This is a genomic window from Rugamonas violacea, from assembly GCF_016461825.1.
Taxonomy (GTDB): Bacteria; Pseudomonadota; Gammaproteobacteria; order Burkholderiales; family Burkholderiaceae_D; genus Rugamonas.
Window position 1 is genome coordinate 12833 of sequence record NZ_JAEMNU010000120.1, and the last position, 54300, is coordinate 67132.

Consider the following 54300-nt stretch of genomic DNA (forward strand, 5'->3'; position numbering starts at 1 on the left):
TTGAGCAGCCAGGCGCGCGGCGCCGTCCCCTTGTGGATGTGGTGGCAGGCGCCAGCATAACCGATCAGGCGCCGCTACCCTTAGTCGCGGTGTGGATTGTCCGGCCGGCGGTCGTGGCGGTTCGGCACGCCGTCGCCATCGCGGTCGCGGTCATAGCGGTTGGGAATGCCGTCGTGATCGGCGTCGCGGCGCTCCCAGCGCGCTTCCTCGCGATACCAGCGGCCTTCGCGTTCGCGCCAGTGCGGCTGGTTGTAGACGTAGCCGGGCCGCACGGCGACCCAACTGCCGGCGATCCATTCGTGGCGGCCGTGGCGCCATTCCCAGGAGCCGGGCGCCCAGTTGTAGCCGGGGCGGGGACGCGGCGCGCGCTCGTAGCGCGGCGCCGGCGGGGCCATTTCGACATAGTCGTAGGTAGGCGCGTTGACGGCGATCCAGCCGGCCGGCTGCAGGCGCCAGCCGTCGCGCTCCTGGCGCCATTCGGCGTGGCGGTACTGCTCGCCGCGTCGTTCCGACTCCCAATGGCCGGACAGCCAGACGTGGCGGCCGCCGTCCCAGTTCCAGTAACCGGGCGCCCATACCTGGCCGTGGCGGGCCACGGGAATGCTTTCAAAACGGGCCGGCGGCGGCGCGTCGCGCACGACGATGCTCAGGCCGACCTCGGCGGATGCGCTGGCGGGCAGGAAGGCGGCTGCGCTGAGCGCGATCATGGCAGCGGCATAAAAGGTGGGCTTGATCATGTGGATCTCCGGTGGCTGCGTGTCTTCACGCTTGCGACAAATATAGCAAGCGGCGCGCGGCGGCGGGACGACTGATTCAAGTGCTTACATCTGACACATACTCTGCGACAAACTGCGTGCGTTGGCGCACAGACGTCGGCGGAGGCTGCTAGCGTGGCGGGTGGCGGGTGGCGTGGCGGCGGCGGGGAGTGTTCGGTACGGCGGTTGGCGCTTCTGGCGGCGGGGCTTCGCCTGTCACTGCGCGGCGCGCGCGGCGCACGGCGGGGGCAGGCGAAGGGGGCGGCGGCCGATCAAATCTTGCTCGCGTGGTCGGCGGTGGCCAGCGCGGCCTTCTGTTCTTCGACCAGCGATTGCAGCTTCTGTTCGGCGCTCAGGCGCTTGGCGCTGACCACCACCACCTGCAGATTGGCCGGCACGGCCAGGGCGACGCTGGCGACCTTGTCTTGCTGCTGCGGCGCGTTGTCGAGTGCGTAGTTGGCGGCACAGGCCAGGCCCAGGGTGATGACGAACAGGGCTTCGAAGTTTTTCAGGACGTTCATTTTGCGGCTCCTTGCGGTGGTAGTGGTGTTTCGATGTATGCACTGTAGCCAAAGGCCCCATTGGCGACTAGCGGATTGCGACGAGACGCCGCTTTTGCGGGACGAACTGCAGTTTGCGCCGATCAGACGATGACAGCTCGACCATGCTTTTGCGTCTCCCCCCGCATGTGCCCGGCACATCGATCACACCTGCGCGGGGCTTGTATGGCGTCTTTTCTCACTACCGTTCTGCAAGCGATGGCCGAGCGCCGCCGTGCCCGCCGCCGTCTGGCCAATTTGCGGGCCGGCGCGGCGCGCGGGCGCGGTGCGACTCTGCGCGCGGTGCCGGCCGCGAGCACGAAGAACCGCACGGCCGCACGCATGGATGCGGGCACAAGCCCAGGCGCAGGCACGGGCATCGGCTCCGGCTCCGGCTCCGCCGCGAGTATCGGCGCTGCGAGCGGTCGTGTGCCCACGGCTCGGTTGTGGGCGCCGGGCCGGCTGGCCGGCCTTGGGGCCGTCGCCGCAGCCATGGCGGGCGGCGTGCTGATCGCCGGCCACGCCCGTTATCTGGGCGCGGCCACCGTCAACACGCCGGCCGCCGCCCAGCAGCAGCGCGCGGCCGAGGTCTTCCAGGCGGTGCTGCCTGGCGCCGAATTCGCCGTGCCACAACGCGCCGGCGTCAGCCTCGGCCTGCAGCCGGGCGACGCCGTGCTGGTCGCCGCCGGCATGCAGGCGGCGCCGGTGGTGCGGGTCGACCTGTGCAGCCAGCTGCGCGAGGGCGCCGGCGGCGCGCTGCTGCCGCTGCGGTTGGGCTACCGCTTCGAGGACGTGCGTCGCTGGGTGGCGCGCAGTGAGCGCGGTAGTGCGCCGCTGGCGCTGCGCAACGTGCTGCTGGTGCGCGAGCGTGCCGCCCAGCCGAACTTGCCGACGATGCCGGAGGTGGAGATCAGCGGCAAGGCCTTGGCCGACTTCGCCGACCCGCTCAGCGCGCCACTGCAACTGAACTGGCGCAGTGGTCAGAGCAGCACCCGCTGGCTGGGCGACGCCAGCCTGGGCCAAATCGAGCAGGGTACCAGCGGCCGCGTCGGCCTGCGCCAACAGGGTTGGCTTTTGTGGGGCGGCGACGGCGTCAACAACAGTAACGCGCTGCGCATCGAGCGGCGCGCCAGCGCGCTGTGTCCGCAGGCCGGCGAGTTGGTGCTGCAGATGTATCAGCGTCCCGAGACCGGTGCCACCACCACCACCGCCACCTACAGCACCAACAACGCCACCGCCGCTACCGGCATCGTCGCCGTCGCCCCGCCGGCGGCCCCGGCGACCGCGCTGGTGACCGCCTTCCCGGCGCGCGGCAAGGCGGTGAGCGCCTATCTGACGGCGGGTCAATACCGTGTGCCGGTTGCGCCGCGCGGCGAGTTGGAGGACCAATCGTTGTTCCAGGCGCTGCAGCAGCGCGGCCTGGTGCGTCTGGCGCCCGGCGGCGCCGTCGAGCTGGCGCCGCGTGATCTGCTGCAGTGGAGCGCGGCCGGCACCGCCGACCGTGCCGCCGATCTGGCCGCGTGGCGCGCGGTGCCGGCCGATGCCGCCACCCGCAAATTGATCAAGCGCCTGTATTACCAGGCCGACGGCGAGTACGTGCGCCAGCAGGTCGACATCTTCAACAGCGAACGTCGCCTGCTGGCCTGGCGCGGCCGCGACGGCGTTGCTGTCGGTGCTGGCGCTGGCGCCGCCACCGCCGGCACCGCCACCGGCACCGGCCCCGTTGCCAGCTTCGGCTGGCGCGCCAGCGTGGTGAACGGCGGCGTCGACAGCCCCTTGCCCATCACCGCGCAGATGCCGGGCGCCGCCACGCGCCTGTTCGCCCAGCTGCCGCAGGGCTGGCAGCCGTGGACGCGGGTGGCGCGCTGGCCGCAGGCGCCGTCGCAGCCGGCCGTGCGCCTGACGCTGGAGCTGGCCGGGCCGGCCGCCGGCGGCGAGCAGCAGCGCCTGTTGCTGCTCGGTCGCGCCCGCGCGGTGAGCGGCGCCCGGATGCAGGCGCTGCCGGCCTGTTTCGGCCGCGCCTGCGCTGGCGTCGACGACGTGCAGGAGCTGACGCTGACGCTGCTGCCGGGCGCGCGCAGCGTGCAGTTGGACGTGGCGGCGCTGGCCGTCGACGCGCCGCAGGACCAGAAGTACCGCCATCTGCGCGTCGCCGCCGGCCGCCTGGTCTGGCAGCAACTGCCCGAGAGCGCGGCGATCGCCGGCCCAGCCGCCCTGGCGCCGTCCAGCGTGCTGCTGCAGGACCGCAACGGCACGCTGTTGTGGGCCGACGGTGCGCCGACCCAACCGGCGCTCGACGCCGGCCTGGCGACCTTGCTCGGCGTCGGCCCGGAGCAAGGCAGCGGCGTGGCCGGCATGCTGGCGCGCTTGCCGTCGGCCTCGGGCGGGCCGCTGGCCGGCCGCTTGACGCTGGACCTGCCGCTGCAAACCTTGAGCCAGCGCGTGCTCGACTGCGTCGGCATGCGGCGCGGCCGCTGGGACGGCGCCGCCTGTGTCGGCGGCCACGCCGCGCCGGAACCGCGCCACGCCGGCCTGGTCATCCTCGACACCGAAACCGGCGACGTGCTGGCGGCAGCCGGCGCCGGCACCGGCGCCGTCAACAGCGCCAACTGGGCCGAGGTGCGCGACTTCGACCGCAGCAATCCGGCGCGCAGCCCGCTGCGCCTGCCGGCCTTGCAGCACGACGGCGGCGCCCACCAGAGCCCCGGCTCGACCTTCAAGGTGATCAGCGCGCTGGGCCTGGAGCTGGCTGCCGTCAGCGATCCCCAACTCGACGGTCTGCTCGGCGGCCTGCCGCTGCCGGCGATCAACCGCATCGCCCAGCAGCGCGGCTTCGGCTTCCAGACCGACGCCGCCACCTATCCGCTCGATCCGCGCCGCCTGCAACTGGCCCACATCACCAACTACCGGGAGCAGAGCCTGGACCGGCGCGCCCAGGACGGCAAGCTGGGACTGGCGCAGGCGCTGACCTATAGCCTCAACACCTGGTTCGCCTGGTCCAGCGAATTGAGCGACCGCAGCCTGTTCGGCCGGCCCGACGGCGGCGCGCCCGACCTGCAGGCGCTTGACGCCGGCGCGCTCGACGGCGTGCGGCCGATCCTGGCGGCGGCGCACCGGCTCGGCTTCGAGCAGGCGCTGCGCCTGGACGGCGGCCTGCTGCCGGCCGACTACCGCTGGTCGGCTTGGGACGCCTTGCAGACCACGCCGGCCCACATCGACACCATCCACAGCCGCCACGAGCTGCGCCAGATGGCCATCGGCCTGCGCATGCAGGCCACGCCGCTGCAAATGGCGCTGGCGGCCGGCGCGGTGGGCCAGGGTAGGGTGGTGGCGCCGCGCCTGCTGCTGGCGCTCGACGGCCGAGCCAGCGCGGTGCCGACGATGGCGCCGCTCGGCATCCGCCTCGACCGCATCCGCGCCGGCATGAAGGGCGTGGTCGACGTCGGCACCGGAGCCGGCGCCTTCGCCGGCCCGGCGCTGGCCGAGTTGCGCCGTGGCCTGTACGGCAAGACCGGCACCGCGCCCACCGGCGAGGGCACGGCCACGGTGTGGTTCACCGGCTGGCTGGAGCCGGGCAGCCTGCCCGGCCAGACCCACCGGTTGGCGCTGGCCGCCTTCGTCAGCCATTCGGAGGCCAGCGGCGGCGAGCACGCCGCGCCGATGCTGGCGGCGCTGTTGGCCACGCTGGTTAAACAGAAGCCGGCGCAGAGCCAAGAACAGAGAGTGAAATAGCCTTGTGAAGGATGGAATGAAGAGAGAAGATGTGTGGCATGATTTTGAGGCGTCCGTCGGTGGTTGTTCGTCCCGTAACGACCCGGCGCGCCTAGAACGACAGGACTTTATGCGTTTGCCAGGAACCCGCTACCAGGAGCACGGCTGGGAACAAGTGCGCAAGCTGCTCGGACGCTGCTCGGTGCAGGCCTTCCGCCAGTTCAGCGCGGAGCAGGTTCTTTGCCCGCCGGGCCGGCAGGATGCGCTACTGGAGCACTACACCGAGGCGGTGGCGGCGGCGCTGCGCGCGGCCGACAAGACGGCGCGCGCCGAGGCGCATGGCAATAGCTACGGCGACAGCGTCAGCGAGCTGGCCCTCAGCCTGCTGTTCGAGCTGCAGGCGCAGGCCGGCTTTTGGGCCGCGCTGCTGGCCGCCATCGCTGCGGAGCATGGCCGTGGCGGCGCCTTCTGGCACGATGTGGCGGCCGACGGCGTCCTGCGTAAAAAATTCAACGACATGTACGCCGGCCTGCGCGACAAGGTCGACGCCGACAACTACAGCGTCAGCACCGGCCGGCCCTGCTCGCCGAATAAAATCTACACTTATCGCATGCTCGACACGGCCTACCGCGAGGTCGAGCGCCTGTTCGCCGGCTGGCAGCAGCACCAGGGGCAGGTCGGCGAGATACTCGGGCGCGAGCTGGCCGGCAGTCCCATCGAGGCCCGCCAGATGAAGTCCATCGCCGGCTGCAAGGCCGAGTGGATCATCCGCTGGAGCGCGTCGTTGGAGCGCTACGACGGCGCGCCCGGCCCGCTGCACACCCGCTCCAAGCGCTTCGCCAGCCTGAAAAACAGTCCGGAGAAGATCGCCGCCATGCTGGCCGAGATCGGCGACTACGAGGAGCTGTCGTCGAACATGGATAGCGCCGACGCCTGGCAGGGCAACGGCGACTCCGGCGCCGCCGTGCAATGGCTGGAAGACTACTGGCGGGTGGTCGGCGAGTCCGAGGCCGCCGAGAGCGGCGGCGCCTTTGTCGATGCGCAGGATCGCATCCTGCCGGCGCCTACCGACGACGAGCTGGCCGCCGATGCCGATGCCGCCGCCGACGACGAGGCCGCCGACGAACCGCTGGCCGAGGTGACTGCGCGCCGGTTGCGCGAGCAGGAGCTTGACGAGGCGCCGGCCGGCGTCGATGATGCAGCCTTGCTGGCGCGCGAACAGCGGGTGGCCGACGCGCTTTCCCTGCCCCCCCGCTATCTGGAGTTGGCGCGGCTGGCGCAGGACGGCGGCAGCTGGACCCTGCGGATACTGAGCCAGGACTCGCTGCCGATTCGCCTGGCGGTTTATCATAAGCTGCTGGGACCGGACGACTCGACCTATCCGGACGAGTGGCTGGACCCGGCCACCGGCGCGCTGCCCACCTTGCAGCAACTGGCGACGCTGGACCAAATCTCGATGCCGACGCTGCGCAAGCGGCGCAATGAGGCGATAGACCGGCTGCACGCGGCCCATGATGTAAGCCATGAAGCGGCCCCCCGCGCGGAGGCGCCATGAAGGAGAAACAAGTGGATGCGACATCGATGGACGCCAAGCTGCGCGAACGGCTGCTGCTGGCGCGCGCCGTCCCCGGCGACCGCATGATGCTGGCCGACGCCACCTTGCTGGCGGCCTTGGACGGCAGCCGCGCGTTGACGCCGGCCGAGCGCGAGGCGCTGCAGCGGTCGCCGCTGACGCTGCGGCGCTTCAAACAGCTGGCGCTGGCGCGGCGCGCCGAGGCGCGGCCCGCGGCGGCGGCCAACGATTCGGCGTGGTACGGCAGCTGCGGCATGCTGCGCGCCGCCGCCGCTGTCGCCGCACTGGAGCAAATGCGCACCGACGACCAGTGCTGGACGCTGCACTTCCTGCCCACCGACGCGGGGCAGGGCTGGCAGGTGATCCTCAAGCTGGCCATCGAGGCGCCGTTCGCGGCGCGCCTGCTGCGCGAACAGCCGCCGCTGCGCGTGCTCGACGGCGCCGGCGCCATCGTGCTGCAAGGCCGGCTCGACGCCGACGGCGAATGCGAATGCGCCTGGCCCTTCGCCCTGGCACCGGCCGCGCACTTTCAGCGGCATGGCGCCGGCTTTGCTGTCGAACCGGCGGCGCCCTAGGTCATGGCCCTGTTCAAACGACGCCGCCGCACGGCCACCGACACGGCCGGCCTGGGCGCCGTCGTCATCGCGATGCGGCTGGAGGACGGCGACGTTGCGCCGGCCGACTGCCGCGCCGTGGTCTTCAACGCCGCCGGCTATGCCCGCCGCGCACCGGCCGGCAAAGTCGTCCTCGCCGATGGCGAAACGCTGTATTGCTATCACCCCGGCCCATACAACGTCGAATTGACGCCCTTCGCCGCCGCGCCCGAGTTGGGGCTGCGCTTGCAGTTCGTCGTCGACGCCAGCGACCCGCGCGTGACGCAGCAGCGCTTCGAGCTACTGCTGGGCAGCGAGGCCGGGCCACAGCTGCTGTTGGCCGAATTCGCCGCGTCGATTGAGGCGGCACTGCGGTTGGAGCTGCGTCAGGGTGGCCTGGAGCTGCCGCCCTGCACCTCGCTGGACGAGTGGAACGGCTTTCGCGCCGGCCTGAATCAGCTGCTCTACACCCGCTTCGGCGTGACGGTGGACGATTGCTTCCCGGTCGATTTGGGCGAGCGGGTCGACTATGCCGCCACGCTGCGCGCGCGCGCTGAACGCGTGGCCGAGCGCGCGCCCGCGCCCGCATTTGAGCCCGCGTCCGCAGCCGCACCTGCGCCCGCACCCGCACCCGCACCCGCGCGAGCAGCAGTGCCCGCGCCCGCACCCGAAGCCGCGCCGCAGGGTATCGCCGCGCCCGGAGCCGTGTCTCCAGCCGCAGCCGCGTCAGCCACGTCGGCCGCTGCCGCCAATGTGCCATCGCTGCCGTCCCCGCAACAGGCGGCGGCCGACGATGCCAAGGCGCTGCGTCGTCTCTTCCTCGAACTGCCGTCCGCCACCAGCGCGCTGCGCCTGCTCGCGCTACCGCCCGGCATGGCGCTGTTCCAGGTCCACCAACGGCTGCTGCAAGGTCTTGGTCTGAGCAGCCTGTCCGTCGCCACCATGCCGTCGCTGGCCTGGGCTGCGCCGGATCGCCCGCTGGACCCGACGCAGCAGCGCCGCCGCATCCGCCACAGCGTCGCAGCCGTGGCAACCCTCGACGAGGCCTGGGCCTTGCTGGCGCGACTGCAACTGGCCAAACCCGAACAACTGCCTGACATGTTCGACGAGGCCGACCGCATCCTCGCCAACCTCGACCACCATCTGCTGCTGCGCCGCGCTCCGTTCGCGCCAACGGAGCTGGAGTGCGACGAGGCATCCGCGCCGTCCGGCGAGGCGACGCCCGCCGCCGCCGCTGCGCGCAAGGAGCCATCGCTATGACCAACCATCCAGCCACGCCGGCCGCCGCTGCTAACGCCGCTAACGCCGCTAACGCCGCTAACGCCGCCAACGTCGCCAATGCCGGCCATACCGCCACGCCCGACGGCGCGCAAATGAGCGCCCGACCCAGCGTGCCGGTCAGCGCCGACTGCCGCTGCGTATTGACCGACGGCCGCGTATTGACCGTCACCGCCAGCCGCCGCCCGCGCGCCAATCGCGCCGACGTCAAGTGCGCGCTGGCCGGCGCTGCGGCGCTGGGCGAGCGGGTGCAAGAGGTGGTGCGGCTGGCGCGCCACACCGAGGCCCGCTTCGACAGCCGCGACCAGGTGGTGCTGAGCATGGACCTGCTGCCGGCCAGCGGCGAGCGCGATTGGGAGCTGGCCGCCGTACTGGCCGACCGCATGGTACGCGGCGAATATCGTAGCGGCGCCGCTGCGCTGTACGCGCAGGGCTGGTCGGACGCCTGGCATCTGGGCCAGGTGAGTGGGCAATCGCCGCAGGCCATCGCATCGCTGCGCCGCCATCTGGCCGCTGCGGCACTCGCATCGGCATCCGTGCCGGCGGTCGGCGCCCTCGTTGCCGCCACAGGCGAACCAGGCGGCATCAGCCTTGTCGTCGGCGGCGATGGTGGTGGCGGTGCCGCCGAAGTCGACAGCATCGCCGCGCTGCCGGCCGTCCTGCGCATCAGCCACCTGGGCGCGTTGAGCGGGCACACCGATCCGGCGTCGGCCGTGTCCACCGCGCGTGCCTGGTTCCCGCTGCACAGCGGCGGCGTCAACGATGCGTTGGGCTGGGTCGACGTCAGCGTCTACCCGATAGTCGCCAGCGGTGCCGACGAAGAGGATACAATCGCCGCGCCGGGGCTCGACGCCAGCATCCAGCTGGCGTTGCGCCAGGCGCTGGTCGGCGCGCGCCATTTCGACGGCCGTGGCCTGGGCCGCTGGCGCACCGTGGTGCGCTTCGGCCAGCCCCGCTTCGAGGGCAATTCTTATCAACTGGCGCTGGTGATGGCCGACCGCTTGGCGCGCGGCCGCGAGTTCGTCCCGCGCGGCCGTTTGATCGCCAGCGGCTGCTCCAGCGCCTGGCACGCCGGCCGGGTCGAGACGGTCGATGGCCTGGCGGCCAAGGCGGCGCTGATTTTGCGCCAGGTGGTGGACGGTGACCGTGTGCTGCTGCCCAAGGAGTGGCAGGCCGGCCTGCCGGCTGGCTTCGCGGCCGCCGTCAAGGTTCGCGGCGCCAGCGTCGCCTGTATCGAACGAATCGGTGTGATCTGAATCGTGCGCAAGAATGAAAGCGGCACGCCCCTGCTAAAATCGGTGTCTGGCGGGGCGCGGCCAGTGGATGAATCAAGTTAGGAGTCTGACATGTTCCAAATGTTTGGTTTTGGCGGCGTTAAATGCCCGCGTTGCGAGCACAAGAACGACGACCAGTCGGGCTACTGCAATCACTGCGGTTTGACATTGGGCGCCTCGCGCAACGAGCCGGTGCTGCGCGACAATCGCTGGATTCCCGGCGACGACGAGCTGGCCGTCTACTTCGGCGTGCGCGAGCTGTCGGGCATCTTCACCAAGACGCTGCGCGTGCCGGCCACCGCCCGCGCCTACATCCTGCAAGCCGACAAGGCCACCGAGGTGCCGCAGGGCGAGTACGAGATCGAGGGCTTCTTCACCCGTCTGAACCACCTGCTGCGCAGCCAGCACGCCGAAATCCTGATCACCCGCAGCACGCCGCTGCCGGTCGAATTCTCCTTCAGCGACCTGCATACGGCCGAACACCTCAAGGTCTCGGCCCGCTTCGCCGTCGGCCTCAAGGTGGAGAACGTGGCGGCCTTCGCCCAGCACTTCATGACCGTGCCCGGCTCGGTCACCACGCTGCACCTGCACGATTTGCTGGCGCCGTCGGTGCGCCAGTTGGCCGCCGAATTCATCGGCGCCCGTTCGATGCGCGACATGGCGCACAACGCCGAACTGCGCGCCCAGCTCGACGAACGCCTGCAAAACGCGCTCAAGCAGCGCCTGGCCGAATACGGCCTGGCCGTGAGCCAGGTGGAAACGGCGGCGCTGCGCCACGACAAATTCGACCACAACCGCGAGCGCATCGGCACGCTGTGGCTGGTGGCCGACGAGCGCCATGTGCAACTGGAGCACGTCAAGCAGCTCGATCAAATCTACGACGAGGAAGAGTGGCAGGCCATCTGGCGCGAGGAGCAGAAGCAGCGCAGCGAGCATCGCCGCGCCGAGCTGCGCCAGGACGCCGGCGTGCAGAAGGCCGAGCTGGCGCTGCAGGAGGCCGAGCGGGTGCAGGCGATCCGCGCCCGCGAGGTCGACCTGTACGGCCGCATCATCGAATCGAAGACACGCAAGGCGGCGCTGGAGAGCGGCGCCGGCACCACGCTGGCCGAACTGGAACACGAACTGTCGCGCAACAAGGCGCACCGCGCCGGCGACACGGCCGACTGGGAGCATGTGCGCCATCTGGCGCAGATCAAGATGCGCACCGAGCTGGAAGTGACCCAGCAGGCCGCCACGCAGGACCGCCAACTGGCGCAACAGCACTTTGGCCAGCAGCTGCGCCAGCAGGCGATCCAGAACCAGATCGCCCAGGCCCTGCTGATCGAGGACGAGTCGCGCCGCCGCGCCGAGCTGGCGCGCCTGCGCCAGCGCGAGGAGGAGGAGGGCAAGCGCCAGGCGCAGATGGAGGCCGAGCAGCACGTCGCCCACTTCCAGGGGCTGGCGCTGGCCAACGCCGCGCGCCGCCGCGAGGCCGAGCGGGTGCAGGAGTGGGAAGACCAGCTGGCCCTGGCGCGCCAGCGCGAGCTGCTGCGCGGCGACGCCGTCAAGGACGCCGCCAACGCCGTGCAAGTGGCCGAGATCAACGACAAGATCGAACAGCTGCGCCGCAGCGGCGCCCAGGCCGACGCCGTCGCCCAGTACGAGAAGCTGCTGCGCACCATCGAGGCCGACGGCATCCACGCGCGGCAGAACCAGGCCAACGTCAACCAGGCCATGCTGGACCAGCTGGCCGTCGACGAGCAGCGCCAGATTCTGGCGCAGAAGGAGCACGAGGCGCAGTGGCAGCGCGAGCTGAAGGCGCGCGAGCACGAACGCGACGAGCGCTTCGCCCGCTGGAAGGGCGAGTACGACCTGCTGCTGGCCCAGCAGCAGCACGAGATCGAGCGCATCGCCGCCATCGGCGCGCTGAGCGACAGCGGCAAGGTGGCCACCGCCGCCACGCCGAACGCCGCCGCGCTGACGCAGATCATGAAGCTGCAGATCCAGGGCGGCATGAGCGCCGAACAGATTCAGGCCTTGGCCCAGGTGGTCGCCGCCGAACACGGCGTGACGCCGCAGGAAGCGGCCCGTCTGGCCCAGGAGCGCGTGCTTGAAGAACGCGCCCAGCGCGACGCCGACATGGACAAGGACCGCCGCCACCAGCTCGACCTGCTCAATTTGCAGATCACCGCCGGCGCCAACGCCTTGACCACGCAGAGCCAGTTGGGCGTCGGCGTGGCGCAGGCGCAGGGCGGCGGGGCGATCCACCATCACCACGCCGCAGCGCCGCAGACAGCGGCGCCGGCATCGGCCGCGCACCTGGTGCCCGAGCTGCCCAAGTATTGCCGCAACGGTCATCCGACGCGGCCCGGCCACCCGTTCGACAAGTTCTGCGCCGAATGCGGCGTGCCGCTACAACCCTGATGGAATCGGCCTGACACGATTTGATGATGCAAACAGCAAGAGAAAAGATCCGCGAACTGCGCGCCTTGCACGATGACGGTCTGCTGAGCTTACAAGAGTTCGACCGCCGCAAAAACGCCATCCTCGACGCCGAGTACTCGCCGCCGGGTGGCGCCCCTGCGGGCACGGCCGGGGCATCCGCGCTGCCGCCGCCAGCGCGCCAAGGCACCGAGCTGGGGCTGATGTCCGGCCAGGAAATCGGCCCGCAGAACCGCCGCTACCGGCTCGAACGCCTGATCGGCATGGGCGGCATGGGCCAGGTGTGGCAGGCCACCGACCTGGCCACCCACGCCGAGCTGGGTCACAGCGACATGGTGGCGCTGAAGATCCTGCCGCCGCAGCTGACGCAAAGCGCCACCCACGCCAAGCTGCTGATCGAGGAGGCGACCCAGGCGCGCAAGCTGGCGCACGAAAACATCGTCCGCGTCTACGAGTGGGCGCAGGACCCGGCCACGGCCAGTTACTTCATCATCATGGAATACCTGGAGGGCGAGGACCTGGACGCCTTCCTGGCCCGCGAAGGCGTGCTGGCGCTGGAGCGCATCTGCGAGCTGATCGAGCCGGTGGCGCACGCGCTGCAATACGCCTGGGACAAGCACAAGCTGGTGCACCGCGATATCAAGCCGGGCAACGTCTTCCTGACCAAGCGCGGCGAGATCAAGCTGCTCGACTTCGGCATCGCCTCGCGCGCGCGCAGCGCCGGCAGCAGCCTGGGACTGCAGACGCCCAACGCCGGCACCGCCGGCTATCGCGCGCCGGAGGCCGGCACCCACGCCCGCCAACCGAGTCCACGGCTGGACGTGTACGCCGTCGCCGTGATGATCTACCAGATGCTGGAGGGCCGGCTGCCCTTCGACGACATGCGCACGGCGGACATCCACCCTTCGGCGCCGGCTTCGCTGAACCTGCGCCAGTGGCAGGTGCTGCAAAGCGGCTTCGCCTACGCGCAGGAGCGCCGTCCCGCCACGGTGGCCGAGCTGCTCGACGGCCTGCGCGCCGCCGCCGGGCCGAACGAGCAGGAGTTGGCCGAGCAGGCCGCCGAGGCCGAGCGCGCGCGCCTGGCCGAGCAGCAGCGCCGCAAGGAACAGGCGGAGCAGGCCGTCCTGGCCGAACAGGCCCGCGCCGTCGAGCAGAAGCGCCAGGCCGAACTCAACGCCCGCCGGCTGGCCGAGGCGCAGGCCGCCGCGCAGGTGGCGGCGCAGGCGGCGGCGATCGAAAAGGTCAAACTCGACCAGCAGCGCCGCGAACTCGAAGCCCGGCAGCGCGTCGAGGCCGAGGCGGCCGCCAAGATCCGCAAGCAGCAGCTGCGCGAGCAGTTGCAGGCGCGCCGCGAGGCCGACGCCAAGGAGGCGCGCGAGGCCAAGGAGGAGCAACAGCGCAAGCTCAATCAGTTGAAGGTCGAGGCGGCCTACCGCAGCGAGCAGGAGCGCCACCGCAAGCAGCTGGCCGCGCGCAACGCCGCCGAACTGGCCACGCTGATGCCCACTGCGGCCAGCCCCGTGGCCGACCCCAGCGGTGTGCTGCGCGACCGCTTCCTCGACGGCACCGGCAGCGGTCCCGAGCTGGTGCTGATCCCCACCGGCCGCTTTCAAATGGGCTCGCCGGAGCATGAGCAGGCCATCGCCATTCAGGCCGGCGCGCAGAAGGGCTGGCTGGAGCGCGAGACGCCGCATCACTGGGTCGGCATCGAACAGCCGTTCGCGCTGGGCCGCCACCCGGTCACGGTGGGGCAGTGGCAGCTGTTCGTCCGCGCCACCGGCTGGGAGTCCTTGTCCGACACCGACTGGCGCGCGCCCGGCTTCAAGCAGAGCGACGAGCATCCGGTGGTCGGCGTCAGCTGGAACGACGCCCAGCTATACCTGCGCTGGCTGTCCGAGCGCACCGGCCAGTTGTACCGCCTGCCCAGCGAGGCGGAGTGGGAGTACGCCTGCCGCGCCGGCACCCGCACCGCCTTCAGCTTCGGCGACGAGATCAGCACCGAGCGGGCCAACTACGACGGCCATTACACCTACAACGGCAGCCCGCGCGGCCAGTACGTGCAGGGCACCAGCAAGGTGGGCAGCTACGCGCCCAATCCGTGGGGACTGTTCGACATGCACGGCAACGTGTGGGAGTGGGTGCAGGACGTGGTGCACGAAAACTACCAGGGCGCGCCGGCCGACGGCCGCGCCTGGGAAGAGGACGGCGACAGCGTGCGCCGCGCGCTGCGCGGCGGCGCCTGGCTGTACAACCCGCGCTATCTGCGTTCGGCGGTGCGCAACGGCTTCTCGGCCGTGCTGGCCAACGACATCGTCGGCTTCCGCGTCGCCCGCAAGCTGGTCTAGCCGGCGCGTCGGCGGCTATAAAACCACCGAAGGGCGAACCGCCGGGGTCAGCCCGCGCGTCGGCGGCTATCAAACCACCCAAGGGCGAACCGCCGGGGTCAGACCCTCGCGGGTCTGACCCCAGTCTCTGCCTGTGGGTTTCTCAGCCCAGCCGCTCCATCACAAAATCGACAAAGCTGCGCACCTTGGCGCTGGGCCGGTGTTCAGCGCGCCGCACCACGTGCATGACGCGGGTCGGCAGCTGCCAGTCCGGCAGCAGCGCGGTCAGCGCGCCGGCGGCTATCGGCTCGTCGAGCAGCGAATCCGGCTGCACCACCACGCCCATGCCGTTCAGCGCGGCCGCCAGCAGCGCCGGGCCGTTGTTGCTGACGAAGGAGCCCAGCACCGGCACCGCCACCATCTGTCCGTCCCGGCTGAAGCGCCACTGCGGATTGCTGCCCCACGAGGCGAAGGCCAGGCAGTTGTGCCGCGCCAGGTCGGACGGGTGGCCCGGTGTGCCGTGGCGCGCCAGATAGGCCGGACTGGCGGCGGCCAGCATGCGCGTGGCGCGCAGCGGCCGGGCGATCAGCTCGGCGTCGTTGACGCTGCCGGAGCGCAGCGCGATGTCGATCTCCTCCTCGGCCAGGTCGACCACGCGGTTGTTCAGTTGCAGGTCGATCTGCACCTTGGGATAGGCGGCGCTGTACTCGCTGATGACCGGCATCAGCCGCAGCGCGCCGAACACCACCGGCGCGCTGACCCGCAAGCGGCCCTGCGGCACGCTGCGCAGGTTCTCCGCCACCTGGTCGGCGGCGGCCACGCTGGCCAGCACGTCGCGACAGCGCTCCAGATAGCTGGCGCCGATCTCGGTGAGCGTGTGACGGCGCGTGGTGCGTTCGATCAGGCTGGCGCCCAACTGCTGTTCCAGCGCTTGCACGTGCTTGCCCACCATGACGGAGGAGATGTCCAGCTCCTTCGCGGCGGCGGCGAAACTGTCGGCCGTCGCGGCCACCACGAAGACCTGCATGCTGCGGAGTTTATCGCTCATATTCGGAAGTATTAGTTACGAGTATATGAATAATATACTAATTTATCGCTTCAATAGTTTCGCTTATGCTGGTGGTCATGACGAAGCCCCGGCCAATCCGGCCGGGTGTAAGTCAGCCCCCCCCAACAGGAGAAACGACATGGCTGCATACGCGATCGGAAGTCTGACCATCCACAACACCGAATGGCAAAAGGAGTACGGCGAGAAGATGCCGGCGCTGATACAAGCCCACGGCGGCAAGCTGCTGGGCCGTGGCGCGGCGCAGCATTTGGAAGGCGCGCCGCGCCTGCCGGGCACCACGGTGCTGCTGGAGTTCCCCAGCATCGAGCAGGCGCGCGCTTGGCAAGCCGACCCGCTGCACGAGGCGCTGCGCAAGCTGCGCAGCGGCGGCGCCGACTTCGACCTGCAACTGCTCGCCGGCGTCTAGCCGGGCGGGGCGCGTCTCGGCTCAATGGGAGATTGGCGAAGTGGGGCGAAACGGTGTAAATTGGCGATTCACCTATATTGCACTCAAGGAATAGCATGTCGATCAAAGTCATCCGCGACCAATCCCTGCCCATGCGCCACGTCGCGCACATCCGCAACCACCTGATTTCCGTTGACGAAGGCGTGGACATCGGCGGCAGCGAGGCCGGCCCGACCCCGCACGACCTGTACGACGCCGCGCTGAGCGCCTGCAAGGCGCTGACCCTGGTCTGGTACGCCAAGCGCAAGGGCATCCCGCTCGAAGACGTCGAAGTGAGCATGGAGCGCGACGCCAGCGAGGAGCGCCACGGCACCTACCGCCTGGCCGCCACCCTGCACCTGGGCGGCCCGCTGAGCGACGCCCAGCGCCAGGAGCTGCTGACCGTGGCCGACAAATGCCCCGTCCACAAACTGATGACCAGCGTGACCACCGAGGTGAGCACCGTATTGGGAGAGGCAAAATGAGCATCGCCAGTGTGCTGAAGGGCCACGAGAAGGATCTCGGCGGCGGCTTCGTCGTGCGGCGCTATCTGCCGGCGGCGGTCAAGCAGGCGGTCGGCCCGTTCATCTTCTTCGACCATTTCGGCCCGGTCGACGTGCCGGTCGACGCCAACCACGACGTGCGGCCGCATCCCCACATCGGCCTGGCCACGGTGACCTACCTGTTCGAAGGCGCGATCGACCACCGCGACAGCATCGGTTCGGTGCAGCGCATCGAACCGGGCGCGATCAACTGGATGACCGCCGGGCGCGGCATCGTCCACTCCGAGCGCACGCCGAAGGATCTGGTCGGCGTGCCGCACCGCACCCACGGCCTGCAACTGTGGGCCGCGCTGCCCGCCGCGCACGAGGAGGACGAACCGAATTTCGTCCACACGCCGGCCGCCGACATTCCGGACTTCACGGTTGACGGCGCGCGCGTCAAGGTATTGATCGGCACCGCCTTCGGCAAGACCTCGCCGGTGGCCACCTACAGCCAGACCTTGTATCTGGACGTGACCCTGCAGGCCGGCCAGGAGTTGGGTCTGGCCAGCCTGCCGGAAGAGGCGGCGATCTACCCGATCAGCGGCCAGCTGGAGATCGACGGCGTGCCGCTGGCCTTGCACACCATGGCGCTGCTCGACACCCGCAGCGCCCAGCTGGTGCGCGCCGACAGCGCGGCGCAGTTCATGGTGATCGGCGGCGAGCCGCTCGACGGCCACCGCTTCATGTTCTGGAACTTCGTCTCCTCGCGCAAGGAGCGCGTGCTGCAGGCCGGCGAGGACTGGACCGCGCAGCGCTTCGCCGCCGTGCCGGGCGAGACGGAGTGGATTCCCCTGCCGCCGAAGGTCGGCAAGTAAAGGCCACCTCGACTACCCGTCATTCCGCATCGGCGGACCGCCGCGCAGGCGGGAATTCATACCCTGCACGCTCATTGGCTCAGCATGGGTTCCCGCCGGTGCGGAACGACAATTTGGTGGTTTTTCGAAGCGCCGTGAACCAAGCCTGCTGGGCATTGGCTCGCGCCGATGTCGGCGCATTGGCCGGCGCGCTTTGTCGCCGGCCGTTCAACATGTGGAAACGGAAGCGGAGGCGTCTTGGATAGCAATCTGAAAAACCTGTTGGCCGAGCTGGAAGCGTTCGGCCAGTCGAACGACGGCGCGGTGAAAGAGCGGCCCGGCCGCATGCTCAACATCACCCGCGACACGGGCGAGTTGCTGTCCGTGCTGGTGCGCAGCACGGGCGCGCGGCGGATTCTGGAAATCGGCACCTCCAACGGCTATTCGACCTTGTGGCTGGCCGACGCCGCCCGCAGTGTCGGCGGCACGGTGACGACGGTGGAGCTGTCGCGCTTCAAGATCGAGCTGGCGCAAGCGAACTTCTCCCGTTCGGCGTTGACCGACCACATCCGGCAAGTCGAGGCGGACGCCGGCGGCGTGCTGCGCGCGGCGCAGGACGACAGCGTCGATCTGATTTTTCTCGATTCCGAGCGCAGTGAATATTCCGGCTGGTGGCCGGATGTGCGGCGGGTGCTGCGTCCCGGCGGCCTGCTGGTGGTCGACAACGCCACTTCGCACCGGGATGAAATGGCCGCCTTCATGGCGCTGGTCGGGGCCGACAGCCAATTCCATACTTGTTTGGTCCCGGTCGGCAATGGCGAGTTTTTGGCGACGAAGAACCGCTGAATGCTCAATCGCGAATGCGCCGCAGTGACAATTTGAGTATATATTTCAGAAGCCGCACAGTAAACTACGCTCAGGCCGAGGTTTGACGCGACGTGGATATGCGCGGCGGGCGGCATTACTCTTAAGACTAGTGGTCATTTTTTCTTATGCCGAGGAGCTTAGCGAGCATGAATTCCACATTCAATGGACGACGTCAGCCTCCGCTTACGATGCCGCCGAGCAGGCTGCAGCCAGGGAGTCCGCGGCAATTGGCGACGCCGCAGCAGGGCGCCAGACCAGCCGCTTCGCTCCCGCCTTCTTTGCCGGCTTCCGCATCGAATATATTGCAGAGGAAGGCTACAGGTCTTCCATTGCTGCCGCCTCCCTTCCGTCCCAATCCCAGCCCGCAACTGCCGCAGGCCAAGGCCGTGCGGGGGAAAGCTTTCGAAGCTCCGCGGCTTGTGCAGTCCAGAAGCGCGGTCTTTCCTCCTGCACTGCCAGCCTTGCCGGTGCGCTCAGGTGCGATACAGCGCTCAGCGCCGAGTGAGGAGAGCAAAACCGAAGCGAGTATAGGATCACGGGTTCGTGGCGAAAATTCCGCGAGCCGCTTCAAGAGTGCTCGTTTGGGGGCGAAGGCGGCCACGGCGCGAAAGGCATCGAGCGCTCCGTATGTGCCAACGCCGCGGAAGAGGGACCTTTGGAACGAAACGACTAGACCAAGCTTTCTCGAGACGACATGGGACGGGCTTTGGGCGGAGGCCGGACGTCATGAAGGCAAGGGCGGAGTCCGGCAATATCCTTGCGTAAAATGCGGGAAACAATGCCTGCGACGGAAAGATACCGGTAAGAAAAAAGCTACCGCAGACGATGCCACGATCGATCATGCCACTAACTGGAAGGAATATATCCTTACTAAGGGCGCGCCCGTTGAAGATGGGGAAGATGCCGGGCGAGTGACGGCAATAGGCGCAAAAAACGCTTACAACGATACCGATAACCTGTCCCTCATGTGCAGAAGTTGCAATTCAGCGAAAAACGGCCCCAAAAATGTATTCGACTGAGCTTTCCGCACCATGAAACGATTTTTTTGCCGATGGCGACCATCCTGCCGCCTGTCCAACGAGGCCTTGAGTTGAATCAGGCCGCTTGGGGGAGCGGGGTGGCGAGGCGTGCCGTCCGCGCTCCCATGATCAGCAGCCACAGCGTGAAGGCGACTTCACCGAGTTGGCACGGGAAGGCCAGGTTGGCGACCGTTTCCGCGTATTGCGGCCACAGCAGGCCGGAGAAGCTCAGGCCCAGGTAGGCGACGCCATTGACGATCAGCCATACGCCGATAAAGCGCGGCAGGTAGGCGGAGCGGAACACCAGGTAGGCCAGCGGGAACAGCCACAGACCCCAGAAGATTTCCGCCGCGTAGGTCATTTGTCCGTGGATGCGCAGGAACAGCATGGTCAGGCCGTCGCGCTGGGCCTGGTTGAAGGCGGACAGGAGGTCGGCGCCCTGCACCAAAATCAGCGCGGCGACGTCGTTGAGCACGTTGAAGACGTACATCGGCGTATCCATGAATCCCAGCATCAGCATCAGCAGGGCGGCGCCCTTGTGCACATCCTTGAACAGGCGATACAGCAGGAAGGTCAGGAACAGGCTGACGGCGGCGGTCAGCATGTCGCTCATGATGCCGAGGCGGAACAGTGCCGCATGGCTGGCGATGTTGTGGATCGTCGCCGCCGTGTCGCCGTCGACGAACAGCTTGCCGGGAAGGTAAATGAGGCGGAACGGCGCGATGAGGATCAACAGCAGGTAGATCAGGCCGGCGATTCTGGCGTTCTTGCTGAGCGTGGATGCAGCGTTACTGGACGGTAAAACCTGGTTCATTGGGCTGGCTCCTGAGGATGGGATATCTCGCATATGATTTTTAATTCACGTGTAAATATTATCTGACAGGTGAAAGGAAGTCAAACACCATCGCGTGGCAAGCCGTAAATATTTTTTTGCTAAGTGGGAGGTATGGCGGCGCAGGCCGGCCGCTGGCTCTATCGCGATTTACTGACAGTCCTGCCGCGTTGGGCGCGGCAGGACCTGGGGATGGGTGTGGTTAGCCGCTTACTTCTTGGCCTTGCTTACTTGCCTTTTGGCGTCATGGTACTGCCACAGCACGTTGAGTATTTTCCATTCGTTGCCGCTGGTCTTGTACAGGTGCATGTGGTCGATCCATTCGTCCGCCGTCAACTTCACCGACGCCACCCGGTTGTCGATGTCCAAAATCTTGATCTCTACCCTGGGAAATTGCGGGAACTTGGTGCCGTCCTTGTTGTACGACTTGGCCACTTTCACCATCGTGTCGTAATCGGTTTTCATGATGAATTCCGAGCCGTCTTCGGCTTGCCAGTAGGTGCGTTTGGCGAGTTCCTTGTCCAAGCCGCGCTGCATCAGTTCCGGGTCGGCCTTGTGCTGCGATTCAATATAATCGAGCACGGCCCGTTCCACCGCTTGGCGGTCGGACGGGCTGTCGGCAAAGGCGGAAAAGGGTAGCAGCGCTGCGATAAAGAAAATCAAACTCCGATTCATGTGTCGTCCTCAGGTAGGCCAATGTGAAGTAGCTGGGCGAGTATTCGCGGCATGTTCTAGATGTCGAATACGCAATTGACTGTATCACATATGAATCGGCAGAACTCAGGCGGTCGACATGTCGTGGGCGCCGACGGTGCTGTACAGCTCGCTCGCGCCGGTGCGGATGATCCAGTGTTCGGGATACGGCTCGCTGGCGAAGCGCTTGTGCCTGGCCATGCGGCTGAGCTGGGTGAGGGCGGTGGCGGGCGCCAGCGCGGTCTCCTTGCCGCTGAGCTGGTCGAGGTGCCAGAAGCCGCCGTCGCGGTGCAGCAGCAACGGCAGGCCGGCGGCGTTGGGCGCGGTGGCGAAGGGCGCCATCGGATAGCCGGGGTGGGTTTCCGGCGCCAGCAGGTAGAAGCATTCGGCCTGCGCGCCCTGGTCGATGCGGTGCAGGATCACGCCGTGCGGCATGATGGCCGACACCGTCAGCACGACGATGCCCTTGATGCTGGCGCTCAGTTCGATGCGCATGCCGAGCCGCAGCGCGGTCGGCTTGTGCTTGCCGGGCCAGACGCCGTCGAGCAGGATGCCGTAGCGCGACACGTCCTCGATCTCGAAGCCGTGGCCGGTGCGGCGGATCACGGCGTGGCGGCCGGACAGGCGGCGGGTCAGGCCGTGGTTGTCTTGGCCGGCGTCGCCGAAGTGGCTGAGCAAGACGTCGGCCTCGGGATCGACCAGTTCGAAGCGGCCGAACACGCATTCGTCCAGCGCGAACAGGCGGATCTGGCGCTGCGCGCCGGCTTCCGGCGCGGCGTTGACCAGGCAGGCGGCGCGGCTGGGGTGGGGATGCAGGGCGGCGCTGGCCGGCATGTCGATCTCGATCAGGTCCTCGTCCCAGGCGATGGTGGAGAAGCCCAGGTCGACCTTGCCCTGCGGCGCGCCCAAATCGAGGTGGGCGATGCCGGCGTTGCGGGCGGTGACGTCGATGTCCATGCTGTCGCCGCCGTTGGCGTTGACGCGGGCGATCGAGGCGTCGTCGGCCATCACGCGCACGTTCTTGTGCGTGCTGAGGAAGATGCGGTGGATCTCGGTCAGGGTGGCGTCAAGCCGTGGCACCAGGATGACGAAGGTGCAGACCCAGGTGCGCGCGGCCAGTTCGGCGTGGCGGCTGAGCAGCTCCATGCTGATCTGGTATTGGCCGTGTTCCTTGCCGCGCGAGGAGAATTCGACGAAGACGGGGCGCCAGTCGCCGCTGGTGGAGCGGACGAACTGCTGGCGCGCGGCGCCTTCGGGGATCAGTTCGGACTGCAGTTGCAGCGTCAGTTGCGGCGCGCAGCCTTCGGGCATGCCGCGCAATTCCATTTTGAGGGTCTGGCGGCCGCCGGCGGCGCGCGGGTCGAAGCCGCTGATGTGCAACTGCGGACGCTCGGACTGGGCGCGCTGCATGGGCCGGGCGTAGCCGGCGGGGGCGGTCGTGGCGGCGCTCGGCGCGGCGTTCGATTCGGTCGATGCGCTCGAAATGGTCGGCACAGTCGGCACGGCCGGACGCGCCGCGACCGGGCTGCCGGTGCGGGCGGAGCGCAATGCGCTGAGCAGATCGTAACTGGTGACCGGGGCGGCGGGCGCCGCTGGCTGGTCGTGGCCGCCCGCGCAGGCGGACTCCCCAGGCATGACCCAGTGAGTGCAGTGCGGGTGATCCGGGTTACTGCATTTTTTCATGACATTCAGACCGACGAGATAACCCAGAGTTTATGCGTTTTTACCGGGCTTTGGCAATCTGGCGGTCAATCGTGCCACATATATTTTCGCGGCGGCCCCTTTGCGGCCGTCGGCGCAACAGCTGTCATGTTGAAAGTGCCTGGATGCGGCCGGTCGGCAGTGCCGTTTCGTCAACATTGGCCGGCGTGGCGAAACGCAGGACGATGGCGCTGACGTTATCAATATGCAAGCCGGGCGGCGGCCGATGGGCGAATTCGTCGAACAATTGGCCGAGCACGGCGTTGGCGTCCTGTCCCTGGCGCGCCAGCAGCTCGGGCCAACGCTCGGTCCAGGCCTGCGGTTTGGCGCAGGCCCAAAAGCCGTCGGTGGCCAGCAGGTAGACGGCGCCGGCGCGCGGCGTCAGCACGCGGCGGTCGGCCAGGTGGCGCAGGAAGGTCGGCAGCCGGGCCGAGGTCAGCGCGCACAGGCCGTCGTCGAGCACCTGCGGATTGGCGAAGGCGTTGCCGAGGATGAAGGCCTGCGAGATCTGCGCGCGGTGCTCGCCGTGCACTTGCTGCCACCATTCCTGCGCGCCGAGCAGGCCGTGCAGAGCGAAGGCGGTGGCCGGCACGTGGTCCACCGTCAGCGGCTGGGCGCCCTGCGCGGTGATTTCGTAGAGCCGCGAGTCGCCGACGTGGTAGAGCAGCGGCGCCTGGCCGGGCGGGATCTCGATCAGCGTCAGCGTGGTGCCGGGGCGGCGGAAGTCGTCGTGGTCGCTGGCGCTGCGGAACTGGCTTTGCAGCGCGCCGTGCAGGGCGTCGAGGCGGGCCGCCAGCTGTTCCAGCGTGGCGCAGGCGGGCACGCGCAGCAGGCCGTTGGCCACCGCCTCGGCGGCCTGGCGGCCGTTGCCGTGGCCGCCCATGCCGTCCATCACGGCCAGGCGCACGTGGCCGGCCGGCCAGTCGGCCAGCTGCACGCTGCATTCGGTTTGGTCGCGCAGGAAGACGGCACGGCCGTGCGCGTCGATCAGCAGGATGTTGTCCTGGTTCTCGGGCACCTGCAACTTGCTGATGCTGGCGTCGCTGCGGGCGGCGATGTCGAGGTCGGGGCCGAAGGCCAGGGAGTCGGTCAGTGAGGTCATCGTTGGCGGCGCGCGTCCTGTCGTGGCGTATGGCCACAGCTTAGCCGAAAAACCGCGCAGCGCGGCCGTCGCGCGCGAGTTAGTTTTCTCATTCACCGCTGCTCCTTAGCCACAGGCTGTTGGCCCAGCCGAGCTTATCCTCGCCGCCGACATGGACGCGCACCTGCCACCAGTCGCCGTCGCGCAGGCCGGTCGGCGTGACGCTGGCGCCGGCCGGCACGGTCAGAAGGCGCGCCGTCTGCACGCCGGCCGCCTGGCGCAGGTTGAGGTCGCGGTGCACCTGGAAGGCCAGGCCGGCGATCGGCGCGCCGGCCGGGCTGGTATGCGGCGGCGCGGTGGCCGCGGCCTTGGTCGTCGATGTGGGGGATGGCGTCGTCGTGCCGGTCCGGCCGGCAAGGGCCGGCGTGGTGGCGGTGCCGCGCGCGCAGAACAGGATCAGGCTGCCGAAACCCCAGGCGCCGACGACGAGGATCAGCAGGGCGCGCGTGTTGGGGCGCTGCCACCAGCGCCGTGGCGTCAGGTAGGCCGCCAGGAACAAGGTCAACAGCAGGCCGAGCGCGAAGGCGCCGGCGCTGTAGAGCCGTTCGAACGGCCAGTCGATGGGCAGGGCGGTGGGCATGGTGGGCTCCTGGCTCAGGCATCGAAGCGCAGCACGTAATGGCCGGCCACCAGGTGATGGCCGGGCGGCAGCAGGTAGGGCGCCTCGGCGCTGGCCTCGCCGATGGTGGCGACAAAGGCCAGTTGCTCGTCGAGGTGGTACAGGGCCTGGCTGGCGGCCAGCCGGCCGATCTTGAAGCCTTGCGCCGAGGCCTCGAAGCTGAAGGCGTTGCGCGACAGGCCGATGCGGTCGGCGCTGGCGCCGTCCGCACCGCCGGTGCCGTCGCCGTCTTCGCGCTGCAGGAAGCGCGGCGAGTCGAGCACGCGCAGCGCGGCCAGCATGGCGCTGCTGCGGCCGAAGTTGAAGCGGGCGCCGGCGGCCACGGCGGCAGCGACCGGCTGCGGCAGGCAAAGTAGGGCGCAGTAGCGCTCGGCCATGGCGGGGGCGGCGGCCAGCAAGGCGATGGCGCGGCCGTCGACCGGCGTGAAGCTGGCCGGCGCGGCGATGCGCTGGCGGCCGGCGGCGGTGCAGGCGTGCAGTTGGTCGGCGGCGTCGACGACGAAGCTGATGGCCGGCGTGCCGGCGCCGCCCAGGGTCAGTGCCTGGTTGAACGGCAGTTCGAGCGCGCGCGCGCCGGTGTCGCGGTAGCGGCTCAGGCGCGGCAGGGCCAGCGCCACCAGGCTGACGCGCTGCTGTGCCAGCGGGGCGTAGGTGGAATCGCTTTCACCCGGCTGGTTGAGCGGCTGGTGGCCGATCGGCACGGCGGTCTGGTCGAGCGTGGCCGGCGCGCCGCCGCGGCTTTGCCACACGGCGGGACCGGCGCCGGTCTTGCCGGCGCGCGGCGCCGGCATCACCATCGCGGCGTTGGCTGGCGGCACGGCTGCCGCCGACGGGGTGCCGATGGCGGCCTGCGCGGCGCTGCTGGCCGCAGCGCCGGCCAGCGCCGGAATGGACTGGAACTGATCGGCGGCGCTGGGGGCTTCCGCCGCCGTGCCGACGCGGCTGATCTTCAGCAGCAGGCGGGCCTCGCCGCCGTGTTTGGACTTGATGGTGTAGTGGCCGCCGCGCGGATCGTAGCGGCAGTCGAAGGCGTCCTTGGGCCGCATCTGCACGGCCGGCGGGCTGTCCGGGCCGTCGTTGATGATGAGGATGGCGCCGTCGGCGCCGAAGGGCCAGCCGGCGGCGGCGAAGCTGGCCTCGCCGTCGTCGCCGCCAATCAGCGCCAGGCGCTGGTTCGGGTAGATCGGGCAGACCGGGTGCCAGATCGCGCTGTCGCGCGAGACGCTGACGTTGTAGAGGATTTTCTCGTCGGCGGCCGGCAGGTAGACGGCGTGGCCGAACTTGACTTCGATCTGGCCCGGCTCGACGGCCTCGGCGCCGATGACGTCGTAGCGCACCTGGTCGGCGCCGAGCAGGTCGCCGAAGTCCTTCTGGTGCAGCGCGGTCAGGGTTTGCGCCAGGTCGCGGGCGCGGGCGCCGCGCGTCAGGTGGTAGTCGTCGTCGACCTCCTCCTGCGGCAGCATCAGCGTGACGTGGGAGAAGCAGCGCGTGGCGGCGCGGCCCTTGTGTTCGCGCGGGCTGCGTTCGAGCAGGTCGCGCAGCAGCGGGCGGCGCGAGAACAGCGCCAGCCCGGGCGCCTGCCAGATCGCCTCGGCGTTGAAGACGTCCGGTATGCGGCCTAGCACTTCATGTTGGACATAGATCGGCATGATTCATTCTCCTGTAAAGATTGCGCGCTGATCGCAGCGAACGAGAGTAGGGGGAGCAGGAAAAACAGCAGGTGGCTGCCGCCGGCCGAGAGAAAACTCATCGGCTGGCCCATGATGGGGAAGATCGCCAGGTTGGTGCCCCAGGACAGCAGCAGGTGGCCGAACAGCAGGGCGGCGCCGCCGCACAGCGTGAAGTAGCGGAAGCGGCCGGCCCAGGCCTGGCGGAAGTCGCGCGACACGGCGCCGGCGGCGTGGTTGCGCGCGGCGCCCCACAGCAGGCCGGCCAGCAGCGCCGCCTGGACGGTCCACAGCAGCAGGGCGCCGAGCAGGCCGTGGCGGTTGAGGAAGAAGGCCGGCGCGAAGTCGTCCTGCACCGCCGGGATGCGCAGCGCGGCGCCGGCGCCCTGGCCCAGCGAGCGCAGGCCGAGCAGGCCGTCGCCGCCCCACCAGCCGCCTTCGGCGATGGCGCGGGCGCCCAGCAGCAGCTGTTGTCCGGTGTGCGGATGGCGCGCCGGCGCCAGCCAGACCTGGAAGCGGTCGGCGTAGAAGCCGCCGTTCTGCGGCCAGTGCGCGGCCGAGTCGGCGTCGGCCAGGCGCAGCCAGACGATGGCGGCCACCGCCAGCAGCATGGCCGCCAGCGGCAACGCCGCCAGCAGGCGGTTGCCGCCGGCCAGGCCGTAGGCCAGCATCATCGCCATGCTCCAGACCAGCAGCAGGATCAGCGGCGAGTAGTCGTCCACCTGCACCAGCGCCAGGCCGAGCAGGGCGAGGAACAGCAGGGCCGGCGCGATCAGGCGTAGCCAGCGGGCGCCGTGTTCGGCCAGCCGGCGCGGGCCGCTCTGCCAGCCCAGGCGCAGCGCCAGGCAGTGGGCGGTCAGGCAGGTCAGGGCCAGCTTGGCCAGCTCCACCGGCTGCAGGTCGAACACGCCGGTCTCGTCGCCCCACAACACCTCGGCGGCCAGGCCGGCCAGCGCCACTGCGGCGAACGTGGCCAGAATCCATTCGGTGGCGCGCTGCGGCAGCAGGGCGGCGCGTTGTGCCGCCCACAGGCGCCAGACGCCGCCCAGGCCGGCGCCAACGGCCAGCAGGGCGCAGCTTTTTTGGTGGTAGCGCAGCCAGGAGACGTCGTTGGCACCGAGGCCGAGGTCGAGTTGGGACAGCAGGCCGGCCGCCAGCAGGATCACGGCGGCGGCGTTGGCCAGCGTCAGGCGGCCGGGCAGGGCCAGCCACCAGAACAGGGCGCAGGCGGCCAGCAGCAGCGAGCAGGCCGCGCTCGGCGTGCTGCCGGCGCGTTGCAGCAGCAGCGCGCTCAGACCGCACAGCAGCAGGACGACGGTGCCGAGCCAGTTGAGCCGGTTTAGCCAGATCGGCCACGGGCGGGCGTGGATGGCAGCATGTTGTGTCGATGCCGCCAGCTTTGCAGTCGTCGTTTCGCGCGCCGCCATCACCACCGCCGCGGCCAGCAGGACCAGGCACAGCGCCAAGCCGGCCCACAAGGCGCTGCTGGCGGGGTTGTGCCACAGCGCGCGCTGGCGCCATTGCCAGTCAACTTGGGTCGGCAGCTTGAGCTCGGCCACGTTGAACAGCGTGACGCGGCGGCCCGGCTGCATGCTCAGTTGATCGTTCCGCTGGGTCAGCAGCAGGCGGCTGTGGCCGACGATGATGGCGTGCACGCCGGCCAGCGGCAGCTCCTGTTGGCGTAGATCGGTTTGTCGCGCGCCGTCGAGCAGCAGCACGGCGCCGCGTTCGCCGTCCGGGCTGGCGGCCGACAGTTGCAGCTGGCCGCGCAACGGGCCGTCCGAGCCGGCGCGGGCCAGCAGGGCGGTGCCGGGCGTGATGTCCTCCAGCCCGAGCCGGTTGTCGCAGTGGACGTTGCCGCCGAAGCTGAGGGGGCGGGCGATGCTCAGCGGCCGTGGCAGCCAGCGGTTCCATAGCGCCAGCGCGCGCGCCGCCAGGTGGGCGTCGGCGCAGGGGGACTGGGCGCGGCCGTCGCGGTACAGCACGGCGCCGTCGTAGCGCCATTGCACGCCGTCGCGGTTGAAGGCCACCTCGCTGGCGCTGGCCGACAGCACGTCGAAGCGGTGGTGGCCGACCTGGAAGCGCTGGCCGCCGCGCAGCGCCACGCTGCCCATGCGCTGCTCGCCGGCCTCGCCCTGCAGCACCACCTGCTTGGCGGCGCTGAGGTTGCGCAGCGTCCAGCCGTCGCGCGGGCCGCGCCGCAAGGTCAGGTGAGCCTTGTCGGCCTGCGGCGCGGCCAGTTCGCGCTGGCCCAATGTGATCGACTCGCCCGGCGCCAGGCGCACCGTCACGGCGGCCGGATACCAGGCCGGCGGGGCGCGCCACAAGGCCCAGGCTTGCAGCGAGCAGAGTAGCAGGAGCAGGCTGCCGGTGGCCGCCAGCGCGGCATGGCGTCGCGCCAGTCTGGATGCGCCGGCCAACACGCCGCTTAGCGCGCCGGCCAAGGCCTTGCCACGGCGTTGCGTCGGTTTGAATGGGCGCGGCGTGGCGCGCAGCGGCGTCGCCATCATGCGCCCTGGATGCTGCGCCAGGCGTTGCCGGCGGTGGGACGGCCCATGCCGTGGATCAGCTCCTGCACCGGCGAGGCGCCGCGCACCGGCAGGCTGCCTTGGATGGCGGCCAGCATGCGGCTGATCTGGATGGCGTGGCGGGGCCGCTGCGCCGGATCGGCTTGCAGCAGGCTGCGCAGCAGGGTCAGCGCCGGCAGGCGCGCTTGCGGATGCGTTGCGCCGACGCGCTCGGCGAAGTGGCGTTCCTCGTCGGGCTGCAGCGCGGCCGGGATGGCGCCGCCGTGGGCTTGGCGCAGCACGGCGGCGCCGGCCGTGTGGTGGGCGCGGTAGGCCGAGCCGCAGTCGGCGCAAAAGCGCAGCGGCACGCCGCCGGTGACCAGGAAGTAGAACAGCGCGCCGAGCGAGAAGTAGTCGCTGCCGGCGCCGCTGGCGTAGCTGCCGTCGGCGCCGGGGAAGAATTGTTCCGGCGCCTGCCAGTTGGCGGTGCCGGCGTATGAGTGCAGCGTGGCGGCGCCGAGTTCGCGGTTGGTGCCGAAGTCGGCCAGTTTGACGCTGCCCAGCAGCGGATCGAGCAGCACGTTGGCCGGCTTCAGGTCCAGATAGCGCCAGCCGTACTGGTGCACCTTGGCCAGCGCCTGGTTGAGCTGCGTGATCCAGGCCAGCGCCTGGCCGAAGGGCACGCCGGCGCCGCTGGCCTTGCGCGCGCTGACATGCTTGCCCAGGTCGGTGGCCATCAGTTCCAGCGCCAGCACCGGCAGGCCGTCGTGCCAGCCGCTGTCGAGCAGGCGCACAATGTGGCGCTCGTCCCACGGTTCGAGCGATTGCAGGAAGGCGATCTCGTTGCTGGCGCTGTCGATCCAGCGGGCGCGCTGGGCCGGCAGGGCGCGCGTCATCTGCTCGCGGTTAATCAGCTTGATGGCCACGTCGGGGGTGGCGCGCGGCCCGCTGGCGCGCCAGATCACGCCGTAGGCCGAGCCGGCGATCTGCTCGCGCAGGCGGTAGTGGCCCAGCTCCAAAGTGATGATTGCGTCTGCTGTCGTCATGCTGCCCCCGGTGGCGCTGTTCTGTCGCGGCGGGCTAGCGGGGGGATGGGGAAAGCGCGCCGGCGCGGCGTGCCGGCCGCGCTGGCGGCCGACGCTGCGGACGCTGCGGATGCTGCGGGATGCTGGCGCCGGCGCGGCGCCGCCAGCCTACTGGTTGACCAGTTGGACGACGAACAGGCGACCGCTCGGTTTTTTCGACGTCAGCAGCTGGGCGCCGTCGGTCAGCGCGACCTTGCCGCCGACCGGGATCGGCGTCTTGGTCTGCACGTCGATCAGTTCGGGCATGCCCTCGTTGACCAGGTACCAGACGTTCTGGTGGAAGACGAAGTAGCCGACGCGGCGCTTCTGCTCTTCGCTCAGACGCTCGTTGGGGGCGATGTCGCGGTCGATATGCCATTGGAACAGCGACTGGTTGGTGTAGACCATCAGCCGGTGGCCCTCGGGGCGGAAGGCGCCCTCCTTGCGCGAGGAGTACAGGTTGAGCACCGGCAGCGGGCCGACGAAGGGCGTCTGGCAGAACGGGCAGACCGGCTTGGTCTTGTTGTCGAAGACGAACCACTTCTGCTCGCAGGCGCTGTTGGCGCACGGTTGCAGCAGGTCGACCGTCTTGACCAGGGCGTTTTCCCACTCGTCGGCGGTGGGCCGCTGCGCCGGGTCGCCCAGGCCATTGGTGAAGGCGCGCGTGAACAGCTCCGACAGATAGGGGCCGACGACGTGGTAGGGCAGCCGCGCGGTGTCCTTCCAGGGCAGCTCGAAGGCCTTCAGGTTGGCTGTCTTGATGCGGTTGGAAATGTCGGTCGGGTGTTCGACGAACAGCGCGTTGGCGCCCATCGACAGCTCCTCGTCCTTGTGCGGGTCGTTGACGTCGTGTACCTTGTCGCCGCGCAGCGGGTGGCGGAACAGCAGGTACATATAGATCAGCACGGCCAGCGCGTGGCGGTCGGTGGTGATCGAGGGCAGCTTGCGTTGCGGGTCGTTGTGTGCGAGGTGGGCCGTCATCACGCATTCGGGCGCGATGAAGTCGGGCGTGCCGACCACCTCGGGCGGGAATTTGCCGGGCACCACCAGGCCGTCGATGTCGATCAGGCAGGCGCGCCCGGTGGTCGGGTCGATCAGCACGTTCTTGTAACTGAGGTCGGAGTGGGCCAGGCCGGCCGCGTGCATACGCCGCACGGCACGGGCGATCATCAGGCACAGTTTGATCTGGCGCATCCAGTCGCCCAGCTCGCGCGGGTCGAGGAACTTGTTGCGGTTGGACGGCGAGGAGAACCACTTGCCCTCCTTTTCGCGCCCCTTGATGCCCAGCATGTCGTTGTTGCGCGAGCCGTGCTTGAAGAAGAAGTCGTCCTCGTAGAACGGGGCGACGACGCCGACGCGGCCCTCGTGTTCGAGCATCGTGGTGGGCCAGCAGAACAGCTTTTTCCAGTACTCGCCGCCGGGCTGGTTGAGGATGCGTTCGCGGTAGGAGCCGGTGATCATGGCCAGCCGCTCGCGCAGCGCGGGATCGGCGGCGCCACGGAAGAAGGCCACCACATATTTTCCGGTGGGGGAGAAGTAGACGTCCTTCATGCCGCCCGAGGCTTTCACCTCGTCGTAGAACTCGATGGTGGAGCCGTCGGCCGCGGTGACGCTGACTATCTTCGTCATGCCAGTAACTCCCTAGTAGATGATGGCGATCGTGCGATCGTCATGGTTGCCGGCCGACCAAAAGTCTAGCCAGTCGAGCAGCTTTTGTTGTGGCGCGCCGGCGTCGGCCGCCAGCGCGCCGGTCTGCTCCAGGTCCTGCCACAGCTCGTCCCAGACGGCGGCCCTGGCCAGGCGGGCGTCGGTGTCGAACTTGGGGTCGGAGACGCCGTCGCTCATCAGCACCAGCGCGCTGTCGGCGTCGCCCAGGACGAAGCGGGTGCGGCGCAGCAGCGCCTCCTGGCTTACCTCGCCCGGTTCGAGGAAGCGGGTCTGGCCGGAGTACTCGCCGCTGTCGACCTCGCCCAGCAGGGTGACGCCGTCGCGCTTGCTGTAGACGCCGACGGCGCCGTCGCCGACCCAGTAGGCGACGTGCAGCGTGCCGAAGGGGTAGCGTTTGCAGGCGGCGATCAGCGCCGTGCTGGAGTAGTCCTTGTAGCTGGTTTGCGGGTCGCCCTGCGCCGCCACCTCCTGCACGATGGCCTTGACGGCGTAGTAGGCGGCGTGGCCGACCGTGACGAAGAGTTTGTTGTGCAGGGTCTGGCGGGCGAGTTCCTTGCCACTGTCGTCCGGTGCCTGCGCCGACAGGGCGCCGTAGGCTTGCGCCGCCTGGTCGATGGCGAGACCCTCGGCGCCGTCGAGCGTGCGTTGCAGGTGCTGCAGCGCCTCGGCGCAGATCAGCTGGGCGCCACGGCGGGAGAACCTGGCGCTGCCGGCGCCGTCGGCGACCACGGCGACGTGCCAGCCGGACTGCGCCAGGTGGGCCAGGCTGAAGTCGTCGTCGCGGAAGCTGCCGACGTGGGCGTGCGAACGACCGCGCTTGCTGGCGGCGATCAGCTTGAGTTGGCCGGCGTCGATGAAGGCGCTGTCCTCGTCGGGCTTCCAATAGACGTCGTCGCGCTTGGACGGCAGGTTTTGCCACATGCTGCGCGGGTCGGCGTTGACCAGCAGCTTGACGCTGGCGCGCCGCTCGGCGCCGCCGTGCGGGCCGTCCAGGCAGTAGGCCAGCTCGATGTCGTAGTCGCCCGGCAGGGCCGGCGTGCCGCTGATGGTGCCGCTGGCCAGATCGGCGTGCAGGTCCAGCGTGGTCGGCAGGGTCATTCTGGTGTAGCGGATCGCCGGGCCTCCCGCCGGCAGGGTTTCCAGCGTTTGGGCGTAGGCCTCGCCGGCGCGCGCGTTGCGCAGTCGGAAGGTGAGGCCGGGCGGCTCGGCGGCCGGCGGTGCTTGGGCCAGCGCTGGCGCCGGTACCGGTGCGGGAGCGGGAGCGGGAGCGGGAGCGGGCGTTGGTGCCGGTGTGGCTGATGGTGTATTTTCGGACATCGGAGCGGGTGTGGTTGTGCCGGTGTTGACCGGCGGTGGGGCGCCGTCGGCCGCTGATGCCGAGGCGCTCGTGGCTGTCGTAGGCGCTGGCAGCGCTGGCGCGGCCGCGATTGCAGGTTGCGCCGGCGCCACGGGGTCGCTTGGCAGGGTCGCGCTCATGGCCGAAGGCGTTGCCGCCACCGTCGGCGCGGGCGCCGTGGGCTCACCCGCCGTCGCGGTCGACGGCTTGGGCGCGCTCGCCGGATTGAGCTCGTCCAGCGTCAACGGCCGCACCGTCGGCGCGGCGGCGCGGCGCGACTGGCGGAAGCTGGCCAGTTGCTTGCGCAGCTTGTCGTCGAAGACGCGGATCAAATGCATGCAGTCGTCGCTTTGCAAGAAGGCGTCGACGGAGCGGAAGTCGTCGGCCACCTTGGCGTCGCCAATCAGGTGGAGCCGTACCGCGAGTTTGAGTTGTTCATTGCCGGACATTGCCACTCCTAGCCGCGCGAGCGGCCGACATCGAAGCCCTCGTCGTCGCCGGCGGTGAAATTACAGGCCTTGCCGCAGCCGGGGCAGGTGGCCGGCCCCTCGCCACGGATGCACATGATCTGGCCGCAGCCGCACACGGCGAAGCCGATCGGGTTGCCGCAGTGCGGACAGCCGGGCGAGCCGACCAGGGCGTCGGTGTTGACGGTGCGCAGCAGCGCGCGCGCGTCCGACAACTCGTCGTAGTCCTGCTCCATGGCGAACACGCCGGTCAGGTTGTACAGGTCGACCTTCAGCTCCAGGCCGCCCTGGCCGAGGTGGTGCAGGTTGCGCTCGTACTTCATCAGGTAGGGCAGGGCGTTGGTCTGGCAGCGTCCGGTCAGCACGACCAGGTCCTCGTCGACCGTGCCGGCGTTTTCCAGCGCGCCGATCTTGCGCAGGATGCCGTCGTCGAGCTTGGCCAGGTTGACGCCAGCACCGCCGGCCATCGCCACGCTGCGGCTCTGCGCCGCCACCGAGCGCGAGACCCAGTCGACGAAGCGCTTGAAGTCCTCCTCGCCGTGGACGTCGAGCGACAGCACGTTCTCGCTGAGCCGGCGCAGCACCGGCAGCGCGGCGTGGGCGCCGATGCCGATGGCCACCAGCGTGACCCGTTGCGCATAGTTGGCGTGCCAGCGCTTGAGCGCCGGCTCGATGTCGTCGGTCGGTTTGCCGTCGGTCATCAGGTAGACCACCGGCCGCCAGTCGCCCTTGCGCTCGGCGGTGCCGACGATGATGTTGCGGTCCAGCTCGTCCATCAGGTGTTCGAGGGCGGCGCCCAGCGAGGTGCCCGAGCCGGCCGGCAGGCGCGGCGGGTAGAACAGGGCCAGCTCGGTGAGCGGGGTCAGGGTGCGCGCCTTGCCGGCGAATACGATGGTCGACAGGTACACGCTCTCCAGCGCGTGCGGGTCGGTGCGCAGGGTGGCGATCAGCCGGGCCAGGCCCTGTTGCAGGTGGCGCAGGTTGGCGCCGACCATGGATTCGGAGACGTCCAGCATGAGGTAAATCGGCAGGCGGCGCATGTCAACTCCCCGCCGTGGTGTGAGGTCGGCTGCTCATAGGACGATCTGCACTTCCGGCGGCGGTGGCGGCAGCTCGGTCGAGGCCTGGGTGCCGGCGCTGGTGGTGCTGGCGGTGACGGCGACGGTGACCCACTGGAAGAACTTGGAGAAGCCGGTGCTGTCCATCAGGTCCAGGCTGACCACATGCTCGGTCAGTTGCTTGAGCTGGTCGGGCACGCTCTTCGGGCCGGCGGCGCAGGCCACCACGGTGCCGAAGCGGGCCTGCTGGACGCGCGCGATGGCCTGGTTGTAGGCCTCGGTGTCGGAAGGCTTGCCGTCGGTCATGATGAACAGCAGCGGCCGCCAGTCGCCTTTTTGCTCGGCGCTGGTGACGCGGATGTCGCGCGCCACCATGTCGCAGATGGTGTGCAGGGCCTCGCCGAGGAAGGTCGGGCCGGACTCGGGACAGGTGATCTCCGGCAGGTTGACGGCGTCGAGCGGGGTCAGCGGCAAGACCTGGTTGACCTTGCCGTCGAAGGTGACGATGCACAGGTGCACGCTTTCCAGCGCGAACGGGTTTTGCCGCAAGGAGGCGAGGAAGGCTTGCAGGCCCACGTTGACGGCCTGGATGGGCTCGCCCCGCATAGAGCCCGAGGTGTCGAGCGCGAGATAAACGGGTAAACGGCGTACGGTCATTCTGCCCCCTGGGTGGAAACTGGCATGGGATGGTTGCGCCCCCGCCGGCGCGCGGTGGCGTCGGCGGGGGCGGGTGGTGGCGGCGCTGGCGGCGGCAGCGGCAGCAGCGGCAGCAGCGGCTTAGAGCACCACGTTCACTTCCGGTGGTGGTGGCGGCAGGTCGTCCAGGCCGGCGGCTTCCTTCTTCGCCAGGTCGACCTTCTGGCTGGTGGTGGCGATCGAGGCGCTGACCCACTTGAAGAAGGCCTTGATGGTGTTGCTGTCGGCCGTGTCGAGGCGCACCACGGAGTCGGTGATGCGCTGCAGGTCGGCGCTGTTGGCGGCCGGGCCGGCGGCGCAGGCGATGAAGGCGCCCAGCTTGGCCGCCTTGACGGCGGCGATGCCGGCGTCCAACTGGTCGGTGGCGGCGCCGTCGGTCATCATGAAGACGATGGGCTTCCAGTCGCCTTTTTGCTCGGCGGTGGTTTTCGCCACCTCGGCGGCGGCGCGGGCGCACAGCAGCTCAAGCGCGGCGCCCATCGAGGTGGTGCCGCTGGCGCTCAGCACGGGGATCTGGAACTGGCCCAGTTCGGTCAGCGGCACCACTTGCTGGGCCGTCTCGTTGAAGGTGATGACCGACAAAAACGCCGATTCGAGCGCGTGCGGGTCTTGCCGCAGGGCCGACACCAACGTTTGCATGCCATTGCGCACGGCCTCGATCGGTTCGCCGGACATCGAGCCGGACGTGTCGAGCAGTAAGTATACGGGTAGCCTTCTCATCGCTTCTCCTGGTTTAAACGCTGTCATTAAGCGGTATTTAATTACTGTTACATATTATAAGAATCGGCGCCGGACGGTTGTGCTATTAATTTGTTGGCGCGGTATGTACAGACAAGTGGTATTGACATATATTACTGGAAAGTTTCTATGTCGCAAACATTTTTGTCCGGCCGCCCGTCCACGGCATGGGGTGCGGCTGGCGTTTTGCAAGTGCGGCGATCAAGGTGAAAAATCGGGAGATAATTTTATGGCAATTAGTTTGAGCAAGGGTGGCAATGTCAGCCTGTCGAAGACCGATCCCTCGGTCGAGAAGATCCAGGTCGGCCTGGGCTGGGAGGCCCGCTCGACCACCGGCGCCGATTTCGACCTCGACGCCAGCCTGTTCATGGTGCAGGCCAACGGCAAGGTGCGCGGCGACCACGATTTCATTTTTTACAACCAATTGAGCTCGACCTGCAACGCCGTGCGCCACACCGGCGACAACCGGACCGGCGCCGGCGAGGGCGACGACGAGAGCCTGCAGATCACGCTGGCCATGGTGCCGGCCGAGATCGTGCGCTTGGTGGTGGCCGTCACCATCCACGACGCCGCCGCCCGGGGGCAGAACTTCGGCATGGTGCGCGAGGCCTTCGTGCGCGTGGTCAATAGCGTCAGCGGCGTGGAAATTGTCCGTTTCGACTTGTCGGAGGATTATTCCACCGAAACGGCATTGATTTTCGCGGAAATATACCAACATAATGGCGAGTGGAAATTCAAGGCAGTCGGCCAAGGTTATTCCGGCGGTTTGGCCGCGCTGGCGATCCAATATGGCGTGGATGTCGCGTAGATCCGCGTATTTGAAATGCGGCAAGGTGATATACCCACCGGCAAGCATTAATTCTTATGAACCTTTTAACGGGAGTTTAGTATGGCGATCAGTTTACAAAAAGGCGGCAACGTCAACCTCAGCAAGGAAGCACCTGGCCTGAGCAAGGTGGTGATTGGCTTGGGCTGGGACCCGCGCGCCACCGACGGCGCCGGTTTCGACCTCGACGGCAGCGCCTTCATGCTGAAGGCCGACGGCAAGGTGCGCGGCGACGCCGACTTCATCTTCTACAACAACCTGAAGTCGACCGACGGCTCGTTGACCCACGGCGGCGACAACACCACCGGCGGCGGCGACGGCGACGACGAGCAACTGAGCATCGACCTGGCCCGGGTGCCGGCCGACATCGAGCGCATCGCCTTCTGCGTCACCATCCATGAGGCCGAGCAGCGCAAGCAGAACTTCGGCATGGTGGCCAGGGCCTTCATCCGCTGCCTGAACGGCAACGGCAACGCCGAGCTGGCCCGCTACGACCTGTCCGAGGACGGTTCGGTGGAGACGGCGATGATCTTCGGCGAGCTGTATCGCGCCGGCGCCGAGTGGAAATTCAAGGCCATCGGCCAGGGCTTCAAGGGCGGCCTGGGCCCCCTGGCCCGTTCCTTCGGCGTCAACGCCTGATCGTTCGGGCGGCAGCACCGTGCCGGCCGCCGCGAGGCGGCCGGTTCACCGACCGGGAGGCCTGCGCCTCCCGGTTCGCACTTCAGTTCGCACTTCCTAGTCGATGAAAGCATACGATGCCTGAATTTACCGTAACCGGGGACGTCGATCCCTTCCTGCATGTCAGCCTGCGCCAGGGCGAGAAGATCTATTGCGAGTCGGACGCCATGGTGATGATGGAGTCCACGCTGGACCTGAAGGGCAAGATGACCGGCGGCGTGATGGGCTCCATCATGCGCCGCATGGCCAACGGCGAGTCGTTCTTCCAGCAACACATCACCGCCGTGCGCGGCGCCGGCGACTGCCTGCTGTCGCCGACGCTGCCGGGCGCGGTGCAGATCGTCGACGTCGGACCGCGCCAGTACCTGCTCAACGACGGCACCTTCGTCGCCGCCAGCGACGGCGTCGAGATGAAGACGCGCACGCAGAGCATCGCCAACGCCCTGTTCGCGCAGTCGGGCGGCTTCTTCATCATGGAGACCACCGGCCAGGGCCAGATCGCGGTGTCCGGCTTCGGCTCGATGTTCAAGCTCGACGTCAGCCCCGGCAAGGATGTGGTGATCGACAACTCGCACGTGGTCTGCTGGGACAAGAGCCTGTCCTACGAGGTGTCGGTGACGACCTCGGGCGGCGGCGGCCTGGGCGGCATGATCGGCAACCTGGTCAACAGCGTCACCAGCGGCGAGGGCATCGTGCTGCGCTTTACCGGCAGCGGCTCGGTGCACGTCTGCTCGCGCAACCGCGAGGCCTTCCTGGCCTGGATCGCCAAGGGCAAGGGCGGCGGCTAAGCCGCAGCCAATCGAGTCAAGGGCGCCGGCCCGGCGACGGGCGCGGCGCGATGGATTTTTTTCACGATGGATCACAGGAGGATGGCATGAGCGTTAATCTGAGCAAGGGTCAGAAAATCTCGTTGGACAAGGAAGCCGGCACCGGCTTGAGCAAGATCATCATGGGCCTCGGCTGGGACGCCGTGAAGTCGAAGGGCTTCCTCGGCTTCGGCCGCTCGGCGCCGGAAATCGACCTGGACGCCTCCTGCCTGCTGTTCGACGAAGCCGGCAATCTGCTCGACACCGTCTGGTTCCGCCAGCTCGGCTCGCGCGACGGCTCCATCGTCCACACCGGCGACAACCGCACCGGCGCCGGCGACGGCGACGACGAGCAGATCATCGTCGACCTGGCGCACGTGCCGGCCAACGTCAAGAGCCTGGTGTTCACCGTCAACAGCTTCACCGGTCAGGATTTCTCACAGATCGAGAACGCCACCTGCCGCCTGGTCGACGCCGCCAGCAACAAGGAGGTGGCGCGCTTCAACCTGACCATGACCGGCGGCCACACCGCGCAGATCATGGCCAAGGTCTACCGCCACAACGGCGAATGGAAGATGCACGCGATCGGCGAAGCCGGCAGCGGCCGCACCTTCAACGATTTGCTGCCGCAAATCACCCCGCACCTGTAAGGATGTCGATGCGAGTTTGGCGAGTTTGGATGAACAGCGCGTTTTCGTCGGTGGCGACGGCACTCGGCTTGATCCGCGAGGGTGATCTTGAGGGCCGTTTCCACACCATTTACAGCCACCCCCACGCCCATTCGGCGGCGGCCGGTGTGGCCGACGCCTTCCACGTCGAGCCGAGCGGCTTGGCGGCGGCCGAGTATGTCGACTGGTGCCTGGCCTTCTGCCGCGAGCAGCGGGTCGACGTCTTCATGCCCAGCAAGCACGCCGCCGCGCTGAGCGCGGCGCGCGGCCGTTTTCTTGAGCAGGGCACGCGCCTGCTCAGCGCCGCCTTGCCGGCGCAGCTGGACCTGATCGACGACAAGGCCGCCTTCTACGCGGCGGTCGACCTGCCGCAGGCGCCGGCGCCGCAGTTCCGCGAGTTCAGCGACATCGAGCAGTTCGACGCCGCCCACGCCGCGCTGCGCGCCCGTCACGACACGCTGTGCGTCAAGCCCTCGCGCTCGGTCTACGGGCTGGGCTTCAGCGTGCTCGACGAGCAGCGCAGCAGCGCCGCGCTGCTGCTGGCCGGCGCCAGTTACCGCATCGGCCTGGCCGACCTGCGCCGTGGCCTGGCCGAGCTGGGCCAGTTCCGCAGCATGCTGCTGATGGAGTATCTCGACGGCCCCGAATACAGCGTCGACTGCGTCGGCGACGAGGGCCGCCTGGTCTGCCTGGTGGCGCGCAAGAAGCTGCCGCAGGCCGGCCACGGCCAACTGATCGACATGCGGCCCGACATCGCCGCCGCCTGCGCCAAGCTGGCCGCCGACTTCGGCCTGAACGGCATGTTCAACGTCCAGTTCCGCGAGGGCCGCGACGGGCTGCGGCTGCTGGAGATCAATCCGCGCATGTCGGGCGGCATCGGCATGGCCTGCCTGGCCGGGCCGAACCTGCCCTACATCGCGCTGCGCGGCTTCGTCGACGGCCACGCCGGTCTGACGCCGGCGCCGGTGCGCGACGGCATGCGTGTCGGCGAGCAGGGCTGCGCCTTGGAGCTGGCATGAGCGCGGCCATGGGCGGGCCGGCGCCGCACGCCGGCAGCTGGCAAGTGGAGCTGCCGACCGGCACGCTGCAACTGCGGGTCGACAGCAGCGAGTTCGCGCCCGACAGCCTGCTCGGCTACGCCGCGCGCGACAACGCCAAGCGCGGCTTCCTGTTCCTCAGCAAGGTGCTGGGCAAGCACTGGCCGGTGACGCCGCAGCGCATGGCGCAGATCCACGCCAGCCTGGCCGCCGGCGTGCCCGCGCTGCCCGGCCCGGTGGTGTTCATCTCGCTGGCCGAGACCGGCATCGGCCTGGGCCAGGGCGTGTTCGAGGCCTGGCAGCGCGACCATCCGGGCCAGCCGGCGCTGTTCCTGCATACCACCCGCTACCGCGTCGGCAGCGCGCCGCTGATCGAATTCGAGGAGGCGCACAGCCACGCGCCGCGCCAGTTCCTGCACTGGCCGGAGGACCCGGCCCAGCGCGCGCTGTTCACCGGCATGCGCTCGCTGGTGCTGATCGACGACGAGGCCAGCACCGGCAACACCTTCGTCAACCTGCTCAACGCCTGCCGCCAGGTGCAGCCGGACATCGCCCATTTGCATCTGGCGGTGATCACCAATTTCATGGGCGAGCAGGGCGGCGCCGGGCTGGCGCAGCGTTGCGGCCTGCCGCTGACCCTGGGCGCCTGCCTGCGCGGCGGTTACCAGTTCGCGCCCGGCGCGGTGGCGTCGCGGGCGGCGCCGGCGCAGCGCTTCGACGCCGACGCCGAGCGCGGCGCCAGCGCCAGCTTCGGCCGGCGCGGCCGCAGCGCGCCGCTGCGCCTGCCGGCCGCCTTGGTGGACGGCCTGGCGGCCGACATCGGCGCCGGCCAGAGCGTGCTGGTGCTGGGCACCGGCGAATTCATGCACGCCGCCTACGTGCTGGGCGCAGCGCTGGCGCGTGACGGTGTCGCGCTGGCGATCCAGTCGACCACCCGCTCGCCGATCCTGCGCTGGGGCGCGGTGGGGCAGGTGCTGGAGTTCGCCGACAACTACGGCGAGGGCGTGCCCAACTTCCTCTACAACGTCAGCCCCGGCCAGTACGACCACGTTTTCATCTGCCACGAGACGCCGCCCAACGCCGCGTTGTTCGAACTGGCCGCGCTGCTCGACGCGCGTCTTTTCCATTTTATTAGTGAGGCCCTGGTTGAAGAAATTCCTGTTCGCTGATCTCGACGACACGCTGTTCCAATCGCTGGAAAAGTGTGGCGCACGCGACGACCTGCAAGCGGCCGCCGTGCTCAAGGACGGCGTCGCCTGCTCCTTCAGCACGGCCGGCCAGCGTGCCCTGTTCGACTTCATGCAAGACGGCATGACGGTGATCCCGGCCACGGCGCGCAATCTGGACGCCTTCCGCCGCGTGCGGCTGGACTTCCACAGCTACGCGGTGATCAACTACGGCGGCGTGGTGCTGCTGCCCGACGGCAGCGCCGACCGCGCCTGGCTGGAGCGCATGCGGCCGCTGATGCTGGCGGCGCAGGACGGCCTGGCCGAGCTGGCCGGGCTGGTCGACGCCCACGTGGCGGCGGCCGGCCAGCGCGGCCGCGCCCGCGTCATCGAGGATTTTTCCATCCCGTTCTACCTAGTGTTCAAGGACGCCGACAAGATCGCCGCGCGGCTCGAACCGATCGAGCGCGAGGTGGTGCTGCCGTGGCTGGAGGCGCGCGGCCATGACTACTTCATCCACCGCAACGGCAACAACCTGGCGGTGCTGCCGAACGCGCTGAACAAGTCGCACGCGGTGGCCTATGTGACCGAGCTTCTGCGCGGCGAGCACGGCGCGTTGCTCACCTTCGGCATGGGCGACAGCCGCTCCGACGCCCGCTTCATGGCCGCCTGCGATTACGCCATCGTGCCGCGCGGCAGCCAGCTGGCCAGGCTGGCCCTGGAGCCGCTATGAACTTCAGCGGCAGCTACCACGGCGACGACGTGCAGTTCCTCCTCAAGCCGCTGGCGCTGGCCTCCTTCGTCGAGGTGGCGGACAAGGAGCGGCTGATCCAGTCCGGCCAGCGCCACTACAGCGAGATGCTGTCGCGCGAGTCGCTGCCGTCGGCGCGCTATCTGGAGGTGTTCGCCGCCGCCTGCGCCGCCAACCTGGAACGCATGGCCGCCGACTGTCTGACGCTGGCCGGCCTGATCGCGCGCCGCCGCGCAGGGCCGGTGACGCTGGTGTCGCTGGCGCGCGCCGGCACGCCGGTCGGCGTGGTGCTCAAGCGTTTGCTGGCCGGCGTGTTCGGCCGCGAGACGGCGCACTATTCGCTGTCCATCATCCGCGACCGCGGCATCGACCAGGTGGCGCTGGAGTACATCCTGGCGCGCGGCCACGCCGCCGAGTCCATCGTCTTCATCGACGGCTGGACCGGCAAGGGCGTCATCAGCGGCGAGCTGCACGCCAGCATTGCCGACTTCAACGCCAGCCACGGCTGCGCCATCGACAGTGGCTTGTACGTGTTGTCCGACTTGGCCGGGGTGGCCGCCTGCGCCGCCGCCCATGACGACTACCTGATCCCGTCGAGCATCCTCAACGCCACCGTGTCGGGCCTGGTCAGCCGCTCGATCCTGAACCAGGCCATCGGGCCGGCCGACTTCCACGGCTGCGTCTATTACGCCGAGTTCGAGGAACAGGACCAGTCGCGCGCTTTCGCCGACAGCCTGGTCGAGCGCGCGCTGGCGCTCGTGGCGGATGGGGCGGCCGGCTCCTCGACAGCCGGCCCGTCGAGCGCCGGCGCGGCCAACGCCAACGCCAACGCCAACGCTGCGGCCAGCGTGACGGCGCGCGAGGCGGCGGCGAGTGTCTCGCGCCGCTACATGGCCGAGGCCATGCGCGGCCACGGCATCGTCGACCGCAACCTGATCAAGCCGGGCCTGGGCGAAGCCACCCGCGTGCTGCTGCGGCGCACGCCGGAACGCTTGATCGTGCGCGACGCGGCCAGCGCCGACGTCGCCCACCTGCTGGTGCTGGCGCGCGAAAAGAACGTGCCGGTGCATATCGATCCGGAGCTGCCGTACCAGGCGGTCTCCATCATCAGGAATGTCTCAGATGGTTAAGCTTATCGGCGCCTCGCTCTACGTGCCGGCCACCCACAAGCATTTGATGGAGGTCGCCAGCGGCCAGCGCTTGGCCCACGTGCGTTCGCTCATCATGTGCACCGAGGACGCCGTCGCCGACCGCGAGCTGAGTTACGCCTTGTTCAACCTGTCGCTGGTGCTGGCGAATATGCCGGCGGCCGGCACGGCCGAGCGCTTCGTCCGGGTGCGCAACCAAGAGGTGCTGGCGCGGGTGCTGGCCATGCCCGGCGCCGACAAGCTGACCGGCTTCGTCATCCCCAAGGCGACCCAGTACAATCTGCCCGCCTACTGCAAGCTGGTGCGCGACACCCAGCACGTGCTGATGCCGACGCTGGAGACGGCCGAGGTGTTCGACGACGACCAGATGCGCGCGCTGCGCCGCCTGCTCGAGACGCCCGGCGTGCGTGAGCGCGTGCTGGCGCTGCGCATCGGCGGCAACGACCTGCTGGCGCTGCTGGGCCTGCGCCGGCCGCGCAACATGACGCTGTACCGCACGCCGCTCGGTCCGGTGATCGCCCGCTTGGTGACCACCTTCCGGCCGCACGGCTTCGCGCTGACGGCGCCGGTGTTCGAGCATTTGGACCTGCCCGAGCTGCTCAGCGAGGAGGTGGCCGAGGACCTGGCCTACGGCATGGTCGGCAAGACCGCCATCCATCCCAGCCAGATCGGCGCCATCGAGAGCCACTACCGCGTTTCGGCCAGCGACCTGCGCGCCGCCGCCGCCATCCTGCGGCCGGACAGCCCGGCGGTGTTCGCCATGAACGAGTCGATGTGCGAGGTGGCGACCCACCGCGCTTGGGCCGAGAGCACGCTGGAGCGCTCGCGCATGTTCGGCGCGTACCCGGAGCCGGGCCAGCGTCCCCGGGTCAGCCTTGAACGGCCCCAATTGACAGGCCCGTTGGGCCACCCGCAACCCACCATCCCATAGGTAAATCGTATGAAACAATTCACGCGCGGACAAAAGAGCAAACTCAGCGACCTCGATTGCGGCCTGTCCTTCAACGTCGACGTCGACCTGCGCATCGCCGGCGCGATGGCCGACGTGTCCTGCTTCGGCCTCGACAGCGCCGACCGCCTGTCCGACGACCGCTACATGGTGTTCTACAACCAGTTGGCCAGCCCCGGCGAGGCGGTCACGCTGCGCATCGGCGGCGAGCGGGTCAGCTTTGCCGTGAATCTGGCGGCGCTGCCCGAGTCGATCTGCAAGCTGGTGTTCACCGCCGCCATCGACGGCGGCGCCAGCATGCGTTCCATCAGCGGCAGCAGCGTGACGCTGGCCGGCTTGGCGCAGTTCGCCCTGGCCGGCAGCGACTTCCAGGACGAGAAGGCGGTGATCCTCGCCGAGTTGTACCGCAAGGACGGCCTGTGGCGCTTCGGCGCCGTGGGGCAGGGCTTCAATGGCGGGCTGGCGGCGTTGCTGGCGCATTTCGGCGGCAGCGAGAGCGGCGCGACCGCATCGGCGCCAACCCCGGCGCCGGCCACTGTCGTTGCGGCCCCGGCGCCGGCGGCGCAGCCGAAGGTGTCGCTGTCGAAGGTCACGTTGGAGAAACGTGGCGACAAGATCTCGCTGGAGAAAACCTCGCCGGCCGGCTTCGGCCGCATCCACGTCAACCTGAACTGGAACCGCACGGCCGGCGCCGCGCCGGTGGCCGAGAAGCCGGGCTTCTTCTCCCGCCTGACGGGCGCGGGGACGGGCGCGCCGCGCGGTATCGACCTGGATCTGGGCTGCATGTTCGAGATGGCCGACGGCACGCCGGGCGTGGTGCAGGCGCTGGGTAACAGCTTCGGCGACTTCGCCGGTTGGCCCTACATCCAACTGGCCGCCGACGACCGCACCGGAGCTTCCGTGGACGGCGAAAACCTGACCATCAACGGCAAGCATTTCGGCGAGATCAAGCGGGCGCTGATCTTCGCCTTCATCTACGAGGGCGTGGCCAACTGGGCCGCCACCGACGGCGTGGTGAGCGTCAACGTGCCGGACCAGCCGCCTATCGAGGTGCGCCTGGACCAGGGCGGCGATCAGATGATGTGCGCCATCGCCATGCTGGAGAACGTCGGCGGCAAGCTGCAGGTGACCAAGCTGGTCGACTACATCGTGCCGCAGGGCCGCAAGACGCTGCACGAGCTGATGGACCGCAAATACAACTTCGGCCTGCGCTGGGCAGAGGGCAGCAAGGACTGAGGCGCGGTGGTACGACGCCGTCGTGCCGGTCAAAAAAAAAGAGCCTGACGCAGTCGCGTCAGGCTCTTTTTTATTCGGGCGCCGGCCAGCCGGACGGGCGCTTAGCGGTCGTAGCCGCGATGGTGGTGGTGACGGCCGCCTTCGTAGTAATAGTCGCGGCCACGGTACTCGCGCACCTCGCGGTATTCACGGTAGTAGGGGCGGGCCGGCTCGACGTAGACCACCTGCGGCGGCGCGTAGTAGCGCGGTGGCGGCGCGTAGTAGACCGGCGCCGGTTCGTAGTAGGTCGGTGCCGGCTGGTAGACGCGGGTTTCGACGTAGCGGTTGTCGTAGCGGTCGCCGCGGCGGTAGGAGCGGTCGTCGCTGTTGATGCTGTTGCCGACGGCGGCGCCGATCAAGCCGCCGACGATGGCGCCGTCGCGGCCGCCGCTGTTATGGCCAATGGCCGCGCCGACGATGGCGCCGGCGGCGGTGTTGAAGTCGCGGTCGCCGGCCAGCGCGCTGGTCGAGATGGTGGCGGCGGCCAGCATCACCGCAGCGAGGAATTTTTTGTTGAACATGGCGTTTCTCCTGCTTGGCCCCGGATCGGAATGATCGTTGCGGCCCTTGTATGAGTGTCACTATATCGCCCGGCCGGAAAAGCGCCACGTCATATACACATTCTTACAATCGGGACAGTATGCTGAGCGGCGCGCGCTGGCGCTCCCACTCCGGCCGCAGCAGGCTGTGCACGCTGACGTCGCAGTAGCGGCCGTTGATGAAGAAGGCCTGGCGCAGCAGGCCCTCGGCCTGGAAACCGCATTTTTCGGCGATGCGCACCGAGCCGACATTCTCCGGCGAGGTCAGCAGTTCGAGCCGGTGGTATTGGTAGACGCGGAACAGGTGGTCGACCAACAGGCGGGTCGCCTCGCTGACGTAGCCGTGGCCGGCCAGGGCGGCGTCGAACAGGCGGTAGCCGATCTCGCGGCAGATCGGCGTGCGGCTCTTGAAATGGGTGATGACGCCGACAATGTGGTGGGCGCGGTCCTCGATGACGAACAGTTCGCTGTCCTCGGTGACGAAGCCGTTCTGCAGGAACTCCTTGCGCATCGTCTCGGGCGACTTGAAATGGCTCGAAAAGTGGTCGCCGCGCGAGGGCAGGTCGTTGACCAGGGCGATGAAGGTGTTCAGGTCGGCGGTCAGCAAATGGCGGACGGTGCACAGCGGTCCCTTGAGCATATGCGCTTCCTTTCTGCGGAGGGAAGGCCCATGGTAATGCAGTCGCGGTCACAAATCAAACGTGCCGGTGCCTGTGTTTTTAAAAGTTTCTGCACAAGATAGCCAAATGCGCTATCGTTGGAATCCCCCGCCGCCCGCGTCGGTGGCAAGACCGCAGGCGCCAGACCTCGCCCGCCCGTATTTTTATCGATAGGACCCGCATGAAACCTGTGTTGAACAAGCCGCTGTTGCGCCAGCCCGTGCTGGCCGCCCTGATCACCTGCCTGCTGAGCGGCGCCGCCGCCGCCAATGCCGCCGCGCCGGCCAACGAGGCCGCCACCTTGGGCAGCATCCGCGACACCGCGATGAAGAGCGACTGGGCCTACGAGCGCCTGGCCGACCTGACCGACCTGGTCGGCCCGCGCCTGTCCGGCTCGGCCGGCGCGGCGGCGGCGGTGGAGCAGGTGGCGGCGGCGATGCGCAAGCTGGGCGCCACCGTCACGCTGCAGCCGGTCAAGGTGCCGCACTGGGTGCGCGGCGCCGAGACGGCCGAGCTGGTCGACTACAAGGGCCGGCCGGCCGGCGTCAGCCAGCGCGTCGTGCTGACGGCGCTGGGCGGCTCGGGCGCCACGTCGGCCGCCGGCCTGACCGCGCCGGTGCTGGTGGTGCGCGACTTCGACGAGTTGAAGGCGCGCGCCGCCGAGGTCAAGGGCCGCATCGTGCTGTTCGACGTCGCCTTCGACCAGGAGATGGCCGAGCGCGGTCTGGCCGGCCCGGCCTACGGGCGCGGCTCGAACTACCGCTTCAACGGACCGAAGATGGCGGCGCAGATGGGCGCGGCCGCCGCGCTGGTGCGCTCGGTCGGCGGCGCCGACTTCCGCCTGCCGCACACCGGCGCCACCGGCCTGGTCGACGGCGCGCGCATCCCGGCGGCCGCCGTCACCAGCGAGGACGCCATGCTGATGAGCCGCCTGGCCGCGCGCGGCCCGCTGTCGATGCACCTGACGCTGACGCCGCAAACCCTGCCCGACGCCGACAGCTTCAACGTCATCGCCGACCTGCCGGGCAGCGACAAGGCCGACGAGGTGGTGATCGTTTCCGGCCACCTGGACTCGTGGGACCTGGCCACCGGCGCCAACGACGACGGCGCCGGCGTGATGGGCGCGATGGGCGTCATCGAGACGCTGAAAAAGCTCAAACTGCAGCCGCGCCGCACCATCCGCATGATCGCCTGGATGAACGAGGAGAACGGCGGCCGTGGCGGCGCCGCCTACTTCGACGCGCATCAGGGTAAGTTGGACAAGCAGATCGCCGCGATCGAGAGCGACTCCGGCGCCGGCCGCCCGTTCGGCATCCTGGCCAGCGTCGGCCCGCGCGCCGAGAAGCTGTTCGCGCCGCTGCGCGAGGCCCTGCTGCCGATCGGCGCCGGCGCCTTCACCCGGCGCGACGTGCTCGGCGCCGGCGATCTGCACGCGCTGGAGACGGCCGGCGTGCCGAGCTTCGAGCCGCTGGTCGACAGCCACAGCTACTTCCACTACCACCACACGGCCGCCGACACGCTCGACAAGGTCGATCCGCAGAATTTGAAGCGGCATGTGGCGGTGTTGTCGTCGCTGGCCTGGTATCTGGCCAACATGGACGAGCCTATCGGCCGCGCGCCCCAGCAGGAGTGAAGGAAACCTGTGTCGTTCCCGCGTGGGCGAACCGCCGCGCAGCATGGGGGAACTCATGCGGGGCATGGGGGGAACTCATGCGGGGCATGGGGGGAACTCATGCGGGGCATGGGGGGAACTCATGCGGGGCATGGGGGGAACTCATGCGGGGCATGGGGGGAACTCATGCGGGGCATGGGTTCCCGCCTGCGCGGGAACGACGGATATTCTTCGGTGCGGCTCAGATCGCGTTGAGCGGGATCTTCAAATAGCGCACGCCGTTCTCCTCGGCCGCCGGCAGCTGGCCGGCGTTGATGTTGACCTGGATCGCCGGCAGGATCAGCGTCGGCATGTCCAGCGTGGCGTCGCGCGCGGTGCGCATGGCGACGAAGTCGGCCTCGGAGACGCCGTCGTGGATGTGGATGTTGGCGGCGCGCTGCTCGGCCACCGTCACCTCCCAGCGCGCGGCGCGGCCGGCCGGCGGATAGTCGTGGCACATGAACAGGCGCGTCGCGGCCGGCAAGGCCAACAGCCGGCGCACCGACCGGTACAGCGCGGCGGCGCAACCGCCGGGGAAGTCGCAGCGCGCCGTGCCGACGTCGGGCATGAACAGCGTGTCGCCGACGAACACCGCGTCGCCCACCTGGTAGGCCAGGTCGGCCGGGGTGTGGCCCGGCACGTGCAGCGCGCGCGCCGCCAGGCGGCCGATGTGGAACTCCTCGTCCGCTTCGAACAGGTGGTCGAACTGCGAGCCGTCCTGCGCCGGTGTCGGCTGCTGGTGGAACACGCCGGCGAAGGCGTGCTGCACGCCACGGATGGCGGCGCCGATGGCGCTGCGCCCGCCCAGCTGGGCCGCCAGGTAGGGCGCGGCCGAGAGGTGGTCGGCGTGGGCGTGGGTCTCCAGCAGCCAGGCGCAGTTGAGGCGGCGGGCGCGGACGAAGTCGACCACCAGGTCGGCCGAGCGGGTCGAGGTGCGGCCCGATTTGGGGTCGTAGTCGAGCACCGGGTCGATCACCGCGCAGTCGCTGCCGTCGGCCTCGTAGACGATGTAGGTGACGGTGCCGGTGGCGGCGTCGTGGAAGGCTTGGATCTGTGGTGTCATGATGATGAGGTCGGCAAGGTGGTGGCCCCGTGATTATAATGAATTTGCTTGCGGCAATCCCGCTGGATTACGGTGGCGGCCGATTTGCCGCTGTTCTCGACCCGGCCCGGGCAGACGGGCGCGGAACCGGGGCCGCATCCTGTATGATCGAAGCCTGCAACTTGCTAGCATCCGCCAAGGAGAGTCAGATGGATCAAGGATCGAAAATGCACTACAAGGGCTGGGAAATCGTGCCCTTCGCCGCGCCCACCAGCGGCGACAAATGGACCGCCAGCTGCGACATCGAGCGCGCCGGGCCGGACGGTGTCGACGTCTTCGAGGGCGCCACCATGCAATTCGTCCGCGACAGCGAGGACGACGCCGTCGCCGCCGCCTGCGACGAGGCGATCCGCCAGATCGACAACATCATCGCCAACCCGCTGGTGCGGCTGGCCTAGGCCCGGCTCCGGGCTCGGCCGCACCCGCAGCCGCCGGCCACGCCGGCGGCGCCAGTCGACGCATTTCTCCGCCCATGAGATTGCTTTGACAACATTTCCATGCCACCATACGCCATCCCCCGGCGTCGCGCCCGCGCCGCGCCGGTCCGCAGGCCCAGCCCCCTCCATTTCGCAAGGCACCTCGATGACGATTTTGCTACTCGGTTTGATTCTTTTCCTCGGCACCCATTCAATCCGCATCGTCGCCGAACCCTGGCGCCAGCGCCAACTGGTGCGCCAGGGCCAAGCCGCCTGGAAGGGCGTGTTCAGCCTGGTATCGCTGCTCGGCTTCGGCCTGATCATCTGGGGTTTCGGCCTGGCGCGCCAACAGCCCGTGGTGCTGTGGCAGCCGCCGGTGTTCCTGCGCCACCTGAACGGTCTGTTCATGGTGGTCGCCTTCGTGCTGCTGGCCGCCACCTACGTACCGCGCAACCGCATCAAGGCCGCCGTCCACCATCCGATGATGTTGGCCACCAAGGTATGGGCCTTCGGCCACCTGCTGGCCAACGGCAAGGCGGCCGACGTGCTGCTGTTCGGCGCCTTCCTGTTGTGGGCGGCGTTGGCCTTCCGCGCCGCCCGTCAGCGCGACCGCGCCGCCGGCACCAGCTATCCGGCCGGCACCTTGAGCGGCACGCTGACGACCATCGCCGTCGGCCTGCTTGGCTTTGTGGTGTTCGCCTTTTGGCTGCATGGTGTGCTGATCGGCGTGCGGCCGTTCGGCTGAGCCGTTGCGCGCCTACATGCGGATGCGCTTATGCCGGGGCGTCGGTGATGAGGATGGCGCGGAAGTCGTTGACGTTGGTCAGCGTCGGCCCGGTGACCACCGAGTCGCCGAGCGCCTGGAAGAAGCCGTGGCCGTCGTTGTTGTCCAGGCTGTCCTTGGGTCGCAAGCCCCGCGCCCAGGCGCGTTGCAGCGTGTCGGGCGCCAGATAGGCGCCGGCGATCTCCTCCAGGCCGTCGACGCCGTCGGTGTCGCCGGCCAGCGCGTGGGTGGCCGCCTGGCCGTCGAGCGCCACGCCCAAGGCCAGCAGAAACTCCACATTGCGGCCGCCACGGCCATCGCCGCGCACCGTCACCGTGGTCTCGCCGCCGGACAGCAGCACGCACGGCGGCGTGAACGGCTGGCCGCGCTGCGCCACCTGTAGCGCGATGCCGGCCATGACCTTGCCGACGTCGCGCGCTTCCCCTTCGATGCTGTCGCCGAGGATGTGCGGCGTGACCCCGGCCGCGCGGGCCACCTGCGCCGCCGCCTCCAGCGCCATCTGCGGCGTGGCGATCAGATGCGTTTGCGTGTTGGCCAGGCGGGCGTCGTCCGGCTTGATCGACTCGCCGCGTCCGCTTTCCAGCACGGCGCGGATGCGCTCCGGCAGGACGATGCCGTAGCGGCGCACGATGGCCAGCGCGTCGTCGCAGGTGCTGGCGTCGCCGACCGTCGGGCCTGAGGCGATGTCGCTTGGGCGGTCGCCCGGCACGTCCGAAATCAACAAGGTGACCACCTTGGCCGGGAAGCAGGCGGCGGCCAGGCGGCCGCCCTTGACCGCCGACAGGTGGCGCCGCACGCAATTCATCTCGCCGATGCTGGCGCCGGATTTGAGCAGCTCGCGGTTGAGCGCCTGCTTGTCCTCCAGCGTGACGCCGAGCAGCGGCAGGGCCATAAGGGCCGAGCCGCCGCCGGAGATCAGGCAGAGCACGGTGTCGTCGGCGCTCAGGCCGCCGACCAGGGCGAGGATGCGCCGCGCCGCGTCCATGCCGGCGGCGTCCGGCACCGGATGGGCCGCCTCGACGATGCCGACGCGCTCGCAGGGCACGGCGTAACCGTAGCGCGTCACCACCAGGCCGGACAGCGGGCCGGGCCAGTTGTCCTCGACGGCGCGCGCCATCGCCGCCGAAGCCTTGCCGGCGCCGATGACGATCAGGCGGCCGCGCGGCGCTGGCGGCAGGTGGGGCGGCACGCAATGGGCCGGCTGCGCCGCCTCCACGGCGGCGTTGAACATCGCTTGCAGCAGCTGGCGCGGCGGGGTGGTGGACATGTTGGCGACTCTCAAAATTCTGCGGTTACTGAAGGCTGGGCCGGGGCGCGCGCGCAAAACCCAGCGGCAAATTCTAGGGTCAGACCCCGAGGGGTCTGACCCTGGCTTCCGCCCTTGGGTGGTTTTGCGCCACCAGAGCAGCTAGCTAGCGGTTGACGATCTTGGCCGGCACGCGCATCACCAGCATCGCGCCAAGGAACAGCACTGCGGAGAGTATATACAGCGCCAGGTCGGTGCTGCCGGTCTTGTCCTTGATCCAGCCGACCAGGAAGGGGCTGACGAAGCCGGCGATCTGGCCCAGCGAGTTGATCAGGGCCAAGCCGCCGGCCGCCGCCGCGCTGCCGAGGAAGGCGGCCGGCAGCGGCCAGAACATTGGCAAACTGGACAGCGCGCCCATGGTCGCCAGCGACAGGCCGACCAGGGCGACGACGGCGTTGCCGTGCGCCTGGGTGGCCAGCATCAGGCCGCACAAGCCCATCAACAGCGGGCCGCTCAGGTGCCAGCGGCGTTCCTTCTTCGCATCGGCCGAGCGGCCGACCCAGATCATGAAGACGCTGGCGCAGAAGTAGGGGATGGCGCTGATCCAGCCCACCGTCACCGCGCTCTGGAAGCCGAGCGACTTGACGATGGTCGGCAACCAGAAGTTGATCGCGTAGACGCCCATCTGGATGCAGAAATAGACCAGGCCGAGCATCCACACGTTCTTGTTGCGCAACACGCTGGCGAAGGTGTCGGCGGTGGCGTTGGTGGCGCGGCGCTTGCGCTCGTCGTCCTCCAGTTCCAGCAAAAGGAGTTCTTTTTCCTTTGGATTCAACCACTTGGCCTGGGTGATGCCGTCGTTGAGCAAGACGTAGACCAGCACGCCGAGCAGGATGGTGGGGATGCCTTGCAGCAGGAACATCCACTGCCAGCCGGCCAGACCGCTGTGGCCGGCGAACGACTGCATCATCCAGCCCGACAGAGGGCTGCCCAGCACGCCGGAGATGGGGATGGCCGACATGAACAGGCCCATGATCCGGCCCCGGCGCGAGGCTGGATACCAATTGGTGAAGTACAACACGATGCCGGGGAAGAAGCCGGCCTCGAACACGCCGGTGATGAAGCGCAGCGTGTAAAAGGCTTCCGGCGTCTTGACGAACATCAAACAGGCGGAGGCCGCACCCCAGGCGATCATCAAGGTGCCGATGACCTTGCGCGCGCCCAGGCGGTGCAGCAGCAGATTGCTCGGCACGCCGCTGAGCACGTAGCCGATGAAGAAAATGCCGGCGCCGAGGCCGTAGACGGTTTCGCTCCATTTCAGCGCGTCCAGCATTTGCAGCTTGGCGAAGCCGACGTTGACCCGGTCCAGATAGTTGAAGAGGTAGCAAACGAAGATGAAGGGGATGAGGTGCAGCGTGACCTTCTTGTAGGCGTTTTCCAACACCGCCTGGTCCTGCGGCGCGTCCGGCAGCCGGTTCGCGTTCGATAGTGTGGCCATTTCTTGTCTCCTGATTTTGATTTATTTAAATATGGCGCGACCATCGTACAATCTGATGACGAAACAATCATCGTGCGGATGCATGGAAATTCAGGCTTTTGAATAGGTAATTTTTGTGCGGATGCACTATTTTTATAAGCTGAGCGAGAGGGCGGGGCATGGTGACGATAGCGGCGGCGTTGGCGGAGCAGATCGTCGGGCGGACGATGAAGATCATTCCCTTCAGCGTCAACGTGATGGACGGGCGCGGCGAAATCATCGCCAGCGGCAGCCCGGAGCGGGTCGGCGACCTGCACCCCGGAGCGCAACTGGCGCTGGCCCGGCAGGACACGGTCGAGATCGACCAGGCGGCCACGTTCCGGCTGCCCGGCACCCGGGCCGGCATCAACCTGCCGCTGACGGTGCGCGGCGAGATCTGCGGCGTGGTCGGCCTGACCGGCGACCCCGACCAGGTGCGCCAGTTCGGCGAGCTGGTGCGGGTGACGGCGGAAATGATCCTGGAGCAGGCCCAGCTGATCGGCGAGTTGCAGCGCGAAAAGCGCTACCGCGAAGAGTTCGTGTTTCAGCTGGTCTACCGCACCGGCATTTCGGACGTCAGCATGCAGGCCTGGGCGGCGCGCCTGGGTGTCGACCTGCGCTTGCCCCGGGCCATGTTCGTGCTGGAGGTGCCGGACGTCAGCCATCGGCTGGATCTGGTGCTGAGCCAGCTGCACCAGGTGCAGTCCGAGCTGGCCGGCCGTTGGCCCGAGCTGCTGACGGCGATGATCTCGCCGGGCGAGCTGGTGATGCTGGAGCCGTTCGTGGTGGCGGGCGCGCAGATGTCACGCGCGCAGCAGGCGCAGCAACGGCTGCAGGAGCTGAACCGGGTGGCGCAGCACGCGCTTAAATTCCCGTCCACCTTGTCGATGGGCGTCGCCTTGCCGGGGCTGGACGGCGCCGCCGCGTCCTACGAGTCGGCGCGCCAGGTGAGCCGGGTGGGGCGCTTGAGGACGCCCGAGCAGCAGCTGTTTTCCTACTTCGAACTGAGCTTGCCGGTGTTGTTGTCCGGCTTGGAGTCCGGCTGGCAGGGCGAGCAGCTAAGGCAGACCTTGTTCAAACTGAAAGCCTATGACCGCAAGGCCGGCACGCTGATGAAGACGCTGGCGGTCTGGTTCCGCCACAACAACCACGCCATCGAGACGGCCAAGGCGATGCATATCCACCGCAACACGCTGGATTATCGCCTGCAAAAGATCGGCGAGCTGACCGGGCTGGATTTGGCTGATACGGATGACCGGTTGTTGCTGTATGTTGCGTTGCAGTTGAGCGAGTGAGTTGAGTTGAGCTGTTTTTGGCGCCGTCAAATAGCCGCTAAATCGTCGTTCTCGCGAAGGCGGGAACCCATACAGGCGTATGTTGTGAATCGCAGATTCAAATTTACTTATCGCTATCGATAAATTAAATCACCCTTTTCACGATATGGTTTTGCTAAACGTAAACGGCAAAAAACGCCCAATAGCGGAAGTTAAAAAAATAAAAACTAATTATCTCGCATTGCACCTTGGGGGTAGGTCATCGCAACCCATATTTATTATTTTCCAAGATAGAGCCGCCAACAAAATTCCCCATGGTGAACGATTTCAATTGATTGAAAAATGCTGTGGTCAAGTAATTTCGGACACGACGATAGGTTGGCGTGCTGCCATTTTCCGTTCGTAGACGGTGGGCGACAGATTGCCCAATGCTGAA

The 54300-nt window shown here is 68.6% G+C and carries 46 protein-coding genes; 25 read left to right on the plus strand and 21 right to left on the minus strand.

The annotated features are described in order from the left end of the window. Positions 1–80 precede the first annotated feature (80 nt). Positions 81–737, minus strand: coding sequence for a thrombospondin type 3 repeat-containing protein (locus tag H7U20_RS21855; protein ID WP_199761261.1), 657 nt, complete (start codon positions 735–737; stop codon positions 81–83). Between the two features lie 290 nt (positions 738–1027). Continuing rightward, entirely contained in the window at positions 1028–1276 is a 249-nt protein-coding gene (locus H7U20_RS21860) for a hypothetical protein (RefSeq protein ID WP_199761262.1), read from the minus strand. Between the two features lie 447 nt (positions 1277–1723). Here H7U20_RS21860 and H7U20_RS21865 point away from each other — a divergent pair, with 447 nt between their 5' ends. The 7 genes from H7U20_RS21865 to H7U20_RS21895 all read left to right on the plus strand — a co-directional run bounded on the left by H7U20_RS21865 (position 1724) and on the right by H7U20_RS21895 (position 14489). Beyond that, positions 1724–5026 carry a penicillin-binding transpeptidase domain-containing protein gene (locus tag H7U20_RS21865; protein WP_370593215.1) on the plus strand — a complete coding sequence of 1101 codons (3303 nt, stop codon included), beginning with the start codon at positions 1724–1726 and terminating at the stop codon, positions 5024–5026. Positions 5027–5135: 109 nt separating this feature from the next. After that, positions 5136–6560: a hypothetical protein gene (locus H7U20_RS21870; RefSeq protein WP_199761264.1), complete on the plus strand. Its 1425-nt coding sequence runs from the start codon at positions 5136–5138 to the stop codon at positions 6558–6560. After that, on the plus strand, positions 6557–7153 hold the full coding sequence (locus H7U20_RS21875; RefSeq protein ID WP_199761265.1) for a hypothetical protein: 597 nt from the start codon (positions 6557–6559) through the stop codon (positions 7151–7153). Before H7U20_RS21870 ends, H7U20_RS21875 begins: the two co-directional genes overlap by 4 nt. Positions 7154–7156: 3 nt before the next feature. Then, positions 7157–8431 carry a hypothetical protein gene (locus H7U20_RS21880; RefSeq protein ID WP_199761266.1) on the plus strand — a complete coding sequence of 425 codons (1275 nt, stop codon included), beginning with the start codon at positions 7157–7159 and terminating at the stop codon, positions 8429–8431. Beyond that, positions 8428–9705, plus strand: coding sequence for a hypothetical protein (locus H7U20_RS21885; RefSeq protein ID WP_370593216.1), 1278 nt, complete (start codon positions 8428–8430; stop codon positions 9703–9705). Before H7U20_RS21880 ends, H7U20_RS21885 begins: the two co-directional genes overlap by 4 nt. 90 nt (positions 9706–9795) lie before the next feature. Further along, positions 9796–12126: an SPFH domain-containing protein gene (locus H7U20_RS21890; RefSeq protein WP_199761267.1), complete on the plus strand. Its 2331-nt coding sequence runs from the start codon at positions 9796–9798 to the stop codon at positions 12124–12126. Positions 12127–12149: 23 nt separating this feature from the next. Next, complete coding sequence (locus tag H7U20_RS21895) at positions 12150–14489, plus strand: SUMF1/EgtB/PvdO family nonheme iron enzyme (RefSeq protein ID WP_199761268.1); 2340 nt, start codon at positions 12150–12152, stop codon at positions 14487–14489. A gap of 142 nt (positions 14490–14631) precedes the next feature. Here H7U20_RS21895 and H7U20_RS21900 read toward each other — a convergent pair whose 3' ends face one another. Then, a complete protein-coding gene (locus H7U20_RS21900) occupies positions 14632–15516 on the minus strand; it encodes a LysR substrate-binding domain-containing protein (RefSeq protein ID WP_199761269.1) in 885 nt (294 codons plus the stop codon). Positions 15517–15655: 139 nt separating this feature from the next. On the opposite strand from H7U20_RS21900, the gene H7U20_RS21905 reads away from it, so the two are divergent. The 4 genes from H7U20_RS21905 to H7U20_RS21920 all read left to right on the plus strand — a co-directional run bounded on the left by H7U20_RS21905 (position 15656) and on the right by H7U20_RS21920 (position 18146). Beyond that, positions 15656–15943 (plus strand): DUF1330 domain-containing protein, encoded by a 288-nt coding sequence (locus tag H7U20_RS21905; protein ID WP_199761270.1) that lies wholly within the window; start codon positions 15656–15658, stop codon positions 15941–15943. Positions 15944–16038: 95 nt separating this feature from the next. Then, entirely contained in the window at positions 16039–16446 is a 408-nt protein-coding gene (locus H7U20_RS21910) for an OsmC family protein (protein WP_199761271.1), read from the plus strand. Next, positions 16443–17321 (plus strand): pirin family protein, encoded by an 879-nt coding sequence (locus H7U20_RS21915; RefSeq protein ID WP_199761272.1) that lies wholly within the window; start codon positions 16443–16445, stop codon positions 17319–17321. Before H7U20_RS21910 ends, H7U20_RS21915 begins: the two co-directional genes overlap by 4 nt. 237 nt (positions 17322–17558) lie before the next feature. Then, a complete protein-coding gene (locus H7U20_RS21920; RefSeq protein ID WP_233410984.1) occupies positions 17559–18146 on the plus strand; it encodes an O-methyltransferase in 588 nt (195 codons plus the stop codon). A gap of 1116 nt (positions 18147–19262) precedes the next feature. On the opposite strand, the gene H7U20_RS21925 is transcribed toward H7U20_RS21920, so the two are convergent. The 13 genes from H7U20_RS21925 to H7U20_RS21985 form a co-directional block, all read right to left on the minus strand. After that, complete coding sequence (locus H7U20_RS21925) at positions 19263–20000, minus strand: DUF4386 domain-containing protein (protein ID WP_199761274.1); 738 nt, start codon at positions 19998–20000, stop codon at positions 19263–19265. A gap of 228 nt (positions 20001–20228) precedes the next feature. Continuing rightward, entirely contained in the window at positions 20229–20693 is a 465-nt protein-coding gene (locus H7U20_RS21930; RefSeq protein ID WP_199761275.1) for a nuclear transport factor 2 family protein, read from the minus strand. Between the two features lie 105 nt (positions 20694–20798). Continuing rightward, positions 20799–22346: an FHA domain-containing protein gene (locus tag H7U20_RS21935; protein ID WP_199761276.1), complete on the minus strand. Its 1548-nt coding sequence runs from the start codon at positions 22344–22346 to the stop codon at positions 20799–20801. A 172-nt stretch (positions 22347–22518) separates the two neighbouring features. After that, a complete protein-coding gene (locus H7U20_RS21940) occupies positions 22519–23514 on the minus strand; it encodes a PP2C family protein-serine/threonine phosphatase (RefSeq protein WP_199761277.1) in 996 nt (331 codons plus the stop codon). Between the two features lie 88 nt (positions 23515–23602). Next, entirely contained in the window at positions 23603–24133 is a 531-nt protein-coding gene (locus H7U20_RS21945) for an SH3 domain-containing protein (protein ID WP_199761278.1), read from the minus strand. 14 nt (positions 24134–24147) lie between these two features. After that, a complete protein-coding gene (locus tag H7U20_RS21950) occupies positions 24148–25821 on the minus strand; it encodes a hypothetical protein (protein WP_199761279.1) in 1674 nt (557 codons plus the stop codon). Further along, a complete protein-coding gene (locus H7U20_RS21955; RefSeq protein ID WP_233410985.1) occupies positions 25791–28349 on the minus strand; it encodes an FtsW/RodA/SpoVE family cell cycle protein in 2559 nt (852 codons plus the stop codon). The genes H7U20_RS21950 and H7U20_RS21955 overlap by 31 nt, the downstream gene beginning before the upstream one ends. Next, positions 28346–29392 carry a serine/threonine-protein kinase gene (locus H7U20_RS21960; protein ID WP_199761280.1) on the minus strand — a complete coding sequence of 349 codons (1047 nt, stop codon included), beginning with the start codon at positions 29390–29392 and terminating at the stop codon, positions 28346–28348. The genes H7U20_RS21955 and H7U20_RS21960 overlap by 4 nt, the downstream gene beginning before the upstream one ends. A 147-nt stretch (positions 29393–29539) precedes the next feature. Beyond that, positions 29540–31039, minus strand: a complete 1500-nt coding sequence (locus H7U20_RS21965; protein WP_199761281.1) for a helix-hairpin-helix domain-containing protein — start codon at positions 31037–31039, stop codon at positions 29540–29542. A 12-nt stretch (positions 31040–31051) separates the two neighbouring features. Continuing rightward, positions 31052–32863 carry a PP2C family serine/threonine-protein phosphatase gene (locus H7U20_RS21970; RefSeq protein ID WP_199761282.1) on the minus strand — a complete coding sequence of 604 codons (1812 nt, stop codon included), beginning with the start codon at positions 32861–32863 and terminating at the stop codon, positions 31052–31054. An 8-nt stretch (positions 32864–32871) separates the two neighbouring features. Then, positions 32872–33921 carry a TerY-C metal binding domain-containing protein gene (locus tag H7U20_RS21975; protein WP_199761283.1) on the minus strand — a complete coding sequence of 350 codons (1050 nt, stop codon included), beginning with the start codon at positions 33919–33921 and terminating at the stop codon, positions 32872–32874. Between the two features lie 33 nt (positions 33922–33954). After that, a complete protein-coding gene (locus tag H7U20_RS21980) occupies positions 33955–34596 on the minus strand; it encodes a vWA domain-containing protein (protein WP_199761284.1) in 642 nt (213 codons plus the stop codon). Positions 34597–34716: 120 nt separating this feature from the next. Then, positions 34717–35355 (minus strand): vWA domain-containing protein, encoded by a 639-nt coding sequence (locus H7U20_RS21985; protein WP_199761285.1) that lies wholly within the window; start codon positions 35353–35355, stop codon positions 34717–34719. A 247-nt stretch (positions 35356–35602) separates the two neighbouring features. Here H7U20_RS21985 and H7U20_RS21990 point away from each other — a divergent pair, with 247 nt between their 5' ends. The 10 genes from H7U20_RS21990 (at position 35603) to H7U20_RS22035 (ending at position 44638) form a co-directional block, all read left to right on the plus strand. Continuing rightward, the gene (locus H7U20_RS21990) at positions 35603–36181 is read left to right on the plus strand and encodes a TerD family protein (RefSeq protein ID WP_199761286.1); all 579 of its coding nucleotides are present in this window, start codon (positions 35603–35605) and stop codon (positions 36179–36181) included. A gap of 81 nt (positions 36182–36262) precedes the next feature. Then, the gene (locus tag H7U20_RS21995) at positions 36263–36838 is read left to right on the plus strand and encodes a TerD family protein (RefSeq protein WP_199761287.1); all 576 of its coding nucleotides are present in this window, start codon (positions 36263–36265) and stop codon (positions 36836–36838) included. A gap of 116 nt (positions 36839–36954) precedes the next feature. Next, positions 36955–37665, plus strand: coding sequence for a TIGR00266 family protein (locus tag H7U20_RS22000; RefSeq protein WP_199761288.1), 711 nt, complete (start codon positions 36955–36957; stop codon positions 37663–37665). An 86-nt stretch (positions 37666–37751) separates the two neighbouring features. Beyond that, on the plus strand, positions 37752–38333 hold the full coding sequence (locus H7U20_RS22005; protein WP_199761289.1) for a TerD family protein: 582 nt from the start codon (positions 37752–37754) through the stop codon (positions 38331–38333). Between the two features lie 29 nt (positions 38334–38362). Next, entirely contained in the window at positions 38363–39370 is a 1008-nt protein-coding gene (locus H7U20_RS22010) for an ATP-grasp domain-containing protein (RefSeq protein ID WP_233410986.1), read from the plus strand. Beyond that, the gene (locus H7U20_RS22015; RefSeq protein ID WP_233410987.1) at positions 39367–40557 is read left to right on the plus strand and encodes a phosphoribosyltransferase domain-containing protein; all 1191 of its coding nucleotides are present in this window, start codon (positions 39367–39369) and stop codon (positions 40555–40557) included. Before H7U20_RS22010 ends, H7U20_RS22015 begins: the two co-directional genes overlap by 4 nt. Then, positions 40535–41287, plus strand: a complete 753-nt coding sequence (locus tag H7U20_RS22020; protein ID WP_199761291.1) for a hypothetical protein — start codon at positions 40535–40537, stop codon at positions 41285–41287. Before H7U20_RS22015 ends, H7U20_RS22020 begins: the two co-directional genes overlap by 23 nt. Then, entirely contained in the window at positions 41284–42435 is a 1152-nt protein-coding gene (locus tag H7U20_RS22025; protein ID WP_199761292.1) for a cysteine protease StiP family protein, read from the plus strand. The genes H7U20_RS22020 and H7U20_RS22025 overlap by 4 nt, the downstream gene beginning before the upstream one ends. Beyond that, positions 42428–43384, plus strand: a complete 957-nt coding sequence (locus H7U20_RS22030; protein ID WP_199761293.1) for an HpcH/HpaI aldolase/citrate lyase family protein — start codon at positions 42428–42430, stop codon at positions 43382–43384. Before H7U20_RS22025 ends, H7U20_RS22030 begins: the two co-directional genes overlap by 8 nt. Before the next feature lie 9 nt (positions 43385–43393). Continuing rightward, positions 43394–44638, plus strand: coding sequence for a TerD family protein (locus tag H7U20_RS22035; protein ID WP_199761294.1), 1245 nt, complete (start codon positions 43394–43396; stop codon positions 44636–44638). Between the two features lie 101 nt (positions 44639–44739). Here the strand turns inward: H7U20_RS22035 and H7U20_RS22040 are convergent, their stop codons facing one another. Both H7U20_RS22040 and H7U20_RS22045 read right to left on the minus strand, forming a co-directional pair. After that, complete coding sequence (locus H7U20_RS22040; RefSeq protein WP_199761295.1) at positions 44740–45198, minus strand: glycine zipper 2TM domain-containing protein; 459 nt, start codon at positions 45196–45198, stop codon at positions 44740–44742. A 103-nt stretch (positions 45199–45301) separates the two neighbouring features. After that, positions 45302–45856 (minus strand): GNAT family N-acetyltransferase, encoded by a 555-nt coding sequence (locus H7U20_RS22045; protein WP_199761296.1) that lies wholly within the window; start codon positions 45854–45856, stop codon positions 45302–45304. Positions 45857–46056: 200 nt separating this feature from the next. On the opposite strand from H7U20_RS22045, the gene H7U20_RS22050 reads away from it, so the two are divergent. Further along, positions 46057–47508 carry a M20/M25/M40 family metallo-hydrolase gene (locus H7U20_RS22050; RefSeq protein ID WP_199761297.1) on the plus strand — a complete coding sequence of 484 codons (1452 nt, stop codon included), beginning with the start codon at positions 46057–46059 and terminating at the stop codon, positions 47506–47508. 220 nt (positions 47509–47728) lie between these two features. Here the strand turns inward: H7U20_RS22050 and H7U20_RS22055 are convergent, their stop codons facing one another. Continuing rightward, complete coding sequence (locus H7U20_RS22055) at positions 47729–48589, minus strand: MBL fold metallo-hydrolase (protein WP_199761298.1); 861 nt, start codon at positions 48587–48589, stop codon at positions 47729–47731. Between the two features lie 188 nt (positions 48590–48777). Here H7U20_RS22055 and H7U20_RS22060 point away from each other — a divergent pair, with 188 nt between their 5' ends. After that, positions 48778–49026, plus strand: a complete 249-nt coding sequence (locus H7U20_RS22060; RefSeq protein WP_199761299.1) for a hypothetical protein — start codon at positions 48778–48780, stop codon at positions 49024–49026. Positions 49027–49210: 184 nt separating this feature from the next. After that, complete coding sequence (locus tag H7U20_RS22065) at positions 49211–49789, plus strand: NnrU family protein (RefSeq protein ID WP_199761300.1); 579 nt, start codon at positions 49211–49213, stop codon at positions 49787–49789. Between the two features lie 28 nt (positions 49790–49817). Here the strand turns inward: H7U20_RS22065 and H7U20_RS22070 are convergent, their stop codons facing one another. Both H7U20_RS22070 and H7U20_RS22075 read right to left on the minus strand, forming a co-directional pair. Continuing rightward, positions 49818–51095, minus strand: coding sequence for a glycerate kinase type-2 family protein (locus H7U20_RS22070; protein ID WP_199761301.1), 1278 nt, complete (start codon positions 51093–51095; stop codon positions 49818–49820). A 145-nt stretch (positions 51096–51240) separates the two neighbouring features. Then, positions 51241–52572 carry an MFS transporter gene (locus H7U20_RS22075; RefSeq protein ID WP_199761302.1) on the minus strand — a complete coding sequence of 444 codons (1332 nt, stop codon included), beginning with the start codon at positions 52570–52572 and terminating at the stop codon, positions 51241–51243. Between the two features lie 158 nt (positions 52573–52730). Between H7U20_RS22075 and H7U20_RS22080 the strand changes: the two genes are divergently transcribed. Continuing rightward, positions 52731–53885, plus strand: coding sequence for a sugar diacid recognition domain-containing protein (locus tag H7U20_RS22080; protein WP_199761303.1), 1155 nt, complete (start codon positions 52731–52733; stop codon positions 53883–53885). Positions 53886–54300 lie beyond the last annotated feature (415 nt).

Bases quoted from the DNA above. Each gene is read 5' to 3' on its own strand.
- H7U20_RS22075 (WP_199761302.1), bottom strand. From the start codon at position 52,572: ATGGCCACACTATCGAACGCGAACCGGCTGCCGGACGCGCCGCAGGAC.
- H7U20_RS22040 (WP_199761295.1), bottom strand. From the start codon at position 45,198: ATGTTCAACAAAAAATTCCTCGCTGCGGTGATGCTGGCCGCCGCCACC.
- H7U20_RS22015 (WP_233410987.1), top strand. From the start codon at position 39,367: ATGAGCGCGGCCATGGGCGGGCCGGCGCCGCACGCCGGCAGCTGGCAA.
- H7U20_RS22000 (WP_199761288.1), top strand. From the start codon at position 36,955: ATGCCTGAATTTACCGTAACCGGGGACGTCGATCCCTTCCTGCATGTC.
- H7U20_RS21975 (WP_199761283.1), bottom strand. From the start codon at position 33,921: ATGCGCCGCCTGCCGATTTACCTCATGCTGGACGTCTCCGAATCCATG.
- H7U20_RS22050 (WP_199761297.1), top strand. From the start codon at position 46,057: ATGAAACCTGTGTTGAACAAGCCGCTGTTGCGCCAGCCCGTGCTGGCC.
- H7U20_RS22055 (WP_199761298.1), bottom strand. From the start codon at position 48,589: ATGACACCACAGATCCAAGCCTTCCACGACGCCGCCACCGGCACCGTC.
- H7U20_RS21855 (WP_199761261.1), bottom strand. From the start codon at position 737: ATGATCAAGCCCACCTTTTATGCCGCTGCCATGATCGCGCTCAGCGCA.
- H7U20_RS21910 (WP_199761271.1), top strand. From the start codon at position 16,039: ATGTCGATCAAAGTCATCCGCGACCAATCCCTGCCCATGCGCCACGTC.
- H7U20_RS21905 (WP_199761270.1), top strand. From the start codon at position 15,656: ATGGCTGCATACGCGATCGGAAGTCTGACCATCCACAACACCGAATGG.
- H7U20_RS21900 (WP_199761269.1), bottom strand. From the start codon at position 15,516: ATGAGCGATAAACTCCGCAGCATGCAGGTCTTCGTGGTGGCCGCGACG.
- H7U20_RS21950 (WP_199761279.1), bottom strand. From the start codon at position 25,821: ATGCCGATCTATGTCCAACATGAAGTGCTAGGCCGCATACCGGACGTC.
- H7U20_RS21885 (WP_370593216.1), top strand. From the start codon at position 8,428: ATGACCAACCATCCAGCCACGCCGGCCGCCGCTGCTAACGCCGCTAAC.
- H7U20_RS21925 (WP_199761274.1), bottom strand. From the start codon at position 20,000: ATGAACCAGGTTTTACCGTCCAGTAACGCTGCATCCACGCTCAGCAAG.
- H7U20_RS21940 (WP_199761277.1), bottom strand. From the start codon at position 23,514: ATGACCTCACTGACCGACTCCCTGGCCTTCGGCCCCGACCTCGACATC.
- H7U20_RS22060 (WP_199761299.1), top strand. From the start codon at position 48,778: ATGGATCAAGGATCGAAAATGCACTACAAGGGCTGGGAAATCGTGCCC.
- H7U20_RS21965 (WP_199761281.1), bottom strand. From the start codon at position 31,039: ATGACGAAGATAGTCAGCGTCACCGCGGCCGACGGCTCCACCATCGAG.
- H7U20_RS21985 (WP_199761285.1), bottom strand. From the start codon at position 35,355: ATGAGAAGGCTACCCGTATACTTACTGCTCGACACGTCCGGCTCGATG.
- H7U20_RS21915 (WP_199761272.1), top strand. From the start codon at position 16,443: ATGAGCATCGCCAGTGTGCTGAAGGGCCACGAGAAGGATCTCGGCGGC.
- H7U20_RS21960 (WP_199761280.1), bottom strand. From the start codon at position 29,392: ATGACGACAGCAGACGCAATCATCACTTTGGAGCTGGGCCACTACCGC.
- H7U20_RS21875 (WP_199761265.1), top strand. From the start codon at position 6,557: ATGAAGGAGAAACAAGTGGATGCGACATCGATGGACGCCAAGCTGCGC.
- H7U20_RS21870 (WP_199761264.1), top strand. From the start codon at position 5,136: ATGCGTTTGCCAGGAACCCGCTACCAGGAGCACGGCTGGGAACAAGTG.
- H7U20_RS22030 (WP_199761293.1), top strand. From the start codon at position 42,428: ATGGTTAAGCTTATCGGCGCCTCGCTCTACGTGCCGGCCACCCACAAG.
- H7U20_RS22080 (WP_199761303.1), top strand. From the start codon at position 52,731: ATGGTGACGATAGCGGCGGCGTTGGCGGAGCAGATCGTCGGGCGGACG.
- H7U20_RS22005 (WP_199761289.1), top strand. From the start codon at position 37,752: ATGAGCGTTAATCTGAGCAAGGGTCAGAAAATCTCGTTGGACAAGGAA.
- H7U20_RS21995 (WP_199761287.1), top strand. From the start codon at position 36,263: ATGGCGATCAGTTTACAAAAAGGCGGCAACGTCAACCTCAGCAAGGAA.
- H7U20_RS21955 (WP_233410985.1), bottom strand. From the start codon at position 28,349: ATGATGGCGACGCCGCTGCGCGCCACGCCGCGCCCATTCAAACCGACG.
- H7U20_RS21990 (WP_199761286.1), top strand. From the start codon at position 35,603: ATGGCAATTAGTTTGAGCAAGGGTGGCAATGTCAGCCTGTCGAAGACC.
- H7U20_RS22065 (WP_199761300.1), top strand. From the start codon at position 49,211: ATGACGATTTTGCTACTCGGTTTGATTCTTTTCCTCGGCACCCATTCA.
- H7U20_RS22010 (WP_233410986.1), top strand. From the start codon at position 38,363: ATGAACAGCGCGTTTTCGTCGGTGGCGACGGCACTCGGCTTGATCCGC.
- H7U20_RS21935 (WP_199761276.1), bottom strand. From the start codon at position 22,346: ATGCCTGGGGAGTCCGCCTGCGCGGGCGGCCACGACCAGCCAGCGGCG.
- H7U20_RS21860 (WP_199761262.1), bottom strand. From the start codon at position 1,276: ATGAACGTCCTGAAAAACTTCGAAGCCCTGTTCGTCATCACCCTGGGC.
- H7U20_RS21895 (WP_199761268.1), top strand. From the start codon at position 12,150: ATGATGCAAACAGCAAGAGAAAAGATCCGCGAACTGCGCGCCTTGCAC.
- H7U20_RS21890 (WP_199761267.1), top strand. From the start codon at position 9,796: ATGTTCCAAATGTTTGGTTTTGGCGGCGTTAAATGCCCGCGTTGCGAG.
- H7U20_RS21930 (WP_199761275.1), bottom strand. From the start codon at position 20,693: ATGAATCGGAGTTTGATTTTCTTTATCGCAGCGCTGCTACCCTTTTCC.
- H7U20_RS22025 (WP_199761292.1), top strand. From the start codon at position 41,284: ATGAACTTCAGCGGCAGCTACCACGGCGACGACGTGCAGTTCCTCCTC.
- H7U20_RS21945 (WP_199761278.1), bottom strand. From the start codon at position 24,133: ATGCCCACCGCCCTGCCCATCGACTGGCCGTTCGAACGGCTCTACAGC.
- H7U20_RS21880 (WP_199761266.1), top strand. From the start codon at position 7,157: ATGGCCCTGTTCAAACGACGCCGCCGCACGGCCACCGACACGGCCGGC.
- H7U20_RS21970 (WP_199761282.1), bottom strand. From the start codon at position 32,863: ATGTCCGGCAATGAACAACTCAAACTCGCGGTACGGCTCCACCTGATT.
- H7U20_RS22045 (WP_199761296.1), bottom strand. From the start codon at position 45,856: ATGCTCAAGGGACCGCTGTGCACCGTCCGCCATTTGCTGACCGCCGAC.
- H7U20_RS22070 (WP_199761301.1), bottom strand. From the start codon at position 51,095: ATGTCCACCACCCCGCCGCGCCAGCTGCTGCAAGCGATGTTCAACGCC.
- H7U20_RS21980 (WP_199761284.1), bottom strand. From the start codon at position 34,596: ATGACCGTACGCCGTTTACCCGTTTATCTCGCGCTCGACACCTCGGGC.
- H7U20_RS22035 (WP_199761294.1), top strand. From the start codon at position 43,394: ATGAAACAATTCACGCGCGGACAAAAGAGCAAACTCAGCGACCTCGAT.